We start from the raw sequence: 44,655 nt of genomic DNA, 5'->3' as shown, positions 1-44,655 counted from the left end.
CAAAAGCACCTGCTCAACTTTATTGATTAATTGAGCAAATGGAAGGTATGCAAGATCTTCGAGTGTTATAAGATCGAGAGTATTAAAAAACTGGGTAATATCTCCTTTATATGCCCGCCTTGTATGTATAGAGCGTTTTAATGATACAAAATCTTCTATGACTTCATAAAGTGGTTTTTCAACCATAATATCTGTTTGTTTTATAAGTTCGGACATTAAAAGTAGAATAAAAAAAGTACAATGTTTTCAATTGTACAGACATTTTAACTGAGTCAAATGGACCTAATTTGTTGACAGTTATGAAGTGATGGTAGTATATTCCGCTCTTGAAATTTTTTCATTAAATTTCAAGTATAAGGATTTTCAATATTAAAAAGGGATTAAGCGTGAAAAAAATATTATCTTTATCTTTGTTTCTAATGCCGTCGGTTTATGCTGCTGACGTTGATGTCATTTCTTGTAATGGCTGTACAGAATATGGTATGAAAATGAAAGCTGAGTCAGGATGGTTTAGAAATCAAATATCTTATGCTCATGTGTTCGATGAAACAAATTTAATTTATAAAAAATACAGGTTAAACAAAGTTTATATTGAAGATTTGGTTCCTACAGTAGAAGCTGTAGAGGTTACACCTGATTCTTCAATCAGGTCTTCATTTATTTCTCTTGTTGAAGCTAAAAAGCAGGCGATAAATTATTTGAATTTCAAAGTCTTTAATGAAGATGATTTAAGTATGTCTAATACTTCAATGGGCTTTGATTCAACTAGTTCAACTTCAACTGAGTGTAAAGCTAAGAGTGTCAGTTCTGATAGTAAGACAGCTCACAGCTATATTAAAAGCTCAGCTCTAAGAAGGGATCTTTTTAATAGATTTGTAACTAATATTTCATCATCCGATCCATATGATTACGTTGGAGTATATGCATTAAAATCCACTCAATTTATTGGGGTTATGGCTAATTCCTCAAATGGTGTAGTTTCAATGGTTGGCTCTGTTCTAAATGTTCTTAATCCTAATGACCTTGGGTTTAATACTGTTGATGGTGGAAGAATGGGTGGGTATCTAGATTTTAAAAATAACACTTTTGTTATGACTAGTGCCTATGATGGTGATTGTAATGATCTCCCATTAAACGATAAAGATGTAAATGGAGAATACTCTTTTACAACTAATAGTGGTGCAGAGTCTATGTCTGGCTTACTTCAAATGTATGGCGGTTCATTCAATTTTGGACCTGTAGCTATGTGTGTTAAATATGTAGCAACTTGTACAGGAATACGAGGTCAGAATTTCGTTTGTACATCGACCTGTGTAAAAAGGAATTAGGTAAATGAAAATAAAAAAATATCGTTTTAGATTTGAAAAATCATTAGTTGATATGTTTTTGCCTTTACTTGGGTGGGGTATATTGTGCTTTATTAGTTTTGGTTTAATGTTACCACTATTTTTTATATATATATTAAAGGTCGTCATTAATAATACAGTTGTAGAACACTATAACACTGTTGAATAAATTTACTTCCCCTTCAAAAGTATCGCCTTTTTTGGCGATACTTACTTCTGATAATTAGGACATTGGAAATCTTATCATTCGACTGAGTTAATGTTTCATATCGAATATAGCTATCATCTACACTGCGTAATTTTCCCATTGAACGGTCGGAGATATTCGCCATTTTATTTCCTTTAGAAATTCATCACGGTTTTTTATAAAATACTTAGTAATTTCATCAGGATGAATTTTTCGCACAGAATAAGGTTCTTCTGCTTTTATTCTTTCTTTGTAGTATTTAATGTAATCATCATCACTATATTCTTCAGTTATTTTATAGTGCAATTCTGCTGGATCATTTAATCCTTCATAATTAGAGAACCAAAGCTTTTTTGATGCTAGTGCAGCTAAAGAGTTAACATCTAGAGTTCTAAATTTATACAAATTGTCATTAATCATAAGGCTTCCTTGTTTTTTAGTGTGAACGCTTAGTTTAATTATTGAATTATTTTATTTTTAGTGTGGATGTTTTGTGGTTGTAGTTAGGTGGCGAAAATAAAAAAGGTAGTTAAGTTTTAGCTTAACTACCTGATTTATAACAACTTAATGTGGTGGAGCTGGGGGGATTTGAACCCCCGTCCGGAAAGCGTCGACCTTCGGTACTACATGTTTAGTATCGTCATTTAATTAACCTTTAAATCTCGGACGTACACGATAAGCAAAGGCGAGGCCGCTTAGTTTTAGCGCTTCAACCCCGGCCAGGGTTTCCATCGCGATCTCAATGTAGGGTGACACTCCGGATCCCAAGTCCACGAGAATACTTGGAAGGAGCGCTAGCTGCCTAAGCTGCTAGAGAGTAAGAATCGTCGTTTGCGATTACTTTAATTGCGGCTTTTTTACGAGGCCAGCCGCACCTCGACATGCACCTAAGGCTTCAGGGATCCCGTCGAATCCTAATCAGCCCCTGAAATCTGTTTTAGTGAAATAATACTTTTTTCACTATTTTCTAACGTCGAAATAAACTTCAGTTTGTTTGACTATAGCTACTGGTATGTATGCTAATGCAGTAAGTATACGCCAAGCTTTTGTCATGGTACAAGTTTTAATTGTAATTGAGTTGGCTGTTGATTGATTTGTATGCGATTTGTATAAAAAAACACAAAGTGAAAGATGCTCATTTTGTGTTTTTGAGGTGAATTAGTATTTTTGTACAACTTTTACACTGCTATCGACTGAGTCTACACTTATAAAACCGATAGCATTTGGTGTTGAGGCGATATGTTTGAGTACGTCAGCATCATTGCTAAGTTCTTTCGGGGGTGTTCCTTTACCGGTAAAAACCAGTTTAGACCAATATGCTTTTAATTGACTTGATGATTTTTTTAATGCTTTTTTATTGAATTCAGCCGCTACGACTGAACTTGCGCTTTGACTTACTGGGCTAACTTTACTGCCATCAGAAAAAGATTTACTTTTACCTGTGAATATTTTCTTGATTACAGTTGCATCAATCGCATTGCTATTTGATGGGTGAACAATGACTGCCACATCGGCTAAAGTTGTTGCACTAAATAGAAATAGAGTCATCGCTAATGTACGTGTTTTCATGATGATTCTCCTAAAATACAACATCTATACCAAAAGTAATTGACTCACTATCACCTGCAACAGCTAAATCAAAAGAATGCTCTTCAACTTTATCGTATTGAATTTTTAATGCCGCTGAAGAGTGAAAATCCCACCTAACACCTAATGACATAGTATCGTGATGTTCTCCATCTGTTGCATCTTCTTCGAAATCAGCATATGCAAAATACGGTGTAATGTCATTAAATCTATAACCTACACTTATCATGTATGTATCTAAGTTTCCGCCTAAATCTAGCCTATTCAACTCAGTTAGTATAAATAAGTTACCAAAGTCAGCATTTACCGACAAGCCATAAAATTTGCCATCTCTTTGTGGTTTTCCATCCCACAATACTTGTTCGCCGCTACGATATCTTTCGTTAGTATATTGCATATGAGTGGCTCTTATTTCTAGCCAATCGTTACTTGCTTGAATCACACCACCTAGAATATCTTTCCAAATTTCACGAACTGGTTCGAGAAAGAAAAAATCAGACAAAAGTTTGTTATTGGTATCATCTTCCCGACCACCATAAATATTACCACTGAGTGACCAATCACCAATTGAGCCACTATATAAGGCATTTATACCGTTATAATTAAAGATTTGCCATGTATAATTATCTGCTGGTGCGCGCATCCAAACATAAGCGTAACCAACATCAAAAAAATCTGAGTAGTAAAACAGTGGTAGTCTTTTTTTACCAGCTTGAATGGTCAAACTATCATTTAATTCATAAGATATATATGCCCATTCAAATTTAGCATCATAGTCATTTGCACCACGAGCGACTATTTGTGCGGTTGCAAAAAGCCCTTCAGACAGATTTCCAGTAAACTGTAAGCCAAACAGTGACTCAGGTTTCATTGAAAAGTCTTGGGTATATGCACTAACTATGGGATAGTCTGCTAAAAATGTAGGTTCAACATCATATTGTGGCACGCCAGTACCACTTATAACTTTACCGCCATTTACACTGGCAAAACCTGAAATGTTTATCTCAGCATGCAAGGGTAAAGATAGTGTAGCTAATACTGCTATTGTAAGTTGAGTTTTCATGATTTATCCTTGATTTAGATAAATGAATCAAATAAATTGTAGTTCAATTTAAAAAAAACTAGATAAATTCATAAAATAGATAACAATTAAAAGAAGATCTTAATATAAATAATTTATTTTTAGTTGTTTTGGAGCAGTTTATGTCGAATGGTTTTTCGTTTAATGATTTAAGCATTACTAAAAAGATACACGCGATTACGAGTATATCTGTTGTGGTTTTTTTAGTATCCGCAATCATTAATTACTCTGCTATGGTTGATAATAAACATGCATTAGATGAGCTACAAACCACGTCATATAAAGTTGTTCAGCTTGCTACCTCTAATAAGTATTTGCTAGAAAAACTAGACGATTTATATACCCAAGCCGTTACATTTGGTGATGGTGATCTAGTAGATAAGGCGGATATAACTAAAAATGAAATTCAAAATTACTTAGAAGAGTTAAACTCATTAGATAAAAGTTATCGAGGTGGCTCTGAAATTAAGCAGTTAAATGAATATGCTGAAATCTCGTCAAAAATCGCTATCGGTATGATTGATGGTACAGCTGACTTTTCTAAAATTCAGGATGATGCAAAAAGTAAATCGGCTAAATTTGATGTTTTATTAAAAAGTTTTAAATCAATTAAAAATAAAGCTGACTCTCGGTTTATTGGATTAGTGCAAAGTACTCAAACCCGTTCTGACGATGCTTTATTTTTAATGCTTTCAATTAGTATTTTCATGCTCATTGGCTTAATTATATTAGCTATTTTTATAGCTAAAAAAATTGGCTTGGCGGCTGAAAATGCTGCAAATGGGTTGGAGTTACTTGCAAGTGGTGGAGGTAATTTAAGTTCAAAGCTAACGGTATGCTCTAATGATGAAATAGGACAAGTTGCCATCCACTTTAATGCATTTATTGGTGTTTTAAAGGGTTCTGTTTTAGAAATCATGTCTGTTGTAGAGCCTTTAATGGAAAACTCTACTCGTTTAGTACAAGGAATGGAAAAAGCAGAGTCGGCAACAACACAACAATCCACAGATGCTGAAATAGTGCGGCAGTCCATGGAGGAAATGAAACAAAGCGTTGGAGACATTTCTTCGTCGGCAGCAAATGCTGCGGGGGCTGCTCAAGTAGCTGAAAAAGAAGTGGAGCAAAGCTTAAAGCAAATAAATGTATCTGTGAAAATGTCGCAAGCATTAAGTGAAGAAATTCAAAGCGCATCTTCAACTATAGATCAACTTGCAAGTGATACTCAAAATGTGACACAGATCTTAAATGTAATCACCTCAATAGCAGAGCAAACTAATTTACTTGCTTTAAATGCCGCAATCGAGGCCGCTAGGGCTGGAGAGCAAGGTAGGGGGTTTGCTGTTGTAGCTGATGAAGTCAGAGAGTTGGCATCAAGAACTGCGAAATCAACAAATGAAATTAGAGAGCTTTTAACTGTTTTAACAGGTGCTGCAAATGAGTCTGTTGGTGCAATGAATTCAGCAAGAGACATGGCAAAAGACAATGCAAATTCGGCACAAGAAACTGGAATATCAATAGAGAAAATATCAGAGCAAATTTTATCTATTAATGGCATGAATGCACAAATAGCTGCAGCAACTGAGGAGCAAACATCAGTTGCTGCAATGGTTGTTGATAACGTATCGAATATGCATTGTTCATTTGAAGATACGCAAGAATCCTTAATATCAATCCGAGAAGTTGCAAAAAATCTCCACTATTTATCCGATAATTTATTAGATGCGACTTCTAAATTTGAAGTGTAGTGACTAAAAAAATATTTTAAAGGTACAATAAGTTAAATTTTTCTATCGGTTTTTATTAATTAAAACAATACGCTGAAAGTATGTTTTTTAATTTCTTTTGTGTTGAATTATTTATAATTATTACTTTAATAGACAAAACTTAACTTTTACTTCTAGTTATGCTCAAATAACTAATACCTTGAATTATGGAAATAGGTTATAAATGTCGCTGTTTTCACTAGACAAAAAAACAAAGCAAGTTCAATTAGTTCAGCACCCATCTGATTCAGGCTATCCTGCATCAGCAGAACAGCTTATTGAGTTATTTGAATCATCTGAATTTGCAGAGTTTGAAATCAATTTAGCGACAATTAGATCTCTTTTTTCAAATTCAAATACCATCAAGCCCCCACCGTACATTATTGCAACAGCAGTAGACGCCACTATCACAATTAAAGTTGACGATACAAATATGACTGCAGAGGCAACATTAACTGTAAGCAAAGGTGGTAATATTGCTGATGCGCAAACTATGAAGCAAGCTTTAGAAAGTGCTGGTGTCAAAAGTGGCGCAAGTAATAAAGCAATTGAAAACTTTTTAGGTCGTCAATTTGAAACCCAAGCCGGTGAAATTTATAGCTGTATTGTAGCTCATGGAAAAAGGGCTAAAAATGGCACGGATACACGCTACATTCGATTATGCGCCACAGCGCAAGATCGTGTTTTAAGTCCTCAAAAAAAAGAAGATGGCAAAGTAGATATGCGTGATTTAGGCGCGCTTATCACAGTAAACCCAGGCACACCATTAATGCAACGCGTACCACCATCTAATGGAGAAGATGGTTATACCGTTTTTGGTGATGTTATTTCTGCAGTTCCCGGTAAAGATTTCCCAATACAAGTGATGGATGGAACGACTTTAGACCCTAAAAACGCTAATATTTTAATCGCTGATGCTGTGGGAGTTCCTGTAGCTGTCCCCAGAGGTATGCGTGTTGATGATGTTGTGTGTTATAGCAATGTTGATGTGACTACGGGTCATATTGAATTTGATGGTAGTGTGATTGTATCTGAAGATGTAAAAGATGGTATGAAAATCAAAGCAAGCGGTGATATTACCGTATTAGGCTTTGTTGAATCAGCAGATATATGCTCTGAATCAGCAATTACAATAATAAATGGGGTAATTGGGAGAAAGCGTGAAGAAGGCCGTGATTTCACCTGTAGTGTGCAAGCAAATGGCACTATTTCAATAGGATATGCACAATATAGTAAGTTAAGTTCAGAACAAGATTTGATGATAGATAAGCAAGCTTTACATTGTGAGCTTTCAGCGAGGCGTTTAATTAGAGTGGGTACAGGAGATAAACCCAGAGGCAAAATTATTGGTGGCCAAGTTATTAATGCTTTACGCGTTGAAACGGGTGAATTAGGTGCGCCTTCTGGTACTAAAACAAAAATCTATTTAGCACAATATTGGCATGAACTCAGAGAGAAGTTAAATCAGCTTGCAACACTTGAAAAAACACTTAATTCAAAGTTGAAATCTTTTAAACAAGCACGAAAAAAAGCTGAAAACATACCGAGTGCTGAACAAAAAAAAGTGTATCAAACTAAAATAAAAGCGAGTGAAGATATGCTATTAACTAAGCTAAAACGGGTTTATAAAAATAGAGATTTATTACAAAAAAAACTCAATATGTTATTGCACGCCAGTCGTTTAACTATAAATGAGTTGATGCATCCCGGTGTCGAGCTTCATATCGCGAAAGATAATAAGCAATTTACTAGAATTTACCCGCCAAATTTATTAAAAATCACTGAAGGCAAGATCACGCAAACATTTAAACCTTAATTACAGATGCTTGGCTTGGCCTAAGCATCTGTAATTAATAACTTAACTAATCTTCAGTTTTGTCGCTTTGCTCTTCTTCAGCAAGCGGCCATCCACCTAAAGCTTGCCATTTATTAACAATAAAACAAAATAGCTCCGCTGTACGTTCTGTATCGTATAATGCACTGTGTGCTTGGCTATTATCAAAGTCAATTTTTGCTGCAACACAGGCTTTTGCTAATACTGTTTGACCTAGTGCTAAACCAGATAAAGTAGTGGTATCAAAGCTTACAAAAGGATGAAATGGTGTGCGTTTAATATTGCAGCGCTCAATAGCTGAATTTAAAAAACCATGATCAAATGCGGCATTGTGGGCTACAATCACTGATCGTTGGCAACCGGCTGCTTTTTGTGCTTTTCTAACTGCTTTACAAATTTCTTTAATTGCTTCAGACTCTGGTACCGCACCACGCAAAGCACTGAATGGCTTTATACCATTAAAGTCTATTGCAGTTTGTTCAATATTAGCCCCTTCAAATGGTTCAACATGAAAATGTAATGTATGTTCAAGTGAAATAACACCATCGTCATCCATTTTTAAAATACTTGCAGCAACTTCTAATAAAGCATCTGTTTTATTATTAAATCCAGCTGTTTCAACATCAATAACAACAGGAAAATAACCTCGGAAGCGTTTTGAAAATAGTGTTTGTTCGTTTGAAGACATTATAAATTTTTTTAGATAATAAATGGCGCGTATTATACCTAAAGCATAAATTAAAATCTTATTAAGTTAATTAAAGTTTTATTTTTTTATATTTAGGCCGATAAACTGTATAGTTTATTAATCGGTTAAGGTAATTTTTTTGACCTATAATCTTTATATGTGATTCATGGAATCATATAGGGTGCTTTAATTAACTAATGCACTGTTTTAATTGGAGTTGTATTTGTGTTTAGTCGTATGGCCTTAATATTTTTATATTTTAACTTGTTGAGCTCTACTGTGATAAGTTTTGACGCTAATGCTGGAATACGGCAATATTCTGCCAAAGCAGATGATTCTATTTGGCAATTAGAACAAACAAAACGTTTATCTTGTAAATTAAACCACTCAATCCCTTCATATGGTGAAGCGCAATTTATAAGCTATGCAAGTAAGTCTAAGCCAATGTCGTTTATTCTTGATATGCTAATTCAGCCTGAAGGGTATGATTTTGCAGCTGTAAAATCTGTACCACCTATGTGGATGCCTGGTGTGCCATCAAAAGAGTTAGCTAATTTAAAATTATTAAAACAATTTGATGGGGAACTTGGCAGTAAAGTATCTTGGTTAATGTTAACTGAGCTTGAAAAAGGCTTTACGCCTACTTTGTATTATCAAGATTGGAATAATCAAAATGATAAAGTCTTAGTTGGTTTATTAGCAGTAAACTTTAAAAAAGTTTATTTAGAATTTTTAAAATGCCGAGACGAACTTTTACCTTATAGCTTTGAAGATATCGCTTTTACGGTTATCCATCATGAACCTAATACGGGAGAGTTAACTAAAGCGTCAAAAATTCGCCTTGATAGAATAGGAGAATACCTTAAAAATGATCCTGACATTGAGTCTGTTTTGATCTCCGCTTATACCGATAGCTATAGTGGCCGTTCTCTTAACCAAGCTCGATCTCAAAAGCGTGCTAAGGCGATAAAAACCTATATGATTGAATTAGGCGTCAAAGCGGATAGAGTTAAAGTGGAGGGGTTTGGCGAAAAACGTCATATCTCTTCAAATAAAACAATTTTAGGAAGAGATAAAAACCGAAGAGCTGTGATCCAAATGGCAAAACCTTAAAATATTAAGGTGTTGTGATCATTATGCTTATTTCAGTCCACTCTATTTGTTGAAAAATACTTATTTTTACTAAATTTTCATCAACTTGGTAAAAATAAGTATATCGACCAATATCTTCAATGATTTTATTTGGTGACCCTAATTGATTATGATAAAACGCAATCACATCTGTATCTGACATTTTAACAAAGCCATTAAATATCATTGGATAATCATCATCAAGTTTCATTCTAATTTCAGTATCATCAGGTAAGGGAACTGATGATAAATTAGCTAAACTAAAAAAGCTTATAAAACAAAATAATAAAAGTATTGGCTGATAAGCTTTTAACATAATTTAATTCCTTTATTTAAAAAAGTTAATGATAGTTTAATAAAGTCAGAAGAGGTGACTATTCCTTGCAATAAATTATCTTTATCTACAATTGGTAAACAGCCATGGCGATTTGCTAAAAAGAATTCTGCAGCATCTACTAGAGGCATGTCAGGATTAGCAAATACCACGTTCTTATCTATTAAATCAGAAACACAGACGGATTTTTCTCTTCTTTCTAAAGATGATGAACCATAGTTATCTAGTAAGTACATCACCTTAGCGATAATTGCTTTTTGTGTTACAACACCAATAAACTTGTTATTCTGTGAAATAGGCACATGACGAATTTGTGACTCCTTCATTAATTTGTGCACTTCAAACATGGTATTCTCTACATCAAGCTGAAACACTGATGTTGTCATAATATCGGCAATGACTTTACTCATATAATGTCCTTATAGATCATCCTTAATTAGGAATTTTTAATATTTTAATACACTTACATAACTATAAACAATCGTTTATTGTTTTTCATATTTTATTTCGTTTTAAGTCTCTCACTATAAACCTAGCGGGGTGTAGTGCTTCACTCATCGCTAAATCAATAGGTAAAGGTTCGTTAAACATTTCACTACATAATAACTCTGCGCCTAATGGTGCGCTACATAAGCCTCGCGCGCCTAAACCAGTGAATATATATAAACCTGATGTAGAAGAGTTGTAGGATAAATAACCATATTTACTGCCGTGGCGTAATGTGGCAAAACTCTTTTGATAGTTTTTTATATCAGTAATTTGACCAATTAATGGCATGTGATCAAAACTAGTGCAGCGTATCGCAGCCTTGGCACTGGTGATGTCATTTAAATCGTCCGTGAATTCACATTCACCATAAAAGTCAGTAACTTGTTTTAGATTAATATTATTATCATCTTCGCTAATATGTGTTTCTTTGCTATTTTTAGTAAAAGTAGCGCCAATGCAATGGTGGTTTAAATATTGGGGGGTTATGTAGCCTTTGTGGCATAAAACAGTAGAGATTTCAGCTGATTTTTCAGTTGCTTTAACATGACTGACTTGTCCTCTTACAGGATGTAAATCGAGCGATTTTGTTTGTTTAAATGTATCGGAGTGTTCGCCTGCGGCGACAATAACTTGAGAATAGGGTCCATGCTCTATTTTACCATCAAACAAATACCATAAATTTGCTTTTTGATAGAATTTTTCAATTTTAATCTTGGTATTTATGGTAAATAGCTTATTAGCTTGGCTATAACTTAACATGGCTTCTATGAGCTTTGGTGGGTTTATCCAGCCACCATGCTTTATGAAAAGCCCTGAATATGGTGTTACTACATTTGCGATATCGGATGCTTGTTCTGGAGAGACATAGCTTATTAACTCATTCGGCCAGTTATTTTGCTCTATCAGTGATTGTTGTCTTTTTTGTTTTTCTGCATTAATACCATGCAGTAATACACCGCACCATTGATAAGGGAACGTATAACCTTGAGTTAAAATCTCATCAAAACATCGTCGAGCATAAAAAAAACTATGAGCATAAAACTGACTTTCTCGGCTAAAGTTAGCTTGTAAATGAGGATATAAAGCGCCTTGATGATTATGAGAGGCACCCATTGCAACTTGATCATCTTTACAGAACACTTCAAATTGAGCATCGCGCTTGCTTAGTGATAAGGCTAAACTTGCAGTCGCTATACCACCACCTATAATGGCGATTTTATTTATATTAACACCCTCTCTAGGATAATATTTTGGTTCGCTAAATTTATCATTTGCTTTTGTTAGTTGGCCGCAGATCATTTCTCGTTTACGACCAAAACCTTTATGTTTTTGTACATTAAATCCGGCTTTAATTAACCCTCTGCGAACAAAACCTGATGCGGTAAAAGTCGCAAAGCTACAATTATCTCGACCCAAGTCAGCCATGGCATTAAAAAGAGATTGTTGCCACATATCAGGATTCTTACTGGGAGCGAAGCCATCTAAGTACCAAGCATCAATAATGCCTTTTTCTTGAAAACATATTTGTGGCAATGTGTCTTTAATATCACCAAACCAAAGATCTAAAACAATTGTGCCACTGGCAAACTCTAATCTATGACAGCCTTGCATCGCGACGGGATACAAGGCAATTAATTTTTCGGTATATGGTTTTAAGTTTGGCCATGCAGCAAGTGATTTCACTAAATCAGATTTTTTTATGGGGTATTTTTCAAAAGAGATAAAATGTAGTTTTTTTACCGTTTTATTGTCACTGTTTTCAAATTGTTGCCAGGTATTTAAAAAATTAAGACCTGTGCCAAAACCTGTTTCGGCGATAACAAAGTGATTTTGATCATGATCATGTAATCTTTCAATAATTTTATTTTTTTCAACAAATACAAAGGTAGATTCAGCTAAGCCATTGTCGATAGAAAAATATATATCGTCAAACTTGTCAGCGACAGGTGTACCTGATTGGTTGAAGTAAATGTGTGCATTTTCGATCATAATTAATTAATTGCCATCTTTTTTCGCCATTTTAAGGGTTTTTATTGTAAATTCACTGATTTAATTCATAAAATAGCATATATACCCAAGCCACTTTAAAATACAGGATTCAGTTGGAGTTAGAAGCGCTTTAGGCAAGGCTGATGGATGTAGCCTAGTTGTTCTATTTCAAATTCATCTAACGCAGCATAAAGCGTTTCTAAACCAACCCTATGGGGACTTCTGAGCAAATCATGTTCGTTGTTGCATCTTTTTTTAAGGGAGTAACCATTAATACAAAGATGCGCCTAAATCATGAATTGCTCAGAAATCCTTAAACGCGTATTTTAAAGTGGCTTGGGTATAGATAACGATATAAATTGAACATTTATTTAATGTAATAGTCAGTTATATTAAGAAAAACAGCAAAGCTGACCAGTTCAGCTTAATTTTTCAGTAAAATAGCCAGCAATTAAGTTTGTAAAATTAGGGGAACCCCCATGAAAAGAGCCGTAATTACGGGGATCGGTATTGTATCAAGTATCGGTAACGATAAAAAAGAAGTGCTAGAATCACTTAAAGTTGGTCGTTCAGGTATTAAACATAACGAAGAATTTGCTGAATATAAGCTTCGTAGCCAAGTCAGTGGCCATATCAATATTGATACTAAAGCACATGTAGACCGTAAAGCTTTTCGTTTTATGGGTGATGCAGCAGCTTATTCATACATCGCAATGGCTGAAGCAGTTTCTGATTCAGGTTTAACTGAAGAACAAATTTCTGATCCGCGTACGGGTTTAGTTGTCGGTTCTGGAGGTGGTTCATCTAAGTACCAAGTAGAAGCCGCTGATACCTTACGTGCTAAAGGCGTAAAACGTGTTGGTCCTTACATGGTTCCGCGTACTATGGCCAGTACTGCATCAGCTTGCTTAGCTACACCATTTAAAATTAAAGGAGTTAACTACTCAATTAGCTCTGCATGTGCTACTTCTGCACATTGTATTGGTAATGCAGTAGAACAAATTCAGTTAGGCAAACAAGATGTTGTTTTTGCTGGTGGCGGTGAAGAGCTTCACTGGACACTTGCAATGGAATTTGATGCGATGGGTGCATTATCTACTAAATATAATGACACACCTGAAAAAGCATCTCGTACTTATGATGCAAATCGTGATGGTTTTGTTATCTCTGGCGGTGGCGGTATTGTTGTTGTTGAAGAGTTAGAGCACGCTTTAGCGCGTGGTGCGCACATCTACGCTGAAGTGGTTGGTTATGGTGCTACTTCTGATGGTTACGATATGGTAGCACCATCAGGCGAAGGCGCAGTACGTTGTATGCAACAAGCTATGGCAACTGTTGACGGTGAGATTGACTACTTAAATACGCACGGTACTTCAACGCCAGTTGGTGATGTAAAAGAACTTGGTGCGATTCAACAAGTATTTGGTGGCAAGTCTCCCGCTATCAGTGCAACTAAAGCGATGACTGGTCATGCACTAGGTGCGGCGGGTGTTCATGAAGCAATTTTTTCGTTATTAATGTTAGAAAATAACTTTGTTGCGCCTTCAATTAATATCGATGAGTTAGATGAACAAGCAAAAGGCCTAGATATCGTTACTGAAAAACGTGATGTAGAGCTCAATACTGTTATGTCGAACAGTTTTGGTTTTGGCGGTACTAATGCGACTTTAGTAATGCAAAAATACAAATAATATTGAATTCATTTTTGATATTAAAAAAAGCCGTAATCATAAAGTGTTTACGGCTTTTTTGTGTCTAAATTTTGTAAATAAAAATCGTGTATTAATACGATTTTTATTTAATAAACGACTTAAAATTTATAGCTAGCTTGTAAATAAGCAAAACGACCTTGTCCACTATGCACGTTTACAGCAAACCCCATAAAATCGTCATAAGTAAAAGGTGGTTTTTCATCAAATAAGTTAGTTACACCAAATGTTATCGTAGTCTTATCAATTCCATAGTAGTTAATAGAAGTATCAACTGTCACCATAGAATCAACATTTGGCATAGTTACCATACTCTCAGGTTTACCATTATCATCAAGAATAGGATTACCTTGCGCATCTCTAATTCCTTTTTCTTTAACCGATGGATCTTGTTCAAATTCATCTACAAAGTTGATGCCTAAGTGAACGCCAAAGTCATCATTGCTCCAATCAGCTGCAGCCGTCCAACGAAATTGTGGTTGCTCCCAACCACCTTCTTGAGTGTTCACTCGCTGGCCACCTTTATCGTCAGGGCGTTTGTCTTCATACTCTAAAACATAGTTTAAAACATAAGATAGTTTTACATCACCAAAAGCCGTATCTAGTTTGTATTTAAGGTCTAAATCTAAACCTGTTGTTGTTAAATCACCAATATTTTGGAAAGTATCAAAGATACGTACAATCTCACCTGGGTCGCCTTCAATTCCAGTTGGAATACGCTCAACAACACTTGAGTCTAACCCTTGCGTAGATAATAAAAACTGAGTATCTGAGTCGATAATATTTTCTATATCATAGCTGTAGTAATCGAGTGAAAAGCTTAAATCATCGGTTACATTATAAATCATACCTAAATTATAACTTGTAGACTCTTCAGGTCCTAAATCAGGGTTACCTTCAAATATCGCAGTATATTCTTGCTTTTCACAAGCTTTATTTACATTACCTACCGCGTTACAGCGTAATGTATCAACTAAGCTAGGCGACTCATCTGTACGACCTAAACCAAGTTGAGATAAAGATGGCGCTCTAAATGCTGTGCCCCATGAACCACGTAAAGAAATATCTTCATTTGGACTCCAAAGGAAAGATACTTTAGGATCAGTCGTTGTACCAAAGTCGCTGTAATCTTCATAACGAACAGCTAGTTGCACTTCTAATTCGTCTAATAGTGGAATTGCTAATTCTGCAAAAATAGCCGTATTATCACGTTCACCACTTGCCTGTGTTGCTTCTGTACCAAATACTTCACCACGTAAAAATTGATCATCTGGTCTGTCGCTGATAGTTTCTTCACGGAATTCATAACCAACGGCCATCATTAGCTCGCCTGAATCCATTTCCATTAATGGGCCTGAAATTTTAGCATCCCAAGAGCGGTTAGTTGATTTACCGATACGCGTTGTTGTGGTTTCAATGTAATCTAAAGCTTGCTGGCTATTTGCAGAAGGCTCAAACGGGTTCCAAGTACCATTATCAATCGCTTCTTGTACGCGGCGAGAATTAGGAAAGCCATCCACACCTTGTTCTACTGATTTACTTTTAATGTAGCTATAAGCTGCTTGCCAGCTCCAATCACCAAACTCACCTTCTAAGCCAAAAATAGTGCGGTAGTAATCTGAGTCGACTTCTTTTTTACGGTTACCAATATCAACCATACGGCGACGCATCGTTAGGTCTTGATTGTAAAACTCGTGATCTGGCATATTTGCAAATGGATGATTTACATTGTCAGCAGACATATATAGTTCATTAAAGCTTGGGCTACCTGCGCCTTTTACTGTTGTTTTTGCATTCTGGCCGTTTAATTCTGCAAACGCACGTATATCATCAGTTAAATCTAATTTACCCATGTAGTTAAAGCTAAAGCGCTCAGTTGCTGGTACCATAGTCATATGAGGCGCGTAATCATAACGACATAAAGTGCCTACAATATCTTCTGCAGCACAAACATCATTGCCAAATGTGTCTGGTAGACGATTAGTTGGATCGGATTTTAAAGCGATAGTACCTGGGATACCTGAAGAACTTCTAAAGTCATCCGCATATCTATCATTTGGATTTAAAGCAGATTGATTTGATGACGCAGCGTAGTCTCTATCTGCATAAAGTACTTCTTCTCGTTTAAAGTAATCTAATATGAATGTATGGCTGCTTTTTTCTGCAGTATTACCCCATACCATGCTAAAGTTTTCTTCTTTACCACCACCGTCGGCGGTATCACCTATCTTAGCGTTGATTTCCATGCCATCAATATCATCTCGTAAAATAATATTGATTACACCTGCTACCGCATCAGAACCATAAGTGGCAGAGGCGCCGTCTTTTAAAATATCAACACGTTTGATTGCTGATACCGGAATATTGTTAATATCAACAAAGGCTGTATCTATTCCTTTTGCAAAAGGACTCACTGAAACGCGGCGCCCATTTACTAAAATAAGTGTAGAATCAGCACCTAAACCACGTAAAGAAACACTTGAACCACCATTGGCTGTATCATCGCTACTATTTGCCTGTGTTGAGAATGTACCTTGACCGGAAATTGGTAATTTCGCAAACAAACCAATTAAATCAGTTGCGCCTGTATTTGAAATGTCTGCGGCTGAAATACTGGTCACAGGTGAAGGACCTTCCATATCTGTGCGCTTTATATGCGAACCAGTTACTTCAATACGTTCAACTTCTTGCTTATCTTTTGCAATTGCATTGCTTGATAAGCTGATACCTGCGGCTACCATGGTATATAATACGGCGTTGAGTTTGTGCTGTGTTTTATTGTTCATCCAGAAATCCTTATTGTCATGCTTTGTTATATTATTTTGTTTTTATTTGGTACAAATTTTATTGCAAAAATTTGTTTTTTATTGATAACACAAGATTAACAAGGAAACAATTGCTTTAACTTTTAAAACTTCTAAATTTAGTAACTTAGTCTTACATTTTGTTCGTTTTTTAAGTTAGTACAGGTTTTTAGGAAGTGATAAACGCACCTAAAGTGCGTTTTTTACTGAAGTGTATGTGGAGTTATCTCGCGTCATGTTTCATTGTTCGTTCTTTTTCACGCGCCCAGTCTTTGTCTTTGTCATCGGTACGTTTATCGTGAAGGTTTTTACCTTTAGCTAAATGAAATTCTAATTTTACCCAGCATTTTTTCCAATACATTGCAGTTGCAACTAAGGTAAAGCCACCACGATCAACAGAACCGGCGAGTCTATCAAGCTCTTTTCTTTTAAGTAGTAATTTACGGTACCTTAAAGGATCGCAAATTACATGACTTGAAGCGCTTATTAAAGGCTGTATTAAACTGCCAAGTAAAAAAGCTTCACCATCTTTAATGTGAATATAAGTATCTGAGATGTTTACTTTACCAGCTCGGATACTTTTAACTTCCCAGCCTTGTAGTTCAAGGCCAGCTTCTATTTTGTCGAACAGTTTATACTCATGTCGCGCCTTTTTATTCAGTGCGATGGTATTGCTGTTTGATTTAGGGGATTTTTTTTTTGCCATAATCTGGCTTATTATACGCAATATATTATGATTTACATCCGTTTTTTACGCTTAAGTTGAAATCAAATTTTTAATTTAAATAACTCGGGTTATATATTGCAGATAATGTGGCAAAACCTTGCTAAAATCTGTCGCTCAGTTTTTTACAGTGAGATGTCATGCCTGAAATTAAAAAAAGTGCGTTGGTAATGTATAGCGCATCAGAAATGTTTACTTTGGTAAATGATGTGGCTTATTATCGTGAATTTTTACCTCATTGTTCTGATGCTAAGATAATTTCGCAATCAGATGATAAAATGACAGCTTCAGTTGAGATATCTAAAGGTGGTTTAAAAAAATGGTTTACCACGGAAAATACTTTACTTACTGATAAAAAAATAAATATGGTTTTAGTTGATGGTCCTTTTAAAAAGCTTGAAGGCGGGTGGCTATTTACACCATTAGATGAAACTGCCTGTAAAGTGGAATTAAAACTAAACTTTGAATTTTCAAGTCGTTTAGTTGAAATAGCATTTGGTCGTGTTTTTAATGAAGTCGCGAACAATATGCTAGGTGCTTTTACACAACGAGCTAAACAGGTATATGGTCAAAGAGGTTTTAGCTAATAAATTAAATTTATTATTTTTAAACATGGAGTAATATTGAATGAAACAAGTTGAAGTTGTATTTGCATTACCTGATAAAGCAACCTGTTTAATGGTTGAAATTGATGCGGAAACAACAGTTGAACAAGCAATTATTAAATCGGGGATTTATGATAAATGCCCTGAAATTGATACAGAAAAGCTAAAGGTGGGTGTTTGGAATCGTACTTGTAAGCTAAATACAATGCTTAAAGATGGTGATCGTATTGAAATTTATAGGCCTTTAATTGCAGATCCAAAAGATGCCCGTCGTCGCAGAGCCGAAAAAGCAAAAGATGAAGGTCGCGCTGATAAAACCACCGGTGGTAGAGCAAAAAGTTAGATCTTACTTGTTTTAGCTATATACCCAAACCACTTCAAGATGCAGGATTCAGTTGGAATTAGAAATGTTTTAGGCAAGGCATTGATTGAAGAACATGGTTATTCCCTTTTCAAAATCAATAACGCTGCATAAAGTATTTATAAACCAACCTTACAGGGACTTCTGAGCAAATCATGCTCGTTGTTGCCTGCATGGATGTAGGTACTAGAGCAATGCAGGAGCATATTGCCGGTCCATCTTTTTTTAAGGGAGTAACCATTAATGCAAAGATGCGCCTAGATCATGAATTGCTCAGCAGTCCTGAACCTCACATCTTGAAGTGGCTGGGTATAAATTAAAAAAGCGCCTTGAGTTGCTAATTTATAAGGCGCTTTTTAGTTATTTAACCATGATTAAGTTGGGAGTCTATTTATTTCTCTAACGGAGTATTAAAAGTTTCAGGTAATTCAAAGTCACCTGAAATTGTTTTTAATACATCATTTTCAAAGTGAACAACAAGCGACTTCTTTTGCTCATTTGAACGGTTGTAATTAAACAAGTAAATGTAATGCCAAGCTGTGTTATCAAATGCATCAGTTGCAATTGGTTGACCTAAAACATATACAACTTGTTCTTTAGTCATTTCTATACGTAATTTATTGACGTCTTTTTGTTCTAAAAAATTACCTTGAGGGATATTCATTCGGTAAACCCAGCTAGAACAACCGCTAACTAGTGTGATAAGTAATGTTACTGAAATTATTTTAAACCACTGCATTTTAATTATGTATATCCTATTTTTAACGGTTTTGAGCATAATATCAGATATACTACCTTGTGCCGTCGTCTTGTAAAAGTGGAAAGTGGAATTTTGACTAAAACTGAGCATAAAAGTTCAATAAAGCCTAAAAAAAGTGAACAAGTTGTATCTACAGACTGGTACTTATATATTGTAGAAACACGTTTAGGGCATTGGTATACCGGAATTACCACAGATGTTAAGCGTCGTTTTGAAGAGCATTCTAATGGCATTGGTGCTAAAAACCTAAGAGGAAAGGGGCCGCTTCAACTTATTTTTAATATGCAGGTTGGTAATCGAAGTCATGCAAGTATTTTAGAGTGCCAGATAAAAAAATTATCTAAAATACAAAAACGTGCTTGGGTAACAAATCAAAAGGAACAACACAAAGCTAATTAAAACTAAACGGGGTATATTTATAGTCTGTAGTTATCTAATGACATAACCGTTTGATAAATGTTATTCACAACAGCTTGATAGAATACAGTATCTATATTTTCAAATGTATCGTTACTGGTATGGTAATTTTTATGAGTGCCAACACCGTAATAAATATAAGGGATTTTATATTTACGAAAAGAAGCATGATCACTGGCATTTCGCCAATCTATTTTCTCCTTTTTTTGTTTTGCATTCATCTGTCTATTTGAGCTTATAAAGTGTGTTTTTGCATGACCATCTATACTCTGAACTTCAATTAACGCTTTATACGGTTTCATTTTTTTTGAACTAAAAGCATAAAGAGACCTAGATTTAGGCGCAACTGCAAGCATATCTAAATTAATATTTAAAACGATATCTTTTGTATTAACCAAGTTACTTGATAAAAATTCTTTTGAACCATATAAACCAGCTTCTTCAGCATCTGTGGCAATAAAAATATAATGATAATTTAATTCTTTTTGTTTAAGTCGTTTGGCAATGTTTAGCATGGCAGCAACACCTGAAGCGTTATCATCTGCACCATAATATATTTTGCTACCAGAATGACCTAAATGATCATAGTGTGCGGTAAATACAATATAGGGCGCGTTTGGGTTTTTAGCAGGCAAGCTACTAATTATATTGTTGCCTTGTTTAATACTGAAAAAACCACTTTTATATTTAAATGTTTGTTGGTAATTTTTAGTTAAAGGCTGCAGTTTTAATTTTCTAAATTCTACTGTGATATAGTCAGCAGCCAGTTTTGAGCCATGACTACCTGTTTTTCTTCCTTGCATTTTTGGCGAGCTAAGGGTTTTTAAATCTGTTAATAAGCTGGGATCTACATTATAAATTTGTGAAATGGCATGCGTACTTAAAAATAGCCCGCTTATTATGAAAAATTTAATTAACATTAATACACCATAGCATTTAAGCTATTTATTTTATTTTGATAGGAATTTATGTCTTCGATATAAAATGAATGTCTTTTTGCTGATTTTAAGTAGCGTTTTGCTTTTATATAATCACCTAAGAGATAAAAGCTACGTGCTAACCCAAAGTAAGATTCATGCAATTTTTTATCTAACTCAGCAGACTTTTTATAATGGGAAATCGCTTCTCGGTAGCGTTTTTTTACGTAGGCTTCATTACCTTTGGCGATATGATAATAAGGATTACTTTGTCTTTTAGTATCTAATTCTTTTTTTATTTTTTTTGCTAATGCAACTCGGTCTGTCATTTCAAATAATATCCCTAAATTGCCTTTAGCTGTATTATTCGCTGGATCGAGTATTAGCGCATGTCGATAAGCGATTTCTGCATTATCATTTTTATTATTTAACCTAAATAAGATACCTAAATTACCCCAAGCAGGAGAGTAACTAGGTGCAACTTCAATTGCATTTTTAAAATAATGATAAGCTTCACTGTTTCTACCATTAACCATCGCGATAGCGCCCTTGTTATTATAAAACATGGCTGCGACGGTATGTTTATTGATGTCCTTAGTTCTAAACTTTTGCTTACGGGTATTTATATTAAAGTCAATAACGACACCATCCGTTATATCATACAGCCTTTGCACACCAGCAAATCTTGCTTGATCAAATTGTAATTTGAGGTTGATATGGTATGTTAATAAATTAAAACCTTTTTCTAATGTCCAATATTCAGGGATAAATACCCGTTGAAAATTTGCTTCTAAGCCTAATTGCTCTGCCATACTAAAAGCCATAATAGATAAAGATAAGCAGTTCGCATTTTTTTGTTGGAATGTTTGTGTTGCGGTTAAAGTGGCACCAGACTTATAATCAATATGATTATTCGCAGAATTAAATATAAAGTGTAATAACTTTTTAGCCGTTTCCATTGATGGTTTTTTTGATGGAAAATAGTTTATTAACTTTTCTTTAATTTCATCACTTAATACAAAAATTTCTTCGTATGGCTCAACTTTAAAATCAGTAAATTGGGTTTGGTTATTAAATATAATTTTTGTAGTTGGTATTGGTTTTACCGTTTTTGTTGTTCCACATCCTAATATTGATAATAAGCTAGAAGAAAATATAAAAGCTATGATTAATGAGTTACGACGCATATACACCTCTAATTTTTTTCCTTAATTAACTATATGCTTTTTTTTTGAGTTGTAGATCTGGAAATCGTTACAAAATTTTTCAAGAAAAGACATCGTGTTTTTATTGAAAAACTTAGGTTTACTTTAACTTTTTAGTTTAAAGCTATCGACTAGTGCATCCAAAGATTGTGCATTAACAGAGAGAGACTCTATCGCGCTCTCAATCGTGATTTGATTATTCATTGATTCTTCATTAATAACACTGATAGTTTCTACATTTTGACTTACATCAGTGACAACTGCATTTTGCTCTTCTGTAGCTGTTGCAATAATTGTTGCCATATCATTTATTTGTTCTATTTTTTCAACTACTTCAGTTAAGTGCGACACTGTTTGCTCCATAGAGCTTACACTATGTGTTGCATTTGATTGTGATTTTTGAATATCTGTCACAACTTGTTGAGAAGTACTGTTTAACTCTTCAATCATTTTTTGAATTTGATCTGTCGAGTCAGAAGTACGTTTTGCTAAGCCTCTGACTTCATCAGCTACAACAGCAAAGCCTCGACCATGATCTCCTGCTCGCGCAGATTCGATAGCTGCATTTAAAGCTAATAAATTAGTTTGCTCTGATATAGAGCGTATTACATCTAAAATAGATCCAATCTCTTGTGTTTTGTTGGCTAATGTATCTATTTTATTGCTGACCAAATCGATATCGGTTGCCAAAGTTTTTATATCTGATTGAGATTGCTGAACTTGGTTTTGTATTAAATAAGCTTGTTGATGATTTTGTTGTGTATATTCAGCCGTGTTGGCGGCACTGCTTGCAACCTCTTGCACCGCTGCGCCCATTTCATTTATTGCGGCTGCAACTGAAATTGTTTGCTCTTTTTGCAAATTCATTTGAGAAGAGTGATGCTGCGCTTGTGAAAATACTTCATCTGAGGTGGTTTTAATTGCATGGCTTTGTTGTAAAACATCACGTAATGCTTGCTCTATCTTATTTAAAAATTGATTAAAACCCATACTAAGTTTGTTTAACTCCGGTTGACTATTTATAGGGAGTCGATAAGTGATTTTACCATCCCCTTGGCCTAACTCTTCAAATAACTGGGTGATTTTTTGCAATGGGGCGCTAATAGTACGTGCTAAATATAAACCAATGATACAGGCTATTATTGCGACTACTACTGAAAAACTAATGATCTTCCAAGTTAAAGAGTCTATTTGTGAAAACACTTCATCTTTTGGTACTTGAGCAATGACAAATAAATCAGTGTTTTCGATTGGGCTTGCAGCTAACAAAATTATTTGGTTTTGGTACTTGGCTTCAATTAACGAAAATTCCGCATTATTCAATAACTGACTTTGGACATTTGAATTATATATTTGATTCAATTTGACCTTTGCAACGAGTTGGTTATCAGAGTGCAGTTTTACTAAACCGGTTTTATCAGCTAAAAAAACAAAACCCGTTTCTTCTATACTGAATTTTTCTAGCAGGCTTTGCATTTCATCTATGCTTTTAGCTAAACCGGCTAATCCTATGCCATTAATCTCTTGGTGATTGATAAACATTTTCACATCTCCAACACTTTCTTGAAAAATACTAATAGAGAAGGGCTGTTTTGAATTCTTAAAGTCATAAAACCAAGCATCTTGAGTACGATTCAGTGTTCTTAGAAACCCTTCTTGATTCCAGTAATCATTAGTTTGCTTATTTGCCCAAGAGGCTGTGGCAAGATCATATTGATTAACTAATCGGTTAAGTTCTTTTATTAATATGTCATCATTTTCTGAGTTTTTGTCAGCCCATTGTTCAATAAATTTGTTACCGGACAATTGTTTGCTAGCCATAAGTAGAATGTTTATTTCTTTGCTTAAGTAATTTTTTATTTCTTTCACTTTACTTGGTAATTCAGATTCAATCATACGTGTTTCAGTAATCGATTTTGCTGATTGGATTGAAGTGATCCCGATAATAGTTGCAACTGCAATAGCAACAAAGGCCGCAACCAAAGCGACTTTTTGAGTAATTGTGATTTTCATAATTAAGGTGTAAATGAAAAAGATACAGCTATGCTATCACATTGTGATTATTGAATAAAAGGTAATAATTGTTACTAATGATTGTGTAAATGCAAAAAAGCCTAGCTAAGGATAGCTAGGCTTTGACAAGCGAAAATTTGAATTTATGATAGCGTCCGTCCGTAAGTATTTCGATTAAACTATTTTTGTCATTGCTGACATGTAACCACGTAAAGTAGTACCGATCACTTCGACTGGATGAGTACGTAATGCTGCATTTACTTCAATTAAACGTGCATTATCAACACTATTAGATGCTGCTGATAAACCTTTACCAATAACATCAGTATCAATATCTACCATGAAATCTTTTAGTAATGGTAGACATGCGTGGTTATATAAGTAACAACCGTATTCTGCAGTATCTGAAATTGTACGGTTCATTTCAAATAACTTCTTACGTGCAATTGTATTAGCAATAAGCGGAGTTTCATGTAGAGACTCGTAATATGCTGATTCGTCTTTTATTCCTGCTGCAACCATAGTTTCAAAAGCAAGTTCAACACCCGCTTTAACCATAGCTATCATTAAAATACCGTTATCAAAGAACTCTTGCTCTGAAATTTCGGAATCTGTGTTTTGTTGTTTCTCAAATGCACTTTGTGATGTTTCTTCACGCCATCCTAGTAATTTAGCATCATCTTCAGCCCAATCAGCCATCATGCCAGCTGAAAAATCACCACCCATGATGTCATCCATATGTTTATTATATAGTGGACGCATGATTTTCTTTAATTCTTCACTTAAATCAAATGCTTTGATTTTTGCAGGGTTAGATAAACGATCTAACATATTTGTTACGCCGCCATATTTAAGTGCTTCAGTGATTGTTTCCCAACCATACTGCACTAATTTTGATGCGTAGCTAGCATCTATGCCTTTTTCTATCATTTTATCAAAACAAAGTAGAGAACCAGTTTGTAACATACCACAAAGAATTGTTTGCTCACCCATAAGATCTGATTTTACTTCAGCAATAAATGAAGATAAAAGTACACCTGCTTTATGGCCACCAGTACCAGCAGCATATGCTTTAGCTTGGGCTAAACCTTTACCTTGAGGATCATTTTCTGGATGAACAGCGATTAATGTTGGTACACCAAATCCGCGTTTGTATTCTTCACGTACTTCAGTACCAGGACATTTAGGTGCAACCATGATCACGGTGATATCTTCACGAACTTTCATGCCTTCTTCAACAATGTTGAAACCATGAGAATAAGCTAATGTTGCAGCTTGCTTCATAAGTGGCATCACAGCAGATACAACAGCAGTATGTTGTTTATCAGGAGTCAGGTTTAGTACTAAATCAGCCCCAGGGATGAGTGCTTCATAGGTACCAACCTGAAATTTGTTTTCAGTCGCATTAATGTATGACTGACGTTTTTCAGTAATCGCTGATTCACGCAATGCGTAGCTTACATCTAGGCCTGAGTCACGAAGATTTAAACCTTGGTTTAATCCTTGTGCGCCACAACCTACAATTACTAGTTTTTTACCTTCTAGTACTTTAACGCCATCAGAAAACTCTGATTCATTCATAAATTCACATTGGCCAAGTTGTGCCAATTGCTCGCGTAATGCTAATGAGTTGAAATAATTCGCTGTCATAATATTCTTCCTACAAAAAAATGAGTTGGTCTTTTTAAACCTTAAGTTCAATCTATACAATTAATTCCCTTGCGTAAAATGATATATTTGCATTAGAGTATTGCATAATGTGAAACATTAATTTTAAAGTGATATATGGATAATCGTTCGCTACAACTATTTCTAGCATTAGCCGAAACTTTACATTTTGGACGCGCAAGCGAGCGCAGTCATATCAGTGCTTCAACACTCAGCCGTAATATTAAACAACTTGAGCAAGAGGTTGGAGTTGAGTTATTTAATCGAGATAACCGTACGGTGAGTTTGACCAAGCAAGGTAAAGATTTTATTGAGTATGCTAATGTGAGTTTGGCGCAATGGCACAGGTTTAAATCTTCTTTAGATGAAAATCATACAGAGCTAACCGGTGAATTAAGTTTGTATTGTTCGGTTACAGCTTCTTATAGTTTTTTATACCGTTTACTTGAAACCTTTCGACAAAATCATCAAAAAATAGAAATAAAGCTCAATACTGGCGACCCTGGGGTTGCGATATCTCGTATATTAGATGGTCTTGAAGATATGGCGATAGCAGCAAAGCCAGATCAGTTACCTTCAAATTTGGCTTTTTGCACTACAGGTTCGTCCTCATTGCAATTTATAGCACCCAAAGTGCAATGTGATATCAGTAAAAAAATATTTGATGCTGGTCAAAATATACCATGGAAATCTTTACTCTATATCGTACCTGAGCATGGTTTAAACCGAAAAAGGTTAGAACATTGGTGGAAAAAGAATCATATTAACCCGCAAGTATATGCACAAGTGGCAGGTAATGAAGCAATTGTTTCTATGGTGAGTTTAGGTTTTGGTATTGCACTTGTGCCTCAAATTGTTTTAGAAAATAGTCCATTACAAAATAAAGTTCAAGTACTGAAAGCCCCATATCATCCTAAAGATTTTGAAATTGGTTTATGTGTTCAACGAAAGAATTTACAAAACCCATTGATACAAGCTATGTGGCAAATCTCTCAAAATTTAAAAAACCCATAAAATGCTTGCTTTGCACTCAAAGGTGCTTTTTTTGTTATCAATTGTAATTATATGGTGTTTGCAACGTTATATCTTGGTAAAATGTGTTTGAAATGCATACTTAAAAATTACAAGGGGACTGTAATGCGTTACATTTTAATGATTTTACTTTGTAGTTTTAGCTTTGCAGTAAGTGCTAAAACAGTGAAAATGGAAGCTTCAAAAGTAGCGCTAGGTCAATGGCATTTAGGCTTAGGTGTGGGCGTAGGCATTGCTAAAAACCCGTTACATGGAGGAGATGACTTCCCTTTATTACTGTTACCCGATATAGCCTATTATGATGAACACCTTTATTTTGATAACGGACAACTTGGTTATACCTTTTTTGATCAACAAAATCATGTCGTGAGTCTAATTGCGGAATTCAATCCGGAGAAAAAATTTTTTGTTTTTTGGAGCCCTTCAAATATTTTTCTTAAAAATACAAACTCTGTTACAAATAAAACAAAACCAGTTATTGAAAATCCTGAAGCCAATAGCATTGATTATAATGAAATCGCCAAACGAAAATGGGCATTAGATTCAGGCATTAATTATCAGTATTTTCATGAGCGTTTTATCGCAAGAGTAAATGTACTGACCGACATCAGTAATATTCACAATGGCTGGCGTGTAGGAGTTGAATTTGCGCACAGTTTTAATATTGGTAATTTAATTGTTCAACCCATAGTGGGGGTTTGGCATAAAACGGCTGAACTCAATAATTACTATTATGGTCTGAGTAAAAGAGATAATGTAGGTATTATATATAAGTTAGATTCTGTATGGCAACCTTATGCTCATCTACAATTAACCTATCCTTTATCGCAAAATAAAGCCGTGTTACTGAAACTAAGTTATGATGACTATTCAGATACAAGTAATAGTCCTTTGTTTAAATATGATTATGCTGTTAATATTTTTATGGGTTTAAAATACATTTTTTAATATGAAATTAAACACAAGTATTGTCATTATTTTTTCGCTCTCACTTTTGTTAACACTAGAGGATGCTGTTGCTAAAAACAGTAGTTCAATGCTAAACGTATCGCCAAAAATCTGTGTGATCAGTCAAGAAAAGCAAGTTTGTGAGTTGACTCTTAACTTTGAATGGAAATTAACCCAACAGCAGGATATTTGTTTGTTAGAAAATGACAAACAAGTGCAATGCTGGCAAAAAACAAGCCAAGCTAAGCTATCTTATAAAGCTTACGTTCAGGTTGAGACTTTATACTCTCTTGTAAATCCAAAAACGGGTAATAAACTGGCTCAAACGAAGGTCGAAGTTCAGAGTTCACATTTAAAAACTCAACGTCGTCGTTTACGTTCCCCTTGGAGTTTCTTTTAAAGGAGAGAGATATGGCTAAAGTATTATTGGTAGAAGATGATTTAGGCTTACAAAAATTAACTCGTGAATACCTAGAGCATAATGGTTTAAAAGTAGAGGAGCTTGATAATGGTGCTCTAGTTATGGCCCATATTGAATCTGATATGCCAGATATTATGATCTTAGATGTCATGCTACCTGGTAAAGATGGCTTTAGTGTATGTAGAGAAGTACGTGATAAATATTCTTTACCAATACTAATGCTAACAGCAAAAGGTGAAGATTTTGATCAGGTAATTGGTTTAGAGCTTGGTGCGGATGATTATGTTATAAAACCAGCTGAACCGCGTGTTTTACTTGCGCGAGTAAATGCGTTATTACGTCGTCATCAACCTCAAAAATCGATTGAAGAATTAAACTTTGGCAATTTAAATATTGATAAAACGAGTCGAATTGTAAAGTTAAGTAATAAAGAAATATTTCTTACGTCTCATGAATTTGAGCTGTTATGGTTATTAGCTAATAGCGCCGGTGAAGTTTTGAATCGAGATCATGTTCATGAAAAAATGATAGGTCGTCAATATGATGGTTTAGATAGAACAGTCGATGTACGTATTTCTCGATTACGTAAAAAACTAGGTGATAATAGCGATAAACCTTATAGAATTAAAACTGTTTGGGGACAAGGGTATTTATTTGTTTCTGACGCTTGGAATATATAATAGCCAATCGTATTAACAACAATTTACATAGTGGATTTACGATTGCTAACAAATAAGGATTAGCAGTTAAATGAGAAAGCTTTTTGTCAGCTTATATCTCTACATTATTATTTCACTATTTCTTCTTAGTGGCACAATGGAAAAGCTATGGCCACACAAAGAAGGTGCTGATGCACTAATGTTAGGCGCTGAATTTAGTCAAAGTTTACTGCTTTTATCAAAATCAGATAACGGAATTCTACAGCTAAAAAATCATTTTTCAGCACAAGAAATTGCGTTATCTGATATCGCATTTTTACCTCACCAAGAAACGAAACTAAATAACGACTTACCTATTTTATTATTTGATACTAAAGATCGCGCTGTTTGGTATATAAAGCTTCAAGAAAATAAACTGCTAAAAATAGGGCCGATATCTGTTGTAGCGCCTGTTTATGATTCAAGCTGGCCGTACTTAATTATTTTAGTATTTATAGGCTTACCTATTGGCTTATGGAGCTATTTTGTTTGGCGTGATTTTGAACGGTTACGAAGTATGTGTGAAAATATGAATGTGCCTGAAGATATGAATTTAGGACCCGGAATACATTCGATTTTATTGCCAATCACAGATACGCTAGCGGCAATGCAAGAACGTATTAAGCGTTTATTGAATTCACAAAAAGAATTAACATCTTCAGTTTCTCATGAGTTTAGAACACCTTTAGCAAGGCTTAAGTTCGCCATTGCTATGATGGATTATAAAGGTCTAAATGAACGAAGCCAAAAGTACATAAATGGCATGAATTACGATATTGTAGAATTAGAGTCATTAGTCACTGAAATGCTTAATTTTGCAAAAATGGATAGAGAAACGCCTGTACTTAATATTGAATCAGTTGATTTAGCTGAACTGGCTGACAACTTAATAGAAAAATTAAGCTTTAACGCACATTGCGCGATTCGTTTAATCTCTGATGATGAACTTTTATATGATTGTGATAGCCATTTCTTAACGCGATCTATTCAAAACTTAATAGGTAATGCGGTTAAATATGCCGATAAACTAGTTCAAGTAACTTTAGTCAGTGCACAAGGCAAAGTATTGATTAAAATAGAAGATGATGGCCCTGGTATAGAAGAAAGTGAATGGGAAAATGTATTTAAGCCTTTCACTCGTTTAGATAAAAGTCGAGATAAAAAGACTGGCAGTTTTGGCTTAGGATTGGCGATTGTAAGTAAAATAATTCAATGGCATAAAGGAAAGTGTTATTTAGAAACAGCGCCATTGGGAGGTGCTTGCTTTGTTATTGAGCTGCCAAATATAAGTAATTGATTAAACTTGATTTTATTTGGGGTAGTCAATGATTGAAAAAGAAAAAGCGCCCTATAGGAGCGCTTTTTTTATTCGGGATAACTGAATTTCAACAAGTAGCACTAACTCAGAGTGTTACTTTTAATAAAGGTTCAAAATTATTTAAGTTTATTTTTATGTGTCCTTTATAATAATCAATCTTTATTTGGAATGTTTTCTAATACTCGAAGTAAAAGTTGATAAAAAGGTTCTACTGTATTAATTTTTACTTTTTCGTCAGGAGAGTGAGGGAAGCAAATAGTAGGACCAAAAGGTACCATATCCCAATGTGGATATGCATCTTTAAATAAACCACATTCTAAACCTGCATGGATCACCACTATATTTTGTAAAGTACCAAACATTGTTTGATAAGTTTCACGTAGAATACCTTTAATTGGTGAGTCTGTTTTAGGTTTCCAGCCAGGATAAGCGCCTGTACACTCGATTGAAGCACCAACAAGTTCAAAAGTAGAGGCTAATCATATTTTGCGTATTTAAACGTGCACTATTTTTCGTTCAGGCACTAGCTAGAACAGCTAAACTAGCTAAAAGGCTAATACCATTATCAGCACCTAAAGTCGTGCCGTTTGCTGTGATCCAGTCACCGTCAATATAAACTTCAATCGGGTTTGTGACAAAGTTATGTTTTTTTATCAGCGTTTTTTTGCGGCACCATATCCATATGAGATTGTAAAATAATGCCTTTTGTATTTTCCATAACAGGTGTCGCGTTTTTTTATGATTTAATTACTAGCTTTATTTTCTTTAATATCAAGTATTAAACCTGCGGCCCATTGCTGGATCCACGCTGATATTTTTTGTTCATGTATACTTGGGCGAGGGATTGAGCTAATTTTTTCGAAAATAGACCAAAGTGCCTTTGTTGATAACTGACTTAATAAATTCACAGTGAGTTCCTATAATAGGTGAGGCTTTTGCCGAGACAAAAAATAAATTAATAAATATCAGAATTAGCTAAGACGGTTTTTGTAGTAAAGGCTTTAACATACCTTCTAAACCATTTAATTTAACTTCGTACATAAGTGCTAATTGTTCCCCTAACTTTCCTTGGGGGAAACCTTGTTGTTTAAACCATACTAAATAAGGCTCTGGTAGGTTTAGTAGAGGACGTCCGGCATACTTGCCAAATGGCATAATCACATTTATCGCTTCTATAAGTGCTTTATTATCCATTAATGTTTATTACCTGTAGCTAGGGAGAGGTAATAATTATACCTAAATCATTTGAAAATATAGTTTGAATGGTTAAATATTTAAAATTAAAGATGAATTGATTGTGTTTGGAAAGGTTAGACCGACAGTGGACAGTGACAGTGTAGTATCGGTCTATTTAAAAGGAGATGTAGGCTTCTTTTTAAATTAGTGAATTACGCTTGATGATTTACGAAAGAAGCCATGTGAATTCAGTGTTTGTTTTATTTTTGGATCATCCAAGCGGCTTGGTACTTTTTGTGCTCTGAGCTCATGACTTTGAGGCACATGGTACATATCCAACATTTTTTGAAAAAGTAACTCTCTGAGTTGAGAAGGACTGATACCTGAGTTTTGAATTTGATCTAACTCTTCTTGCAGTGTTATAAGGTCTTCACTTTTGCGATCCGCAGCGACGGGTTTAAATTGTTGTTTGATTATTCCTTTAGACATTATTTAAGCTCCCACAGGTATTCTTATTAATAAGTATTTCAAATTATGAATAACTTCTTTGTATTAATTAAATCGAAACTAAAGTTTTATCTCGAAAGCTAAGTGTACGATCTTTAACAGATAAATTACTATTCTAGATGTAAAGTTTTGTAAATAGCTTTGAATCTCAAAAATAAAGAGGTGAAATTGTATATATTAATATTTTTTAAAGTATTGATATATAAATGAAAATAATTATCGTTTTTAATATCGGGACGTTTGATTTTTTTGATTACGCTTTGCTATAATTTGGATGGTCCCCATAATTTAATGACTTTACTTATTTTAAACCTAGTTAAATACTTTTGATTTCACATGTTCAGCAAAACCACTACCCGCTTCTAAGTAGAAGTTATAGGTAGAATCGACACCTAAACTTTCTAGTTCTTTTTGCTGATCTGGGTAATTAGCAATTGCTGTAACTTGTCCAGTAAAACCTGAAGCTTTAAGTTGTTCGAGGGCAAAAATATTTTGCATATGCTTAGGCATAGCAAGCATTATCATTTCAACATGAGAGTGATTAACTCTTTGCCAAAAATCAGGATCGGTAGCATCAGCTAAAATTACAAATCGATTTCTTTTAACATGTTTCTCAACACATTCAGGTTTAATATCAACACCTGCAACAGAATCTGGAAAGCTATGGTATATCGTTTCATATGCACCAGTACCGATTCTACCCATACCAAAAATAAGTACTTTTGCCTGGTTTAAATTGACAGGAATTTCATCTTTTAAGCGTTTGTTAGATTCAAATTTTGTTAGCCAATTCTCAAACTTTACATAAATTTCATTAGCGTGATTATTTAAAGGTGACGCAATTATAAAAGTGATTGAAACAGCAATAGCGACAACAGCTAACCATTGTGCTGATATTATTTGGCTGCTAGCAGCCATAGCGCAGACGATTAAACCAAACTCACTGTAATTACTTAAAGTAAAACTACTTAATAATGATGTGCGAGCACGTAGATGAAATATATTAGTTAAGATATAATATAAAATGGTTTTAAAAGGTAAAATTAATACAAACATTAAAGCAACAAATAATGTTTCAAGTGTTATGTCCGCATTTAGACCGATCGTTAGAAAAAAACCAACTAACAATAAATCTTTAAAGGTTAATAGTGACTTTGCTAATTCTCCTGCTTTTTTATGAGATGCAAACAACATACCTATAATTAATGCACCTAAGTCCCCTTTTAAACCCGCAAATTCAAAAGCATGGTAACCAGCGACTAAAGCAAAGAAAAAACCAAATAAAGGTAATATTTCACCATGTTTAGAATGGTTTAAAACCCAAAAAAGCATTGGACGAATTAAAGGTAAAATAGCAAGTAGTGCTAATGCCCACATATTTGGTACCTTACCAGTACTTATGGCTAAAAATATAACCGCAAAGATATCTTGCATAACTAAAATACCAATAGAAATTTTACCATGTAAACTGCCCATCTCCCCTCTTTGCTCTAACACCTTAACCGCAAATACGGTACTTGAAAAACTAAAGGCAAAACCCAGTAATAATGAGGACTCCATTGTTAATTGACTAAATAATGAAAGACCCAAATAGCTCATTAATAGTATGAAGCCAGAAAATAATGCACAGCTGAGAATGATATGTATGCTTGCGGGAGCCCATACTTGCAATTGTGTTAAATTTTTAACTCTCAGTTTTAAGCCAATGCTAAAAAGTAATAGAGTGATTCCTATAGATGCAATTTTAGAAAGTAATTCAGTACTTTCAAAACCTGCGAAATTAAGTATAAATCCAGCAGCTAAAAAGCCAATTAATGGGGGGAGTCTCACTTGTAATATGATGAAGCCACAAATAAATGCGGTTGCGAAAAAAATGATTTCCATAGACTTAAAGTAAAAAAGGAGTTTGATTTAATTGTAACGAATTTAAGAGCTTATTTATATGAGGAAGCACATGTTTTACTCATTTTATAAGTAAAACATGCATGAATTTTATTGATGTTGTTACTTTATACCCATGTTACTTTAAAATGCATGTTTCAAAGCTATCTTAGCGAGCCGAATTCAAGGCGTGTTGATGCAGGAATGTAAGCTACCTTTCAAACTAACGCAACGATGAAGTGGGTTTACTCAGAAGCTTCGTCTCGGCGAGTTTAAACAGGGTTTATGCTGCGTTATTAATTTTGATAAGGGAATAACCTATCTTCAATTAATGCCTTATCTAAATTCTGTTTAATTCTCGCTGAAATCGTGCATTTTGAGGTGTCATGGGTATATATCTATATTAGCTTTAAATACCGCTAACTCTTGATCCCATTGCTTTACCCAAGAATCTAACTCTTTAACATGGCCTCTACTTAACTTCTCAGTATCATTTTCTAACTGTGATGCATCAGCGCGAAAGATTGAGATAAGTAGGAGCTCTCCATTGGTCGCATTTTTAATTTAACTTTTTAAATGAACTTCAACACCCCGATCTCTATCACCGATGGCGTAATTAATACCTGAAATGACAACTTAAAATGGTAATACTTCAAAAAGGGATAAATTTTCCAGTGAAATAGGCATATTGGTGATAGCTGGCTCTATACCCATGTCACTTGGAAATGCAGGTTTCAGAGCTTGGCTAGGATACGAGTACAAGGCATGATTTGAATTCATGGTTATTCCCTGATGATGAATTATAACGCCGTAATTGTTTTCTACCCACACTCCTGTAAGGCAAGACGATAAGCGGCCAACTGCGTTGTTATAATATATGTGTTGAGAATGACTTAACGACACATCTTATGCCTCGCATTTGACACGTTTATCGACTTGTTGAAATCGCGCATTGCCATGTAGCACGGGTATAGTATTGGAAATGGGTTTAGCTACAACCATTTTTAATTGAGAATCGAAATATGTTCTAAAAATATCAGCTGATTTTAGGGGAAACTGTTCTGTGGTTGTTAAAGTAGGGTCATAGATGACAGGTTTAATAAAAAAATTGTGGTTGTAGTGTTTTTATTTTTTGTGTTAACTTTCTAGAAACCAAGACCGTCGAATAGTGCCATCTTTATTGTCTATATTTTCCATTTGTTTGTAATTACTGATAAAACCATTTTTAACTTCGATTGTTTCAGTTGATTTATAACCAGATAAAAAGTTAAGACTCACTCGTAATATTATACTAATGAGGCGTGTAGAGTTTGGTTCCATAATCGGTTAATTCCGGTATAAATTGATTGGAGTTATAGATTACTCTGATAGTTAAATATTAATCTAAATTTAAAAGTTTTTTTATTTTACTGAATAAGATGAAGATTTTCGCTGACAATTACAAATAAATAGCGTTAGTATGCAGGTAAAGAAAAAAGAGGAGTACAAGATGTTTAAAAAGATCTTGGCAACAGTAGGGATCGGCGCTGCAAAAGTCGATACGATATTACAGACGGAACATTTACAACCTGGACAAAAGTTCAGTGCAGAAATTTTAATTCAAGGTGGAGATGTTGAACAAGAGATTTCTGGTTTAGATTTAGCTTTAATGACTAAGGTCAAAATCGAAGGAGAAGATGGGGATTATTTTACTAATCATGTAATTGAAAGTTGGCATATTGTTGATCATTGTACGGTTGCTGCGGGAGAGCTAAAAAGTATACCTTTTGAAGCACGTTTACATTCAGAGACGCCTATTACGGAGTTAAATCAAGGTTTAAATCAAACTCAGGTCTGGTTAGCTACGGGTTTAAATATAGATATGGCATTAGATCCTACTGATAAAGATCCTATTTATGTTTATCCTAATGATGCAGTGAGAACCTTTATGCAAGCAATGGATAGATGTGGATTTAACTTAGTTAAGTCAGATGTTGAAAAAGGTTATTTACAAGCATCCACTTTTCAATCAACTTCAGGGTGTTATCAAGAGTTAGAATACAAACCAAATTCTTCAAGCTTATTTGGTTTAAAAGAAGTGGAGCTATCATTTGTACCTGAAGCTCATAAAACGCATGTTTTAATTGAATTAGACCGAGCATTTAGAGGTGATGGTTATATTGATATGACTATCGAGCATGATCAAGTTAACCTGTCGCAGCTATGTGATCAGTTAGAGCATTTATTAAATTAATATTTAATGTTACAAGATCAATTTTAATACTTGCTCATTTAATTATTAACTAAAAGATAAATATGGCAAAATATATCGTTGTCATATTTATTTAGGAGATAATAAGCAATGAATTCTCTTTCCCAACCTAAACTCATTCCTTTTCTTACAACAACTTGGCTATTACTAGTTGTAATACATTTACTTAATTTACTCTTTTCCATGAAGTTAAATTACTTTGGTGTAATACCAAGAGAAGTTTCAGGGCTATACGGTATTATTTTTCACCCATTTCTTCATGGTAGTTGGTCCCACTTAATCAATAACTTAATTTCATTTAGTTTATTTACAGCTTTACTTTGGCAGTTTAAACCAAATAGGATTTGGATTTTATTAATTATGGGCGGATTATTTCCTGGTTTGCTAGTTTGGATATTTGCTCGTACTTCGATTCATATTGGTTTAAGTGGCGTTGTATATTTCCTTTGGGCTTATGTTGTTTTTTATGGTTTTGTACGTCGCAGCATTAAATCTGTTGTTATTTCTGTGGTTGTTATATTTTTATATGGTTCCATGGCCTGGGGGGTATTGCCAATTAAGGAAGGAATGAGCTTTGAAAGTCATCTGTTTGGCATGTTATGTGGTGCTATTATTGGATATATATATGCAAAGCAAGATATAATAAAGTCAGGCTCACTGCGTCAAAAAATAGAAAATGAGATAACCAATTTATGATTAGAAAAATTTCAAAATCTTTTGCACAATTGACTACAACGGAGCTTTATCAGATATTAAAATTAAGAGTTGATATTTTTGTGGTTGAACAAGAGTGCGCTTATCCTGAGCTTGATAATTTAGATATGAATGTTGATACGCGTCATATCATGTTTTATGAAGGCGAAGAATTAATTGCCTATGCCCGTTGTTTAGCGCCTAAAGTTGTTTTTGATACAAACCCAGCCATTGGCCGTGTACTGGTCTCACAGAAAGGTAGAGGGCGAGGATTAGCCCAAGAGTTAATGTTTGAGTCAATAAGAGAATCTGAGTCATTTTGGCCTAATAAAAATATCAAGCTTTCAGCACAAACTTATTTATTAGATTTTTATAAAAATTTAGGCTTTTCGCCCATTGGTGAAGCATATTTAGAAGATGGTATTGAACATCAAGATATGTTTAAAGACGGCTAAATTGAAAGCTTTTATGTACAAGTAAAAAAGGCGCACAGCGCCTTTTTTACTTGTTTGCCTTAAACAATGTACTGCTAAAGTACAGCGTTAAGAAATACTAATGAGATACATAAAGGACAGATAAACTTAACGTACCAAGGCCATATCTTCCAGAATAAACTTTGCTCTAAATCTTCATAGCCATTTTTTAATTCTTTAATGATTTTACTTCTATGCCAAATCCAGCCAATAAAGATACAGCAGAACATACCAATAATGGGTTGTCCGTATTCAGTTGCAAGCGTCACAACAAAACTAAATAGTGTTTGCATGTTAAAAATAATCACTATACTAATCGTTAAAATAATTAAACTGGTGATTAGAGTGGCTTTATTTCTTGGTAAATTGAACCTCTCAACAACATAAGAAACAGGGGCTTCTAACATTGAAATTGAAGAGGTTAAGGCGGCTATGCTCATTAAAGCAAAGAAAGCTAAGGCAACAAATGATCCCATAAAACCCATACCATCAAATAAGCTTGGCAACACGGTGAATACAAGATCAGGACCTGATATTAAACTACCATTTTCGGCAAATATTTGAAGTCCTTGTGCTTGAGCAACATACATTGCTGGGATCACAAGTAAACCAGCTAAAAATGCGATTGAAACATCAATTAATGTAACCTGTGCGCCTAAAGTAACAAGGTTTTCTTTTTTACTGATATAAGAGCCATATATGATCATAACACTGGTACCAAGCGATAAAGAAAAGAATGCTTGTCCTAAAGCACTGATCAGTAATTGGGGTTCAAATATTTTAGTAAAATCTGGGTTTAAATATGCATTTAGGCCTTCACTTGCACCTTCTAAGGTCATTAGATAAATAATTAAACATATGAGTAAAAGTATGAGCATAGGCATTAAACGCTTTGACCATTTTTCTATGCCATTTTGTACACCGCTACGAATGATATAAACGGTTAAGCTCATAAATATTGTTGTAAATATTAAACTGGGTATTGTGCTTTGACTCGTCAGCCATGTACTTGCATCTGTAAATCCAGTCATCGTTGTAATAGGCTCTATGGTGTAAGACATCATCCAACCGGCAATGATGCCGTAAAAGCTTAAAATAAGGGCTGCACATAAAATACCACCAAAACCAATTACAAATGAAAATTGATGTTGCCACTTTTTGTTAGACATTTTTCTTAATGAGGTAACGGCATTTGCTCTGCCATAGCGACCTATAACGAGCTCAGCCATAAAAGCAGGGTATGCTAAGCAGAAAGCTAATATTAAATAAGCTAACACAAATGCAGCACCACCATTGGAAGCAGTTTGTGTAGGAAAGCCCCATATATTACCAAGACCAACAGCAGATCCTGCTGCCGCCATAATAAATCCGAAACGGGAGGTAAACTCCCCACGATTTGTGCTCATATTGTTTTAATTCTCTTTGATTAAGTAACGGTTGTTTTTAATTATATATATCGCTAACAATTTACTTTAAATATTAAAGAATAAAAAGCCTAAATAGTTTTGTTCTGCCTCAAAATAGCAGAATAAAAAAAAGAGTATTGAACAAATATTGATACTACATTATTCTTTTAAATATAAGTTATTGTTTATAAAGGTTTTAAATTTTTTATTTTGTTTTTATGTAAAGGGGAGATTACAAAGCCATTATTTGAAGTTATTTACACTGATGGACGGCTTTAATGGAATTTTAATTGTAAATCTTGCACCTAATAAGTTTGGAGATTGATCTACCTTAATCGTACCAAAATGCCAGTCAGCTACTTTTGCTGTAATAGCTAACCCTAAACCATAACTTTTATTGCTGCGGTCTCTATGTGTTTGTTCTTTAAAGAAAGGAGTGAATACAGATTGCCAATTTTCAGGTGCGATACCTGGGCCATCATCTTCGATAGAGAGGATTAATCTTGTAATATCTGTTGTTGCATTAATTTGAATTTTACTTTGTGCAAAGTCACAGGCATTGCTTAATAAATTTATAATTGCGCGTGCCAACCAATGCAAATCAGCATTAAGTTCAATGGCATCACACTCGACATACGCAATTAAGCCTTTGTTATCCAATTTAGGTTTAATTTGCTGAATTAAGTTATTTAAATATGGTTTTAAATCAACAGGGGTGACTGATATTTGATAAGAGTTTTTTTCTAATGTCGCAAATTCTAGATAGCTATTGAGCATACATTCCATTTGGTCTAAATCAGTTTCCATTCTCTCTAGATAACGATCTTTTTTTGCATTATCTTGTGTATCTAAAGCGGCATCAAGTCCAAACCTTAAACATGCAACTGGAGTACGGATATCATGAGACATACTTGAAGCTAATAATTTATTTTCTTCAATCAGTTTTTGAATTTGTGCAGCCATGCGATTAAATGCTGCTTCAACATCATAAATATAGGTGAATTTACTGATTTTTATACGAGCAGATAAGTTGCCACTGGCAAATTTTTGAGAGGCATCGTTGAGTATACTCAATCTTTTTGTTAATGGCGAAAGCCATACCCACATTAGTAAACAGACACCTACGTAAAAGCTTAAAGTTAAAAGTAGATCTAATTTTTTTGATACCGTTACTTGTTTTGTCAGTCTCAGTTCAAGATGTGCGTCTATAAATTCTGGAGAAGATTTAAGTAAATAAAAGCCTAAATCATCTTCTAACACTAAACCTCCCGGAAGGTAAAGTTTTGATAATAAACTAGGAGGTAACGCTAACTCTATATTTTTACGATAAGTTAAATCTTGATTGAAGTGAATACCTAACTGTGTTGATTTATCTACTCTGTCTTTCTCTTCTATATGTGCAATCTGAGCAGTAAAGCCTTTCATCATGGCTTTTTGCCAAGAAAAGTCATCTTCTGAGTTTGAACTCGATTGACTAAATGTATCAATTAACCAACCTAAAGCAAATAAGGAAATAAACGCACTGAGTAAAAGGGAGATATAAAGTTTTTTCATTTACCAAGCATCATCCACTAATAAATATCCTTGACCCCAAATTGTTTTGATTTTTTGAGGGTTTTGCGGATCATCACCAAACTTTTTTCTCAGTGCAGAAATTAAAACATCAACACTTCTATCTAGGCCATCATACTCTCTACCTTTAGTTGCTTTAAAAACTGAATCTCTATCAACAACTTCACCAGCATGTGATGCTAAAAAGCTTAATAATGAAAATTCAGCATTGGAAATGGCTATTTTTTTATCATCAAGCATGACATTGCGAGCTTTTAAATCTATATGCAAACAGCCAACATTTATTTCAACTATTTTTTCTGACTGTTGAGCTTGAGTCGTTTCACTACGTAGTGCCGATTTTATTCGAGCTAATAAAGCTCTAGGACGTACGGGTTTGATTATATAATCGGAGGCTCCAACCTCTAACCCTATTACCTCATCAACTTCTTCACCTTTAGCTGTGAGTAATAATATTGGTTTTTGATAAAAATTTCTAAGCTCTCTACAAACACTGATACCATCCATACCAGGCAACATGATATCTAGCAGAATTAAAGAGGGGTTATGTTTGTTCACAAGTTTTACAACATGATCACCTCTATGGCACATTATGACTTCAAACCCTTGCTCTACAAGATAATTATTTACCCAATCCGCTAATGAAAGATCATCTTCAACTAATAAAATTTTACCGTATCCATTTGTAGATAAATTAGTCATTTTTTTGCTCCATTTTTAAATTATTTAAAGTCATTTGCATGCGCAGTGTCATTAAAAAAGCCGCCATCTTCGCTTCTTTTGTTTATTGGTATACACCCAATGAACTTTTATCCCTGCTTTTCCAGACACATGACCCGTTTTAGTATTAACTAATTCAAAACTTTGATTTTTTTCAGAATTAAATTCATATTGATAAATACCTGCGTTTTGAGCAGTCCAACATTGCATAATTTGTTTGCTTTTACTATTTCTAAGACAGTAGTTTCCAATGTTTAATTTTTTCCAATTAACAGAAACAATCGCGTAGCAAGGTCTCCCTTTTCGTAAAGCAATGCATTTATTAGGCGTAACAGCAAAATGATCAATTTCGTTCAAATTGACCTCTGCTAATGTTTTAAAAGGCAGTAGTGCTGTTAATAAGTAGAGATAGTTTATACTTCTAAAATACATATCGAACGCCTACCTTGGCTTTATGTTGATAACTTTGAGAAATAATAGGGCTACTTCCTATAGCACTAGAAAATTTTGTAGATAATATACCGCCCATAAACACCCAATCTTCCGTTAATGGATACTCGGCATGAAACTCAATTAACACGCTGTAGCTATTGCCCGGGCTATAGAGTGTTCTGTCACTTTTAGCTTCTTTAGGAGTGATGCCATAATAGTATTGTGTGAAGTTTTCGGAATAGAAATTTAAGCCTGCAACTGAGCGAAATTCCCAGTTTTTCCATACGCGAATATGGCTTAAATATGTATTGAATAACCAACCGCCATGTGCTCCTGAAATATCATTTAATAATTCAAAAGAAAGTTGTGTGTCTTTGTAACTTCGAGATAAGCGTATACCCGCATCAAAGTCATATTCTCGGGGTGTTATACCTTCAAGTTCAGGTATTAAATCGTTTGTATTATAGATGCCGTTTTCATCAAAACCGGATTGAAAATTGCTGGCTATAATATCTAGGCCCCAATCATATTTATCTATCACGCTATAACCAATAATTAAGGCACCTTTACCGCTTAACTGGCTATTATCTATGTCTAAATAAAAGTTATTGTAAGATAAAGCGAGATTAAGATTTAAATTTTTACCATTTTCTGTTGAGTCGCTACCAAGTAGGTAAGAGTCTTGGATATAAATACCTGCGCCAAAGCTCCAATCCCAAGAAAAACCTTTTATAGGCTCTAAGTCATTGTCGGCATAGAGTCTATTACTTGCATGGGTGACTATGGGGCTTAACCAAATTGTTAAACAGAGTATTTTTAATAAAGTTTTGATTGAAAGACCCTTTAACATAGAAACCTTTTCGCATTTTAAGTATTTAGCAGTTGTTATTATATTGTGAAATATTGTGTTGTGACTGTAAGAAAATGTAGGATCACATATATATATCACTTATTTTAAGTTTATTCACTAAATTCTTAATAAGATATTGGCTGATTTTTTCTGCTAAATCATTAGCTTCAGTTTGTGAACATACTCCAGAAACTTTAACTAAATCACTGGAATGAGTCGAAATTATATAGCTAGGAATTGATACAGGAGTTTGTGCTCGTATAATTCTGGCTTCTTCAGTATTATGATTGGTAATAAATAAACTAATTTGTTTTTTATTGTTAATTATTTCATAGAAGTTAAATTTAAAACTTAATGGTGTCGTGGGGTAGTTTGAGCTGTTAATTTCACTTTGCGCAAACCAAACCACATCCCCTGATTTTGTATGCGTTAAACGCAAACTAATAATAGTATCCATAGAGTCACACATTTTAGCTATCAATTTGTTATCAACTATGCCTTTCATCCTACTTTTATTTTTTAATTCAAAATGAACTTGAGCGCCTATCTTATGGGTGATTTTATTTAATGTCAGTTTATATTCAGTATTAATTGTATCTGAAACAGGCTTTAGATCTATTTTTTTAAATTGCTCATTAAATATTCTAGCTAAATCATAGCTTACCTCTGCTTTAGATAAATCAAATGCAATAGTTTGCTTTTTGGTTATTTGGTGAGCGGGTAATTGAACTGATTTTATTTGTAATGAAGATAGTTTTTCTTGTTCAGTTTTAATATATTCAATTTGAAATTTTTGATAATTCAATTGTGGTACTTTTGGCATTTCTAATAATGGCGCTAAAGGTTTTGTTAGATGGCATCCAAATAATAAAATCATAAAACTGGTAACTATCAATAAACGCATGCTGTTCCCTGAAAGAAAATATATACCCAAATAATAAATAGGTACTAAAAAGTCAATTATACCCTAGAGTATTAAAGTTATCTAATGGCTGATCATAAAGAGATTGTGCCCTTTCATTTATTGATGTGATAAAATTGTAAATGAACTTATATTATTTTAGAGAGTGGAATGCAGTATATTTTTACATTGTGTGTTGTTTTAATTAGTTTTTATTCTCAGGGTAATACACAAAAATGGAATGGGTTAACAGAGTCTTATATTAAGCATTTAAAAAAATCACTGAATAAAAAAGCAATTCCAGGCGCTGCTTTAGCAATAGTGAAACCAAATTCACTTTCAATTGCGCTAGGCTTCGGAGTTACAAAATTAAAAAATGGCCAACCGATCACTGAGCAGACTCGATTTAGGCTCGCTTCTATTTCAAAAACATTTGCAGGTTCCTTAGCTTCTAAGTTGGCCGCGCAAGGCGCCTTTTCACTCAATGATCCTGTAGATAAATATTTACAAGGCGTGCACTTTTCAAATTTTGATGAGTCTTTAAAAATTTATCATTTATTAAGCCATTCAAGTGGTTTAGTACCTAATGCTTATGACAATTTAATCGAATCTAGAATGAAATATCCTGATATCGTTAATAAACTAACCGATGTAGAACCGTTATGTATACCGGGAAGATGTTATGGTTATCAAAATGTGATGTTTAGTTTAATTGGGAATATTACAGAACAAAGTACGGGATTAAGTTATAATGAGTGGTTGAACCAATTTTTATTTAAACCTTTGAATATGAAAAACGCAAGTGTTGGTTACCAAGCTATGGTAGCTGACGAAGATTATGCTCATCCACATGTACGTGGACGTAAAAGATGGCATACAGCAAAACTTAAACAAAACTATTATAAAGTTGAACCTGCAGCAGGAGTCAATGCAAGTGCATCCGATATGGTGCAATGGCTTAAAGCACAACTAGGGTCATACCCTAATGTATTAAATGATATGGTTTTATCTCAACAAGTTTTTACTTATACAAAAACAAATAAAGAATTAAAGCGACGTGTTTGGCGAAATAATTTAAAAAAAGCACATTATGGATTAGGTTGGCGAATATATGACTATGCTGGTGAGAAAATGTATTACCATAGCGGTTGGGTTCAAGGTTATCGTGCAGATATCGTAATATTACCCAGGCTTAATATCGGGTTTAGTTTAATGTTAAATGCTGAAACAGGTTTAATTAATGAACTCACAACAGATTTTATTGATCGTGTACTTTTAGAATATAAAAATAAGGATATGGTATGAAATCAGTATTGATTCGTTAATGTTTTATGAGTGTTCAGTTATTTGCTGCGACCGATAAGATATAAACAATTTGATTCATATTTTGATATAAATTTAGTTAATAAAGGATATATCGTATAATTTTAAAGTATGTGATTTAATACCCTAAAATAAAAAAGGTTAACTTAAGTTAACCTTTTTTATTGAAATTTTTAAATTACTTACGAGGTAATTGAATCTTTTTCTCAACGCTTTGGCGGTATAAAACAACTGTATGTCCAATTGTATGTAGTTTTTCAGCACCAGTTTCTCGAATAATTGCATCAAAAATAAGTTTTTTAGTTTCGCGATCATCCGTCGGAACTTTGACTTTAATTAATTCGTGTATTTCAAGAGCGCTTTGAATTTCAACAATTACACCTTCAGTTAGGCCGTTAGAACCTAGTAATACAACGGGTTTAAGGCTATGTGCTTCGCCTT

General features: G+C 34.3%; 46 protein-coding genes, 1 other RNA gene and 1 pseudogene (1 of these 48 cut by a window edge). 19 read left to right on the top strand and 29 right to left on the bottom strand.

Translation table 11 applies throughout. The features are described from left to right. Positions 1 to 186 (bottom strand): hypothetical protein (locus tag CJF42_RS28065; RefSeq protein WP_212668778.1); only part of this gene is annotated, 186 nt, incomplete at its 3' end. Positions 187 to 386: 200 nt separating this feature from the next. On the opposite strand from CJF42_RS28065, the gene CJF42_RS04675 reads away from it, so the two are divergent. Further along, positions 387 to 1,328, top strand: coding sequence for a hypothetical protein (locus tag CJF42_RS04675; protein WP_095365567.1), 942 nt, complete (start codon positions 387 to 389; stop codon positions 1,326 to 1,328). A gap of 4 nt (positions 1,329 to 1,332) precedes the next feature. Next, the gene (locus CJF42_RS04670) at positions 1,333 to 1,515 is read left to right on the top strand and encodes a hypothetical protein (protein ID WP_095365566.1); all 183 of its coding nucleotides are present in this window, start codon (positions 1,333 to 1,335) and stop codon (positions 1,513 to 1,515) included. 117 nt (positions 1,516 to 1,632) lie between these two features. Here the strand turns inward: CJF42_RS04670 and CJF42_RS04665 are convergent, their stop codons facing one another. From CJF42_RS04665 to CJF42_RS04650, 4 genes are all read right to left on the bottom strand, one after another. Further along, positions 1,633 to 1,953 (bottom strand): hypothetical protein, encoded by a 321-nt coding sequence (locus tag CJF42_RS04665; protein ID WP_095365565.1) that lies wholly within the window; start codon positions 1,951 to 1,953, stop codon positions 1,633 to 1,635. Positions 1,954 to 2,103: 150 nt separating this feature from the next. Further along, positions 2,104 to 2,459, bottom strand: a transfer-messenger RNA (tmRNA) gene (gene ssrA / locus CJF42_RS04660). A gap of 232 nt (positions 2,460 to 2,691) precedes the next feature. Next, a complete protein-coding gene (locus tag CJF42_RS04655; RefSeq protein ID WP_095365564.1) occupies positions 2,692 to 3,102 on the bottom strand; it encodes a type 2 periplasmic-binding domain-containing protein in 411 nt (136 codons plus the stop codon). A 10-nt stretch (positions 3,103 to 3,112) separates the two neighbouring features. Next, a complete protein-coding gene (locus CJF42_RS04650; RefSeq protein ID WP_095365563.1) occupies positions 3,113 to 4,183 on the bottom strand; it encodes a porin in 1,071 nt (356 codons plus the stop codon). Positions 4,184 to 4,323: 140 nt separating this feature from the next. Here CJF42_RS04650 and CJF42_RS04645 point away from each other — a divergent pair, with 140 nt between their 5' ends. Together CJF42_RS04645 and CJF42_RS04640 are read left to right on the top strand one after the other, a co-directional pair. Next, positions 4,324 to 5,946, top strand: coding sequence for a methyl-accepting chemotaxis protein (locus CJF42_RS04645; RefSeq protein ID WP_095365562.1), 1,623 nt, complete (start codon positions 4,324 to 4,326; stop codon positions 5,944 to 5,946). A 202-nt stretch (positions 5,947 to 6,148) separates the two neighbouring features. Then, complete coding sequence (locus CJF42_RS04640; RefSeq protein WP_095365561.1) at positions 6,149 to 7,780, top strand: flagellar assembly protein A; 1,632 nt, start codon at positions 6,149 to 6,151, stop codon at positions 7,778 to 7,780. Between the two features lie 46 nt (positions 7,781 to 7,826). Here the strand turns inward: CJF42_RS04640 and rnt are convergent, their stop codons facing one another. Further along, positions 7,827 to 8,486, bottom strand: coding sequence for a ribonuclease T (gene rnt, locus CJF42_RS04635; protein ID WP_095365560.1), 660 nt, complete (start codon positions 8,484 to 8,486; stop codon positions 7,827 to 7,829). 237 nt (positions 8,487 to 8,723) lie between these two features. Here rnt and CJF42_RS04630 point away from each other — a divergent pair, with 237 nt between their 5' ends. Further along, complete coding sequence (locus tag CJF42_RS04630; RefSeq protein WP_095365569.1) at positions 8,724 to 9,599, top strand: flagellar protein MotY; 876 nt, start codon at positions 8,724 to 8,726, stop codon at positions 9,597 to 9,599. 4 nt (positions 9,600 to 9,603) lie between these two features. Here the strand turns inward: CJF42_RS04630 and CJF42_RS04625 are convergent, their stop codons facing one another. From CJF42_RS04625 to mnmC, 3 genes are all read right to left on the bottom strand, one after another. Further along, positions 9,604 to 9,933, bottom strand: coding sequence for a hypothetical protein (locus CJF42_RS04625; RefSeq protein ID WP_095365559.1), 330 nt, complete (start codon positions 9,931 to 9,933; stop codon positions 9,604 to 9,606). Beyond that, a complete protein-coding gene (locus CJF42_RS04620; RefSeq protein WP_095365558.1) occupies positions 9,927 to 10,361 on the bottom strand; it encodes a CBS domain-containing protein in 435 nt (144 codons plus the stop codon). Before CJF42_RS04620 ends, CJF42_RS04625 begins: the two co-directional genes overlap by 7 nt. Before the next feature lie 85 nt (positions 10,362 to 10,446). Continuing rightward, positions 10,447 to 12,429 carry a bifunctional tRNA (5-methylaminomethyl-2-thiouridine)(34)-methyltransferase MnmC2/FAD-dependent 5-carboxymethylaminomethyl-2-thiouridine(34) oxidoreductase MnmC1 gene (mnmC, locus tag CJF42_RS04615; protein WP_095365557.1) on the bottom strand — a complete coding sequence of 661 codons (1,983 nt, stop codon included), beginning with the start codon at positions 12,427 to 12,429 and terminating at the stop codon, positions 10,447 to 10,449. 479 nt (positions 12,430 to 12,908) lie between these two features. Here mnmC and fabB point away from each other — a divergent pair, with 479 nt between their 5' ends. Then, positions 12,909 to 14,120, top strand: a complete 1,212-nt coding sequence (gene fabB / locus CJF42_RS04605) for a beta-ketoacyl-ACP synthase I (protein WP_095365556.1) — start codon at positions 12,909 to 12,911, stop codon at positions 14,118 to 14,120. A 119-nt stretch (positions 14,121 to 14,239) separates the two neighbouring features. Here the strand turns inward: fabB and CJF42_RS04600 are convergent, their stop codons facing one another. Both CJF42_RS04600 and smpB read right to left on the bottom strand, forming a co-directional pair. After that, on the bottom strand, positions 14,240 to 16,924 hold the full coding sequence (locus tag CJF42_RS04600) for a TonB-dependent receptor plug domain-containing protein (RefSeq protein ID WP_095365555.1): 2,685 nt from the start codon (positions 16,922 to 16,924) through the stop codon (positions 14,240 to 14,242). A gap of 241 nt (positions 16,925 to 17,165) precedes the next feature. Continuing rightward, complete coding sequence (gene smpB, locus CJF42_RS04595; protein WP_095365554.1) at positions 17,166 to 17,648, bottom strand: SsrA-binding protein SmpB; 483 nt, start codon at positions 17,646 to 17,648, stop codon at positions 17,166 to 17,168. 158 nt (positions 17,649 to 17,806) lie between these two features. Here smpB and CJF42_RS04590 point away from each other — a divergent pair, with 158 nt between their 5' ends. The 3 genes from CJF42_RS04590 to CJF42_RS27205 all read left to right on the top strand — a co-directional run bounded on the left by CJF42_RS04590 (position 17,807) and on the right by CJF42_RS27205 (position 18,952). Next, on the top strand, positions 17,807 to 18,253 hold the full coding sequence (locus CJF42_RS04590) for a type II toxin-antitoxin system RatA family toxin (protein ID WP_095365553.1): 447 nt from the start codon (positions 17,807 to 17,809) through the stop codon (positions 18,251 to 18,253). Positions 18,254 to 18,293: 40 nt separating this feature from the next. Next, on the top strand, positions 18,294 to 18,614 hold the full coding sequence (locus CJF42_RS04585; RefSeq protein WP_095365552.1) for an RnfH family protein: 321 nt from the start codon (positions 18,294 to 18,296) through the stop codon (positions 18,612 to 18,614). A 173-nt stretch (positions 18,615 to 18,787) separates the two neighbouring features. After that, on the top strand, positions 18,788 to 18,952 hold the full coding sequence (locus CJF42_RS27205; protein WP_170940474.1) for a hypothetical protein: 165 nt from the start codon (positions 18,788 to 18,790) through the stop codon (positions 18,950 to 18,952). Between the two features lie 71 nt (positions 18,953 to 19,023). Here CJF42_RS27205 and CJF42_RS04575 read toward each other — a convergent pair whose 3' ends face one another. Beyond that, entirely contained in the window at positions 19,024 to 19,371 is a 348-nt protein-coding gene (locus tag CJF42_RS04575; RefSeq protein WP_095365551.1) for an outer membrane protein assembly factor BamE, read from the bottom strand. A 93-nt stretch (positions 19,372 to 19,464) separates the two neighbouring features. On the opposite strand from CJF42_RS04575, the gene CJF42_RS04570 reads away from it, so the two are divergent. Continuing rightward, positions 19,465 to 19,791 carry a GIY-YIG nuclease family protein gene (locus tag CJF42_RS04570; protein WP_095365550.1) on the top strand — a complete coding sequence of 109 codons (327 nt, stop codon included), beginning with the start codon at positions 19,465 to 19,467 and terminating at the stop codon, positions 19,789 to 19,791. A gap of 17 nt (positions 19,792 to 19,808) precedes the next feature. Here the strand turns inward: CJF42_RS04570 and CJF42_RS04565 are convergent, their stop codons facing one another. From CJF42_RS04565 to ilvC, 4 genes are all read right to left on the bottom strand, one after another. Continuing rightward, positions 19,809 to 20,729, bottom strand: a complete 921-nt coding sequence (locus CJF42_RS04565) for a M28 family peptidase (RefSeq protein WP_095365549.1) — start codon at positions 20,727 to 20,729, stop codon at positions 19,809 to 19,811. Continuing rightward, positions 20,729 to 21,913 carry a tetratricopeptide repeat protein gene (locus tag CJF42_RS04560; protein ID WP_095365548.1) on the bottom strand — a complete coding sequence of 395 codons (1,185 nt, stop codon included), beginning with the start codon at positions 21,911 to 21,913 and terminating at the stop codon, positions 20,729 to 20,731. Before CJF42_RS04560 ends, CJF42_RS04565 begins: the two co-directional genes overlap by 1 nt. 123 nt (positions 21,914 to 22,036) lie before the next feature. Further along, a complete protein-coding gene (locus CJF42_RS04555; protein WP_095365547.1) occupies positions 22,037 to 23,944 on the bottom strand; it encodes a methyl-accepting chemotaxis protein in 1,908 nt (635 codons plus the stop codon). 174 nt (positions 23,945 to 24,118) lie between these two features. Next, the gene (gene ilvC / locus CJF42_RS04550; protein ID WP_095365546.1) at positions 24,119 to 25,594 is read right to left on the bottom strand and encodes a ketol-acid reductoisomerase; all 1,476 of its coding nucleotides are present in this window, start codon (positions 25,592 to 25,594) and stop codon (positions 24,119 to 24,121) included. Between the two features lie 135 nt (positions 25,595 to 25,729). Here ilvC and ilvY point away from each other — a divergent pair, with 135 nt between their 5' ends. From ilvY to CJF42_RS04525, 5 genes are all read left to right on the top strand, one after another. Then, entirely contained in the window at positions 25,730 to 26,626 is an 897-nt protein-coding gene (gene ilvY, locus CJF42_RS04545) for an HTH-type transcriptional activator IlvY (protein ID WP_095365545.1), read from the top strand. A gap of 123 nt (positions 26,627 to 26,749) precedes the next feature. After that, the gene (locus CJF42_RS04540; protein WP_170940473.1) at positions 26,750 to 27,592 is read left to right on the top strand and encodes a MipA/OmpV family protein; all 843 of its coding nucleotides are present in this window, start codon (positions 26,750 to 26,752) and stop codon (positions 27,590 to 27,592) included. A 1-nt stretch (position 27,593) separates the two neighbouring features. Next, positions 27,594 to 27,992: a DUF3019 domain-containing protein gene (locus CJF42_RS04535; protein WP_252097521.1), complete on the top strand. Its 399-nt coding sequence runs from the start codon at positions 27,594 to 27,596 to the stop codon at positions 27,990 to 27,992. A gap of 11 nt (positions 27,993 to 28,003) precedes the next feature. Further along, on the top strand, positions 28,004 to 28,693 hold the full coding sequence (locus CJF42_RS04530) for a response regulator (protein ID WP_095365543.1): 690 nt from the start codon (positions 28,004 to 28,006) through the stop codon (positions 28,691 to 28,693). 136 nt (positions 28,694 to 28,829) lie between these two features. Beyond that, positions 28,830 to 30,008: an ATP-binding protein gene (locus tag CJF42_RS04525; protein ID WP_353651671.1), complete on the top strand. Its 1,179-nt coding sequence runs from the start codon at positions 28,830 to 28,832 to the stop codon at positions 30,006 to 30,008. Positions 30,009 to 30,181: 173 nt separating this feature from the next. Here the strand turns inward: CJF42_RS04525 and CJF42_RS04520 are convergent. From CJF42_RS04520 to CJF42_RS04500, 6 genes and pseudogenes are all read right to left on the bottom strand, one after another. Then, positions 30,182 to 30,937: pseudogene (locus tag CJF42_RS04520) on the bottom strand (hypothetical protein). Positions 30,938 to 31,004: 67 nt separating this feature from the next. Next, on the bottom strand, positions 31,005 to 31,223 hold the full coding sequence (locus CJF42_RS04515) for a DUF3820 family protein (protein ID WP_095365541.1): 219 nt from the start codon (positions 31,221 to 31,223) through the stop codon (positions 31,005 to 31,007). Between the two features lie 186 nt (positions 31,224 to 31,409). Further along, entirely contained in the window at positions 31,410 to 31,694 is a 285-nt protein-coding gene (locus tag CJF42_RS04510; protein ID WP_095365540.1) for a hypothetical protein, read from the bottom strand. A gap of 330 nt (positions 31,695 to 32,024) precedes the next feature. Beyond that, on the bottom strand, positions 32,025 to 33,596 hold the full coding sequence (locus CJF42_RS04505; protein WP_095365539.1) for a cation:proton antiporter domain-containing protein: 1,572 nt from the start codon (positions 33,594 to 33,596) through the stop codon (positions 32,025 to 32,027). A gap of 633 nt (positions 33,597 to 34,229) precedes the next feature. Next, positions 34,230 to 34,373 (bottom strand): hypothetical protein, encoded by a 144-nt coding sequence (locus CJF42_RS27200; protein ID WP_170940472.1) that lies wholly within the window; start codon positions 34,371 to 34,373, stop codon positions 34,230 to 34,232. A gap of 357 nt (positions 34,374 to 34,730) precedes the next feature. Then, positions 34,731 to 34,913, bottom strand: coding sequence for a hypothetical protein (locus CJF42_RS04500; RefSeq protein ID WP_095365538.1), 183 nt, complete (start codon positions 34,911 to 34,913; stop codon positions 34,731 to 34,733). A 169-nt stretch (positions 34,914 to 35,082) separates the two neighbouring features. Between CJF42_RS04500 and CJF42_RS04495 the strand changes: the two genes are divergently transcribed. The 3 genes from CJF42_RS04495 (at position 35,083) to CJF42_RS04485 (ending at position 36,992) form a co-directional block, all read left to right on the top strand. Continuing rightward, positions 35,083 to 35,826 (top strand): sporulation protein, encoded by a 744-nt coding sequence (locus tag CJF42_RS04495; RefSeq protein ID WP_095365537.1) that lies wholly within the window; start codon positions 35,083 to 35,085, stop codon positions 35,824 to 35,826. Positions 35,827 to 35,934: 108 nt separating this feature from the next. Further along, a complete protein-coding gene (locus CJF42_RS04490) occupies positions 35,935 to 36,540 on the top strand; it encodes a rhomboid family intramembrane serine protease (protein WP_095365536.1) in 606 nt (201 codons plus the stop codon). Beyond that, positions 36,537 to 36,992: a GNAT family N-acetyltransferase gene (locus tag CJF42_RS04485; RefSeq protein ID WP_095365535.1), complete on the top strand. Its 456-nt coding sequence runs from the start codon at positions 36,537 to 36,539 to the stop codon at positions 36,990 to 36,992. The genes CJF42_RS04490 and CJF42_RS04485 overlap by 4 nt, the downstream gene beginning before the upstream one ends. A gap of 74 nt (positions 36,993 to 37,066) precedes the next feature. Here CJF42_RS04485 and CJF42_RS04480 read toward each other — a convergent pair whose 3' ends face one another. The 6 genes from CJF42_RS04480 to CJF42_RS04455 all read right to left on the bottom strand — a co-directional run bounded on the left by CJF42_RS04480 (position 37,067) and on the right by CJF42_RS04455 (position 42,894). Next, a complete protein-coding gene (locus CJF42_RS04480; protein ID WP_095365534.1) occupies positions 37,067 to 38,416 on the bottom strand; it encodes a sodium-dependent transporter in 1,350 nt (449 codons plus the stop codon). Positions 38,417 to 38,659: 243 nt separating this feature from the next. Then, complete coding sequence (locus CJF42_RS04475) at positions 38,660 to 39,970, bottom strand: ATP-binding protein (protein ID WP_095365533.1); 1,311 nt, start codon at positions 39,968 to 39,970, stop codon at positions 38,660 to 38,662. After that, positions 39,971 to 40,690 carry a response regulator gene (locus tag CJF42_RS04470; protein ID WP_095365532.1) on the bottom strand — a complete coding sequence of 240 codons (720 nt, stop codon included), beginning with the start codon at positions 40,688 to 40,690 and terminating at the stop codon, positions 39,971 to 39,973. It abuts the gene before it with no gap. A gap of 51 nt (positions 40,691 to 40,741) precedes the next feature. Beyond that, on the bottom strand, positions 40,742 to 41,140 hold the full coding sequence (locus CJF42_RS04465) for a DUF3019 domain-containing protein (protein ID WP_095365531.1): 399 nt from the start codon (positions 41,138 to 41,140) through the stop codon (positions 40,742 to 40,744). Beyond that, entirely contained in the window at positions 41,130 to 41,990 is an 861-nt protein-coding gene (locus tag CJF42_RS04460; protein WP_095365530.1) for a MipA/OmpV family protein, read from the bottom strand. The genes CJF42_RS04465 and CJF42_RS04460 overlap by 11 nt, the downstream gene beginning before the upstream one ends. 82 nt (positions 41,991 to 42,072) lie before the next feature. Further along, complete coding sequence (locus CJF42_RS04455; RefSeq protein ID WP_095365529.1) at positions 42,073 to 42,894, bottom strand: hypothetical protein; 822 nt, start codon at positions 42,892 to 42,894, stop codon at positions 42,073 to 42,075. 168 nt (positions 42,895 to 43,062) lie between these two features. Here CJF42_RS04455 and CJF42_RS04450 point away from each other — a divergent pair, with 168 nt between their 5' ends. Further along, positions 43,063 to 44,196, top strand: coding sequence for a serine hydrolase domain-containing protein (locus CJF42_RS04450; RefSeq protein WP_095365528.1), 1,134 nt, complete (start codon positions 43,063 to 43,065; stop codon positions 44,194 to 44,196). A 196-nt stretch (positions 44,197 to 44,392) separates the two neighbouring features. Here CJF42_RS04450 and yhbY read toward each other — a convergent pair whose 3' ends face one another. Then, on the bottom strand, positions 44,393 to 44,655 hold the 3' portion of the coding sequence (yhbY, locus tag CJF42_RS04445; RefSeq protein WP_095365527.1) for a ribosome assembly RNA-binding protein YhbY. 34 nt of this gene lie beyond the right edge of the window; the window shows 263 of its 297 coding nt (coding positions 35-297); its start codon lies beyond the right edge, outside the window — the gene reads right to left on this strand; it ends in the stop codon at positions 44,393 to 44,395.

It is taken from the genome of Pseudoalteromonas sp. NBT06-2 (assembly GCF_002276045.1).
Taxonomy (GTDB): domain Bacteria; phylum Pseudomonadota; class Gammaproteobacteria; order Enterobacterales; family Alteromonadaceae; genus Pseudoalteromonas.
This window is presented reverse-complemented; position numbering and strand designations above follow the sequence as displayed.

Excerpts from the sequence above, each read along its gene's own strand:
- CJF42_RS04670 (WP_095365566.1), top strand. The coding sequence starts at position 1,333 with ATGAAAATAAAAAAATATCGTTTTAGATTTGAAAAATCATTAGTTGAT.
- CJF42_RS04665 (WP_095365565.1), bottom strand. The coding sequence starts at position 1,953 with ATGATTAATGACAATTTGTATAAATTTAGAACTCTAGATGTTAACTCT.
- CJF42_RS04655 (WP_095365564.1), bottom strand. The coding sequence starts at position 3,102 with ATGAAAACACGTACATTAGCGATGACTCTATTTCTATTTAGTGCAACA.
- CJF42_RS04650 (WP_095365563.1), bottom strand. The coding sequence starts at position 4,183 with ATGAAAACTCAACTTACAATAGCAGTATTAGCTACACTATCTTTACCC.
- CJF42_RS04645 (WP_095365562.1), top strand. The coding sequence starts at position 4,324 with ATGTCGAATGGTTTTTCGTTTAATGATTTAAGCATTACTAAAAAGATA.
- CJF42_RS04640 (WP_095365561.1), top strand. The coding sequence starts at position 6,149 with ATGTCGCTGTTTTCACTAGACAAAAAAACAAAGCAAGTTCAATTAGTT.
- rnt (WP_095365560.1), bottom strand. The coding sequence starts at position 8,486 with ATGTCTTCAAACGAACAAACACTATTTTCAAAACGCTTCCGAGGTTAT.
- CJF42_RS04630 (WP_095365569.1), top strand. The coding sequence starts at position 8,724 with ATGGCCTTAATATTTTTATATTTTAACTTGTTGAGCTCTACTGTGATA.
- CJF42_RS04625 (WP_095365559.1), bottom strand. The coding sequence starts at position 9,933 with ATGTTAAAAGCTTATCAGCCAATACTTTTATTATTTTGTTTTATAAGC.
- CJF42_RS04620 (WP_095365558.1), bottom strand. The coding sequence starts at position 10,361 with ATGAGTAAAGTCATTGCCGATATTATGACAACATCAGTGTTTCAGCTT.
- mnmC (WP_095365557.1), bottom strand. The coding sequence starts at position 12,429 with ATGATCGAAAATGCACACATTTACTTCAACCAATCAGGTACACCTGTC.
- fabB (WP_095365556.1), top strand. The coding sequence starts at position 12,909 with ATGAAAAGAGCCGTAATTACGGGGATCGGTATTGTATCAAGTATCGGT.
- CJF42_RS04600 (WP_095365555.1), bottom strand. The coding sequence starts at position 16,924 with ATGAACAATAAAACACAGCACAAACTCAACGCCGTATTATATACCATG.
- smpB (WP_095365554.1), bottom strand. The coding sequence starts at position 17,648 with ATGGCAAAAAAAAAATCCCCTAAATCAAACAGCAATACCATCGCACTG.
- CJF42_RS04590 (WP_095365553.1), top strand. The coding sequence starts at position 17,807 with ATGCCTGAAATTAAAAAAAGTGCGTTGGTAATGTATAGCGCATCAGAA.
- CJF42_RS04585 (WP_095365552.1), top strand. The coding sequence starts at position 18,294 with ATGAAACAAGTTGAAGTTGTATTTGCATTACCTGATAAAGCAACCTGT.
- CJF42_RS27205 (WP_170940474.1), top strand. The coding sequence starts at position 18,788 with ATGCTCGTTGTTGCCTGCATGGATGTAGGTACTAGAGCAATGCAGGAG.
- CJF42_RS04575 (WP_095365551.1), bottom strand. The coding sequence starts at position 19,371 with ATGCAGTGGTTTAAAATAATTTCAGTAACATTACTTATCACACTAGTT.
- CJF42_RS04565 (WP_095365549.1), bottom strand. The coding sequence starts at position 20,729 with ATGTTAATTAAATTTTTCATAATAAGCGGGCTATTTTTAAGTACGCAT.
- CJF42_RS04560 (WP_095365548.1), bottom strand. The coding sequence starts at position 21,913 with ATGCGTCGTAACTCATTAATCATAGCTTTTATATTTTCTTCTAGCTTA.
- CJF42_RS04555 (WP_095365547.1), bottom strand. The coding sequence starts at position 23,944 with ATGAAAATCACAATTACTCAAAAAGTCGCTTTGGTTGCGGCCTTTGTT.
- ilvC (WP_095365546.1), bottom strand. The coding sequence starts at position 25,594 with ATGACAGCGAATTATTTCAACTCATTAGCATTACGCGAGCAATTGGCA.
- ilvY (WP_095365545.1), top strand. The coding sequence starts at position 25,730 with ATGGATAATCGTTCGCTACAACTATTTCTAGCATTAGCCGAAACTTTA.
- CJF42_RS04540 (WP_170940473.1), top strand. The coding sequence starts at position 26,750 with ATGCGTTACATTTTAATGATTTTACTTTGTAGTTTTAGCTTTGCAGTA.
- CJF42_RS04535 (WP_252097521.1), top strand. The coding sequence starts at position 27,594 with ATGAAATTAAACACAAGTATTGTCATTATTTTTTCGCTCTCACTTTTG.
- CJF42_RS04530 (WP_095365543.1), top strand. The coding sequence starts at position 28,004 with ATGGCTAAAGTATTATTGGTAGAAGATGATTTAGGCTTACAAAAATTA.
- CJF42_RS04525 (WP_353651671.1), top strand. The coding sequence starts at position 28,830 with ATGGAAAAGCTATGGCCACACAAAGAAGGTGCTGATGCACTAATGTTA.
- CJF42_RS04515 (WP_095365541.1), bottom strand. The coding sequence starts at position 31,223 with ATGGATAATAAAGCACTTATAGAAGCGATAAATGTGATTATGCCATTT.
- CJF42_RS04510 (WP_095365540.1), bottom strand. The coding sequence starts at position 31,694 with ATGTCTAAAGGAATAATCAAACAACAATTTAAACCCGTCGCTGCGGAT.
- CJF42_RS04505 (WP_095365539.1), bottom strand. The coding sequence starts at position 33,596 with ATGGAAATCATTTTTTTCGCAACCGCATTTATTTGTGGCTTCATCATA.
- CJF42_RS27200 (WP_170940472.1), bottom strand. The coding sequence starts at position 34,373 with ATGAATTCAAATCATGCCTTGTACTCGTATCCTAGCCAAGCTCTGAAA.
- CJF42_RS04500 (WP_095365538.1), bottom strand. The coding sequence starts at position 34,913 with ATGGAACCAAACTCTACACGCCTCATTAGTATAATATTACGAGTGAGT.
- CJF42_RS04495 (WP_095365537.1), top strand. The coding sequence starts at position 35,083 with ATGTTTAAAAAGATCTTGGCAACAGTAGGGATCGGCGCTGCAAAAGTC.
- CJF42_RS04490 (WP_095365536.1), top strand. The coding sequence starts at position 35,935 with ATGAATTCTCTTTCCCAACCTAAACTCATTCCTTTTCTTACAACAACT.
- CJF42_RS04485 (WP_095365535.1), top strand. The coding sequence starts at position 36,537 with ATGATTAGAAAAATTTCAAAATCTTTTGCACAATTGACTACAACGGAG.
- CJF42_RS04480 (WP_095365534.1), bottom strand. The coding sequence starts at position 38,416 with ATGAGCACAAATCGTGGGGAGTTTACCTCCCGTTTCGGATTTATTATG.
- CJF42_RS04475 (WP_095365533.1), bottom strand. The coding sequence starts at position 39,970 with ATGAAAAAACTTTATATCTCCCTTTTACTCAGTGCGTTTATTTCCTTA.
- CJF42_RS04470 (WP_095365532.1), bottom strand. The coding sequence starts at position 40,690 with ATGACTAATTTATCTACAAATGGATACGGTAAAATTTTATTAGTTGAA.
- CJF42_RS04465 (WP_095365531.1), bottom strand. The coding sequence starts at position 41,140 with ATGTATTTTAGAAGTATAAACTATCTCTACTTATTAACAGCACTACTG.
- CJF42_RS04460 (WP_095365530.1), bottom strand. The coding sequence starts at position 41,990 with ATGTTAAAGGGTCTTTCAATCAAAACTTTATTAAAAATACTCTGTTTA.
- CJF42_RS04455 (WP_095365529.1), bottom strand. The coding sequence starts at position 42,894 with ATGCGTTTATTGATAGTTACCAGTTTTATGATTTTATTATTTGGATGC.
- CJF42_RS04450 (WP_095365528.1), top strand. The coding sequence starts at position 43,063 with ATGCAGTATATTTTTACATTGTGTGTTGTTTTAATTAGTTTTTATTCT.